Raw genomic sequence first — 56,255 nt, 5'->3', positions numbered from 1 at the left:
GCAGCTCTTCCTTGGTCTTGTAGTGGATGTAGAGCGCCGCCGGGCTCATCCCGGCACGGGCCGCGATGTCCCGGGTGGTGGTGGCGTGGTAGCCGCGCGCCGCGAAGGTCTCGACGGCCGCGACCAGCAGCCGCCGGGCGGCGTCGGGGGTGACCTCCGACCACGGCTGGTAGCCGCCGGTCTCGGCCGCGCCGGCACTGTCCATCGCTCGCTCACCCTCTTCGGCTTGTAGGAACCAACACCTTACCGGAGGGTGAGCAAGCGCTTAGGCTGAACGCCGGGGCGCTCGGGGATCCGCCGAACCCAGTGATCTGCTCCGGGGATATGCTCCGCGGATCTGCTCCGGGGATCTACTTCGGGGAGAAAGGGTCGTACTCGGCCATGATCTTCTCCAGCCGGGCGTTGTCGACCCGGCTGACGATCTGCGTGACTTCCTGGCGGTCGCGGACGACCTTGGCGAGGGTGAAGGCCGAGGTGGTGAGGTAGAGGACCGCGATGCCGAGGAAGGCGCGCACCCAGCCGTCGGCGTCCATGCTGTAGAGGCCCAGCCCGACAGCGGCGAGGGCGATGGCGAAGGAGGCGACGGCCTGGCCGTAGTACGCCCCCGTGTTCTGCTGCTTGACCGGTGTCTCGTTCATGGGTCCAGCGTCGCGGCGGGGCGGCCGGCGGCGCATCCGCGCGCGTACTCACGTACGTACTCAGTCCGGCGCCCGGCGCCCACGGTGCCCGGCCCAGCAGGTCCCGCCTCCTCAGAAGGCCGAAACCCCCGTGCGGGCCCGGCCGATGAGGAGCTTCTGGATCTGGCTGGTGCCCTCGTACAGGGTCATGACGCGGGCGTCGCGCAGCAGCTTCCCGGCGGGGTACTCGTCGATGTAGCCGTAACCGCCGTGTACCTGGAGGGCATTGCCGGCGGCGCGCACGGCGGCCTCGGAGGCGAAGAGCTTGGCGGTCGAGGCCTCGGTGGCGAAGGGCTGCCCCCGGTCGATCAGGTCGGCGACCCGCCAGGTCAGCAGGCGGGCCGCGTCGACGTCGACGGAGATGTCGGCGATCAGTTCCTGGACCAGCTGGTGCTGGGCGATGGGCTTCCCGAACTGCTCGCGCTGGGCGGCGTACCCGACCGCGGCGTCGAGCGCCGCCTGGGCGATGCCCACGCAGCCGGCCGCGACCGACATCCGGCCCTTGGCCAGCGCCGACATGGCGACGGAGAATCCCTTGCCCTCGGGGCCGAGCATCGCGGAGGCGGGCACGCGGACGCCGTCGAGGGCGAGTTCGGCGGTGGCCTGGCCGCGCAGGCCGAGCTTGCCGTGTATCTCGCGGCGGGTCAGCCCGGGGCTGTCGGCCGGGACGAGGAAGGCCGAGACGCCGCGGTGGCCCGGCTGGTCGTTGGTGCGGGCGAAGAGGAGCACCACGTCGGCCCAGGTGCCGTTGGTGATGAACATCTTGCTGCCGCTGAGGACGTACGCGTCGCCCTCGCGCACGGCACGGGTGGTGAGGTTGCCCGCGTCCGAGCCGGTGCCGGGCTCCGTCAGGCCGAAGCAGCCGAGCGCCGCGCCGGAGCACAGCCGGGGCAGCCAGGCCTGCTGCTGCTCTTCGGTGCCCCAGGCCGCGATGGTCTTGGCGACGAGGCCCAGGGAGACGGAGACGATGCCGCGGACGGCGGAGTCCCCGCGGCCGAGCTCCTCGGTGACGAGTGCGTAGGCGAGGTGGTCGCCGCCGGAGCCGCCGTACTGTTCCGGGACGGTCAGGCCGAGGAAGCCGAGGTCCCCTAGCTTCTTGACGATGGACCGGTCGACGCTTTCGGCGCGGTCCCAGTCGGCGGCGTACGGAGCGATCTCGCGCTCGGTGAACTCGCGGGCGAGTCGGCGTACGGCGGCCTGCTCCTCGCTGAGCTCCATGTTCACCGGGGCCTCCGGGCGTCGTGGTGGTGGTCCTCGTGCGGGGCGGGGCCATTAATTAGCAGCGCTAGTTTAAGGCGCCCAGGCCCTACTATGTGGCGCATGGCGAGACCGCGCAAGCCCCTCCTGAGCCGAGACCGCATCGTCGAGGCGGCATGCACGCTGGTGGACGCGGAAGGGCTGGAGGCGGTGTCGACGCGGCGGCTGGCCGCCGCCCTCGGGGTCAGCGGGCCGTCGCTGTACAACCACTTCCGGACGAAGGACGAGATCCTGGAGGCGGTGGCCGATTCGGTGAGCGGCCGGGTCGACTTGTCGATGTTCGACGGCGACCGGGAGTGGCGGGAGGCCCTGTACGACTGGGCGCACTCCTACCGGGCCGCCCTGGCCGACCACCCGAACATCGTGCCGGTGCTGGCCCGGGGGCCCGGGCGTCGCCCGGCGGGGCTGCGGGTCGCGGACGCCGTGTTCGGCGCCATGACGGCGGCCGGGTGGCCACCGGCCCAGGCGACGCGGATCGGCGCCCTGATGCGGTACTTCATCCTGGGCTCGGCGGTCGCGTCCTTCGCCCGGGGTTTCGTGGACGACCGGACGGCATACGACCCGGGCGACTACCCGCACCTGGGCCAGGCCCACCTGCTGGCGGAGCGGCAGGTGGAGGTGGACGAGGGCGCCTTCGAAACGGGCCTGTCCGCCCTGCTGGACGGCCTGGCCCTCCAGTACGAGGCGTTGCGGCAGCCGTAGTGACGACTGCCGCAGCCTGTCCCGGAGGGCGTGCCGGAGATTGCGCCCGGAGGGCGGCGGGCGCTCGGAGGGCGGCGGGCGCTCGGGCGGACGGCGGCCGAGGCCGGCCGGCGGGCGAGGCCATGCCGGCGGGCGAGCCCGGCCGCCGGTTCCGGCGGGCGATGGCAGGCGGTGGGCGGTCGGGCAGCGGGCGCTAGAAGACCACCAGGGAGCGGCCGCCCTTGCCGGCCAGCATGTCGTCGAAGGCTCCCGGGATGCCGTCGAGGCCGATGCGCTCGGTGACGAGGGCCCCGAGGTCCAGGCGGCCGGCCCGGACGTGGTCGGCGATCACCGGCAGGTCGCGGGCCGGGTCGCTGTTGCCGTAGACGCAGCCGGTGAGGGTGCGGGCGAAGTGGAAGATCTCCAGGGCGTGGAAGGTGACCTGCTGCTCTTTGCCCCCGATGCCGACGACGGTGGTGCGGCCGCCGCGACGCGTGGACTCCCACGCACCCCGGATGGTCTCCGCCCGGCCGACGCACTCGATGGCGACGTCCGCGCCCCGGCCGGCCGTGAGAGCGCGGACCTGCTTGGCGGTGGTGTCGGACGCGAGGACGAACTCGGTGGCTCCGGCCGCCCGCGCCAGCTCCTCCTTGGCCGGGGAGACGTCGACGGCGACGATCGGGCCGGCCTGCGCGATCCGCGCGGCCTGCAGGGCGGCAAGCCCGACCCCGCCGACACCGAAGACGGCGACCGACTCGCCGGGACGGACCTGGGCACTGTGGTGGACGGCGCCGTAGCCGGTGAGGACGGCGCAGCCGAGCAGCGCGGCCTCGGCGAGCGGGATCCCCTCGGGCGCGGGCAGCACGCAGTTCGCCGCCACCACCGTCTCCTCGGCGAACGCGGCGACGTTGAGCCCGGGGTGCAGCTCGGTGCCGTCGGCGTCGTGCGCGTAGACGGCGCCGACTCCGGTGAGGGCATTTGAGCAGAGCCAGACCTCGCCGATCAGGCAGTGGTGGCACTCCCCGCAGGACGGGGCCCAGTTGAGCACCACCCCGTCGCCCGGGGCGACATGGGTCACGCCCTCCCCCACCGCGAGCACCGTCCCGGCGCCTTCGTGGCCGAGGACGGCGGGGACGGGGACCCGCATGGTGCCGTTGGTGAGGGAGAGGTCCGAGTGGCAGACACCGGCTGCGGCGAGCCGCACCCGGACCTGGCCCGGGCCGGGTGCGGGCAGCACGATGTCCCGGATCTCCAGCGGGGCTCCGACGGCGGGCAGGATGGCGGCGCGGACCATGGTCGTTTCCGTCTCTCGGGGCGGGTGTGTGGGCGGGGCGGGCGGGTCCCGGAACTGCTGCGGGCGGTCTCAGAACTGCAGGGACTTGGTCTGCAGGTACTCGGCCAGGCCGTGCGGGCCCAGCTCGCGGCCGACCCCCGACTGCTTGTAGCCGCCGAACGGCGCGAGCACGTTGAAGCGGCCGCCGTTGATGTCCACCTGGCCGGTGTCCATCCGGCGGGCGAAGGCGACCGCGGTCTCCTCGTCCGCGGCCCAGACGGCTCCGCTGAGTCCGTACACGGTGTCGTTGGCGATGCGCAGGGCGTCCTCCTCGTCCTCGTAGCGCAGGATCGACAGCACGGGGCCGAAAATTTCCTCCTGCGCGATGGTCATCTCGGGCGTGACATCGGCGAACACGGTCGGGGCGACGAAGTAGCCGTGCTCGTGGGGCGCGTCCGGGCCGCCCGCGACGAGGCGCGCCCCTTCCTCGACGCCCTTGACGATGTACGCGCGAACCCGGTCGCGCTGCTTGGCGTTGACGACCGGGCCGACGCGGGTGCCCGGCTGGGTGGGGTCGCCCGTGGCGTACTTGGCGACGGCGGCGGCCGCGAGGGTGACGGCCTCCTCGTACTGGTCCCGGTGGACGAGCATGCGGGTGAGCGCGTTGCAGCTCTGACCGGAGTTGCGCATGACGTCGGCCACGCCGGCAGAGACGGCCTTGACGAGGTCGGCTCCGGGGAGGATGACGTTGGCCGACTTGCCGCCCAGTTCGAGGGCGACCCGCTTGATCGCGGCGCCGGCGGTGGCGCCGATCCGGCGGCCGACGGCGGTCGAGCCGGTGAAGGAGACGAGGTCGACTCCCTCGTGCGCGGCCAGCGCCTGCCCGGCGACCGGGCCGGTACCGGTCACCAGGTTGAAGACTCCGGCCGGGACGCCCGCCTCGTGCACGGCTTCGGCGAAGAGCTGTGCGGTCAGCGGGGTGTCCTCGGCCGGCTTGAGTACGAGGGTGCAGCCGGCGGCGAGAGCGGGTGCCACCTTGGCAACGATCTGGTGCAGCGGGTAGTTCCAGGGCGTGATGGCCCCGACCACGCCGACCGGTTCGAGCAGCACCGTGGAGTTGCCCAGGCGTTCCTCGAAGACGTAGGAGGCGGCGAGTTCGGCGTAGGAGGCCGCGACCCCGATCGGAGCGCCGACGTGGACGGCCTCCGCGAAGCCGAGCGTCGTTCCGAGTTCGGCGGTGATCGTCTCGGCGATCTCGCCCTTGCGGGCGACCAGGACGTCCCGCAGGGCCCCGATCAGGGCGGCCCGTTCGGCGGGAGCCGTCGCCGCCCAGCCGGGCAGGGCCGCGCGGGCCGCCCGTACCGCGGCGTCCACGTCCTCCGCGGTGCCGGCCGGGACCCCGCCGATGACCTGCTCGTCGGCCGGGTTGACGACCTCGATCCGGTCGCGTCCCGAGGCGGGCCGCCATGCGCCGCCGATGTACATCCCGTCGTGGGCCTTCATGGCTTTCCTCCCGAGCACGCGCGAGCGTGTAGACGCCGACCTCGCGGACAGCCTACAAACTAGCAACGGTAGTTTTGCGCGCGCCAGGGTTCACCGGGATCAGATGATGCCGAAAAGCATCCCTGCCGCGAGGACCACGAGGGAGGTCAGCGCCGCCCATTTCACGGTGAAGCGGGTATGGTCGCCGAATTCGACCTTGGCCATGCCGACGAGGACGTAGACGGCCGGAACCAGTGGGCTGGACATGTGCAGGGCCTGCCCGACGAGGGAGGCGCGCGCGATCTCCAGCGGCGAGACGCCGTGGGCGGCGCCGGCTTCGGCCAGCACCGGCAGGACGCCGAAGTAGAAGCCGTCGTTCGACATGAAGTAGGTCAGGGGCAGGCTGAGCACTCCGGTGACGAGCGCCATGTGCGGGCCCATGCCGTCGGGGATGGCGGCGACCAGCCAGTCGGCCATGTGCTTGACCATGCCCGTGCCGGTGAGGACGCCGGTGAAGACGGCGGCCGCGAAGACCATCCCGGCGACGTTCAGGACGTTGTCGGCGTGGGCGGCGACGCGGGCCTTCTGGTCCGGCATGTGGGGGAAGTTGACCGTGAGGGCGAGGGCCGCACCCAGCAGGAACAGCACGGGGATCGGGAGCAGCTCCATGATCATCGCGGTGAGCAGGGCGACGGTCAGGGCGGCATTGAACCAGTAGAGGCGGGGGCGGAGGGTCGGCCGGCTCGGGTCGAGGCCCTGCGTTCCGTCGGCGCTCTCCTCCCCGGCGGGCGTGACCGGTACCGGTTCGGGGGCCGGTTCGAGGTCCGCGCCTTCTCCCGCGGCGCGGGGCACGGGAGCGCGGCCGCCGCCGGGCGCGACCGTGCCGGATGCCACCGCGGCCGGCTCGGCCACCAGCAAGGCCTCGTGCGGCTGCTCGCCGGGCAGCACGAGGGTGCCGACGCGGCGGCGTTCCTTCACGCCCAGCACGTAGGCGAGTACGAGCACGAGCACCAGCCCCATGGCGAGGGCCGGGATCATGGGCACGAAGATGTCGGCGGCGTCGAGCTTGAGGGCCGTGGCCGCGCGGGCGGTGGGACCGCCCCAGGGCAGGGTGTTCATGACGCCGTTGGCGGTGGCCGCGACGCCGGTCATGACGACCAGGCTCAACCCGAGCCGCTTGTAGAGCGGGTACATGGCCGAGACCGTGATCATGAAGGTGGTCGAGCCGTCGCCGTCGAGCGAGACGACCGCGGCGAGCACCGCGGTGCCGACCACGACGCGCATCGGGTCGGCCTTGCAAAAGCGCAGGATGCCCCGCACGACCGGGTCGAAGAGGCCGACGTCGATCATCACGCCGAAGTAGACGATGGCGAACATCAGCATGGCGGCGGTCGGGGCCAGCTTGCCGACGCCGTCGATGACGTAGTCGCCGAGGTGGGCGCCTTTCCCGGCGAACACGCAGAAGAGCGCGGGGATGAGAACGAGGGCCGCGATGGGCGACATTTTCTTCATCATGATCAGGACGAGGAAGGTCCCGATCATGGCGAAGCCGAGGAGAGTCAGCATGCAGGGAACGTAGGCTCCGCCTCCTTGTGCCAACAAGACGTGAGCGTGTGAGCAATACGAGCAAAACCCCAGCTCAGGGCAGGGGTGTCAGCTCGACGGGGAAGCCGTTGAGCACCGCCGTGCCGGACAGCGGGTCCAGCCGGGTGCCGTCCAAGAGCTGGTTCACGTTGACTCCCGGATCGGTGGCGGCCACCGACAACCGGGAGCCGGCCCGGTCATGGCCCCAGCCGTGGGGGAGGCTGACGACCCCGGTGCGGACGGTGTCGGTGACCTCGACCGGAGCGTCGAGGGCTCCGCCGTCGGCCGTGATCCGGGCCCTGCCGCCGTCGGTGAGCCCGAGCCGGTCCGCGTCGTACGGGTGGACCTGGAGGGTGCAGCGGTTGGAACCCCCGACCAGGGCCGGGACGTTGTGCAACCAGCTGTTGTTGGACCGCAGATGGCGGCGGCCCACGAGCACCAGCCCGGCGGGGCGTCCGGCGAGCGCCGCGCGCAGCCTGGGCAGCTCGGCCACGATCGGGTCCGGCAGCAGCTCGATCCTGCCGCTGCGGGTCCTCAGCACGCCCGGGAGCCGGGGGCGCAGCGGACCCAGGTCGATGCCGTGCGGGTGCGCGAGCACCCGTTCCAGGCTGAGTCCGGCCTCGGGCGGGCCGTCGATGCCGCTTTCGGGCGCGCCGGTACCCGGCCCCGCGCCCGTGCCGGCGTCCGCGCGCAGGTCGGAGGCGAACCGGTCTCCGTACGGTCCGAGTCGGAGCATCAGGTCGAGGCGCCGCTCGGGGCCGCTGTCGCCGGTGAGCAGACCGGCCAGGCGCGCCGGGTCCTCGCCGTGCAGGGGGGAGTGCGGGTCGGCGGTCTCCTTGGCGAGGGTGGCCTGGATGGCCAGTTCATCGACGGCGGAGGGGGCGGCGCTGCCGTGCATGCCGGAGACGGCGAGGACGAGACGGGCGTGGATCTCGCACTCGTCGAGCCGGTCCGCTTCGAGGGGGACGGCCGGCCGGGTGTAGCGCACCTGGTTGCGGATGGCGAAGCCGTTGAAGGCGAAGTCGTGGTGCGCGCTCTGGGCCGGGGGCGGCGGGGGCAGCACGACGTGGGCGTGGCGCGAGGTCTCGTTGAGGTAAGGGTCCACGCTGACCATGAAGTCGAGGCCGGCCAGCGCCCCGTCGAGGCGGCGGCCATCGGGGGCGGACAGCACCGGGTTGGCCGCGATGGCGATCAGCGCCCTGATGCGCCCCTCCCCCGGTGTCTCGATCTCCTCGGCCAGTGCGGCGGTGGGCAGTTCGCTCTTGACCTCGGGGTGGCCGCTGACCCGGCTGTGCCACCGGCCCATGGCGAACCCCTTGCCGGGGCCCGCGGGGCGGGGCCGCGGTCCGGCCGCCGCGAGCGGGAAGAGGGCTCCGCCCGGGCGGTCGAGGTTGCCGGTGAGGATGTTCAGTACGTCGACCAGCCAGCTGGCGAGGGTGCCGTACTCCACGGTGCAGCTGCCGATCCGCCCGTACACGGCGGCGGTCGGCGCGGCCGCGAGCTCGCGGGCGAGGGCGCGGATCTCGGCGGCCGGGAGGTCGCAGGCGGGGGCAACGGCCTCGGGGGTGAAACTCGCGAGCGCGGCGCCGAGTTCCCCGAGTCCGTCGGTGTGTTCCGCGAGGACGCCGGGGGCCGTCAGCTTCTCGGCGAGCAGGGTCTGTGCCAGCGCGGCCAGCAGCAGGGCGTCGCTGCCGGGGCGCGGGGCGAGGTGCCGGTCGGCGAGCCGGGCGGTGCGGGTGCGGCGCGGATCGACGACGACCAGCTTGCCCCCGCGTGCGCGCAGGCCTTTGAGCAGCCCGGGGAAGTCGGGCGCGGTGCACAGTGAGCCGTTCGATTCGACGGGGTTGGCGCCGAGCAGCAGCAGGAAGTCGGTGCGGTCCAGGTCGGGTACCGGGATGGCGAAGGGGTCGCCGAAGAGCAGGCCGCTGGAGACGTGCTTGGGCATCTGGTCCAGGGTGCTGGCGGTGAAGAGGTTGCGGCTGCCGAGGGCCTTGAGCAGCAGCGGGGGGTAGAGGGCGCCGGCCATGGTGTGGACGTTGGGGTTGCCGAGGACGACGCCGACGGACTGGGTTCCGTACTCCCGGACCAGGGCGGGAACGGCCGCGGCGATGGCGTCGTACGCCTCGTCCCAGGTGGCTTCCACGAGGCGGCCGGCGCGGCGGACGAGGGGGGTGCGCAGCCGGTCGGGGTCGGCGTCGAGGGCGCCGAAGGAGGCGCCCTTGGGGCAGATGAAGCCGCGGCTGAACACGTCGTCGCGATCGCCCCGGGCGCCGGTGACGGTGCTGCCCTCGATCGTGAGGGTGAGGCCGCAAGTGGCCTCGCAGAGCGGACAGATGCGCAGGGCGGTGCGGGGCATGGACCCTCCTGGGGGCGGCAGGCTGCGGCGGCGGGCCGACGGCGCACCGAGCATACCGACCGGTAGGGAGGTTGGGGAGGGAGGCGACGGGTCTCACTCCGCCGGCTCTTGCCGGACACCCGCGGCGGGGCCGGGGCGCCGACGGCACCCGCGGCACCGGCTCAGTCCAGCACTCTCGCCAGGTACGCCTGCATCATGGCGCGGGTTTCGGCGATGATGCCCGGGTCCCCCGCCGGGTCGGTCCGGAAGGCGAGTTGGAGGAGCGCGTCGGTGGCTTCCACGGCGACCAGGACCGCCCGTTCGAGGGCGGCGTCGGGAGCGAGCCCGAGGTGGCGCGAGAGCAGCTCGGTGAGCCGGACGGCGACCAGGTGGTTCGGGTCGGCCGCGGGCCCTTCGGGCGGTGGCGCGGGCACTCCGAAGTCCACGAGGGCGAAGCCGGGGACGCTGCGCTTCATGGCCAGGTACTCGTCCAGCACCGCGTCCACGACGGGCCGCCAGTGGGTGCCGGGGAGCGCGGCGAGCCGTTCTCGGATGCCCTCGGCGTAACGGTCGAGGTTGCGGTGCGCGAGGGCGATGGCCATGGCCCGCTTGTTCCCGAAGAAGCGGTAGACCGAGCCGATGGGCACTCCGGCGCGCTGGGCCACGGCGCGGGTGCTGAGGTTCTCGTACCCGGTCTCGTCGAGCAGTTCGGCGCAGGCGTCGAGGATGCGGGCGAGGCGGTCTGCGCTGCGCTGCTGGACCGGGGTCCGGCGCATGGGCTGGGCGGGGGGCACGGGGTCCATCATGCCGCTCCTGGCGGGTGCTCGGGTCGGCGGCCTCAGTTCAGCAGGAGGCCGAGCCCGCCGATGGTGTAGGTGATCATCAGCGCGAGCAGCGGCAGTTGGCCGGCGACGGCCTTGGCCGGCGGGAAGAGGCGTACGGAGCGGTCGTGCGCCGCGATGACCCCGAGGACGTGGCCGGTGACCACGGCCACCACCTGAAGGGCGGCGAGGGCGCCGGGGCCCAGTGGCGGCAAGGGTCCCGGGGCGTTGTCAGTGCCCAGTGCCATGATTACCGTGCGTGGTCCTTCGGTGACGAGGAGGGAGAAGTAGTGGGCGGTGAGATAGCCGAGGGAGATCGGCACGAGTGAGTGCGCGAAGGCGGTCAGCGGGCCGGGGTGCGGGCCGCTGACGAGGCGGGTGGCCGCCGCGCACAGGCAGTACAGGGTGGCGACGAGGGCGATGGAACCGAGGAGTCCGAGCGTGGCCGCGGGGGTGCGGCCGAGGGGGGAGGTCTGTATCGCGTTGATCCAGGAGGGGTTGTCGGAGAAGCCGTCGTAGGCGGTGGAACCGAGCAGGACACAGACGGTGGCGACGAGTCCGGGCCGCTCGGGCGTCGCGTCGAGTCCGTGGAAGGGGTTGCGGAGGACCAGGCGGCGGTCGTCACGGCGGCCGAGGGGGGAGAAGCGGGCCAGGAGGTCGGAGTACGCCTCGAAGGCGTCTCCGGCGGCGAACCAGTTCTCGCCGAAGCGGGCGGCGAGGGCGAGTTGGACGGCGGTGTAGCCGCCCAGGGCGGACAGAAGGGTGGTGGTTGATGCGGGATCCGGTGAGACGAGCTCCAGCCAGGTGAAGCCGAACAGCCCGACCGCGGCGGGCCACTGGCCGAGCCCGGCGGGGAGCGGCCGGCCGGGGCCCCGGCGGGGCAGGGCCCGGGCGAGCAGCCGGTGCAGGGTGCGCAGCGGGTCGAGGAGGCGCCAGACGGGGCCGAAGAGGAGGGAGGCGGGGACGAGTCCCACCCAGAACAGGACGTAGACGGCGCCGGGAGCGGGGTTACGCGCCGGATCGTCGGGACCGAGGAGGAGGTGGAGGAGTACGGCGAGGGCTGCGGCGAGGCCGAGTCCGCGCAGGGCGGTGCGGGTGGCCGGCGCGTCGGCCACCCGCTGGAGCCCGGCGGGCAGGGCGAGTCCGGAGCGGTCGCCGCGGAACCGGGAGGTGGACCAGAGCAGGCCGAGGGCGAGGAAGGAGACGAACAGCGCGGCGAAGGCGCCGGCGAACGCGTAGAAGGGAGATATCGGCAGATCGTGCTGGGAACCGATCCCGTGCGCGAGGAGGGTGACGGCCGGATCGGCCGGGTGCGGGACCACGTCCCGGCCACCGCAGTCGCCCCCCGCGCACGGGGCGGAGAACAAGAGCGGTCCCGCCGGGGTCATCGGACGAGGAGCTGGGTCAGGACGAGGTCGGACTCGTGGGTCTCGACCTCGAACAGGCCGGTGCGGTCGGCCGTCAGGATCAGGATGGCCTCCTGACCTGCGGGCAGGGCGAGTTCCTTGTCGTAGCCGTGGACGTGCACGGTGTCCGCGCGGTCGCTGGTGACCCGCAGGGCCACCCGCTCGCCGCGCGTCACCTCGATCCGGCCGGGGGCCGGGGTGACCTTGCCGGCCCGGACGGTGAGGGTGACCGTCCGGTCGGCCTCCTGGGTCGCCGGCGGCGGGGTGGCGGCGTCGCGGGTGTGGCCGGCCGCGCCGGGGGCTCCGCCGGTCAGCGGGACGGAGGCCTCCACCGCTTTGCCGCCGACGGCCCAGGCGGTGTGGTCGTCGGCGTAGAGGCGGACGGTCAGGGTGTGCGCGCCCACGGGCACCTGCGCCGCGGGCAGGTGGAACCAGGGGCCGTACACCCGGGCCAGCTTGCGGCCGTCGAGCTCCAGGTGGGCGTGGCCGGCGCCGGGGAGGGCGGCGCCGCCCGTGCTGTCCGGGGTGAAGCGGAAGCCGGACACGGTCAGCTGGAGGTTCCAGCCGTCCTCGGAGTCGGGGCGTGCGGTGAGGCGTACCTGTGGCGCGCCCTCGGCCGGCACCTCGCGCAGGTGGTGGCCGGCGTTGTCCTGGGCGGGGAGCAGGGTGCCGACGTTGCCGGAGGCCTGCTCGTGGCTGGTGCCCGGCTTGTGGTGGGTGGTGGCCCGGCCCCCGCAGCCGGTCGCCGCGCCGGCCGTGAGCAGCACGAGGAGCGCGACCAGGGCTGTGGTCCGGGCGGTCCGGGCGGTCCGGCGGGGCCGGCGCGGCGCTCGCCGGGTGAGGGGAGCGCAGGCGTCGCAGGCGACGCGGTCGGCGGGGCGCTCGGTCACGGGGTGCCTCCGGTGGTGTCCGGTGAGTCCGGGCCGGCTGCGGCGCTCAGGGCCGGGGCCGGGCCCGCCGGTGCCGGGGCGCGGTCGCCGTCCGGGTCGCCGCCGGGTCCGGCGGGGCGGGCCGGGGCGGAGCCCGGGCGGGCGGAGGCGACGACCGCCCACAGGATCCAGAGCACCGCCACGAGGCCGCGGATCCAGGCGGGGCTCAGCGGTATCCACGGGATCATCAGGACGGCCTTGTCGAAGGCGTCGAGCAGGGTGAGCGCGCCGAGCAGCAGGGTCAGCCGGGCCAGCCAGGGCCGGCCCGGCCGCAGCGCCAGGCCGGCTCCCGTCCACCAGAGGCCGAGGAACAGCAGGGCGAGCGCGGGGACGAAGGTCGGTTCGAGCTTCATGGTGGAGCCGGCGACGTCCAGCACCAGCCCCGCCGCGCCCAGCAGCGATGCGGCCGTCCCGAGCCGCGAGTGGCGAAGGCGGCGCCACCACAGCACTCCGCCGACCAGCAGCAGTACGGCGGCCACGGCGAGTGCGAGCTGGGTCTCCACCCGCTCCAGACCGCGCGCGCCGTACCAGTCGCAGCCCGCGGGAAGTTTGCGCGCCTGGACGTTGTAGTCGGCGCAGACGAGCAGTTGGACCAGCTTGACCGGTTCGCCGGCCAGCCGCGCCGAGTCGCCCGAGACCGGTCCGCGGCGGTCTCCGCACTCGGGCAGGGTGCCGGGTGTCGAGCCGTCCGGCCCCGGTTGCCAGCAGTTGCCGCGGCCCTGGCCGTCCCACCACACGTCCATGCCGTTGGGGCGGGACGCACCCGACTTGTCCTTGCCGAGGACGTTGCCGGCGTAGCGGTTGTGGTGGGAGGTGTCCGCCTGCTTGGACCACGCCTCCTCGCCGCGGATGAAGGCCGGCACGGCACTGAGGAAGAAGCCCGCGCGCCGGTGCCCGTACACCCAGTTGTTCTCGTACAGGTTCCAGTTCCCGCCCGCGGTGATGACGCCCGTGCCCGGGGGCATGGAGATCTGGGGGCAGACGACGCCCTGTTCGTAGCCGCGCTCGATGGGCGGCTTGGCGCAGGTGCCGTCGGCGACGTTGGGGTAGTAGTCCGCATTGTTGTCGTGGATCAGGTTCCGCTCGAACTTGGCGTGGTTCTGGGGCAGTCCGGGGTGTCCGGGGAAGGCGCTGTCCATCGAGGCGCCGCCCATGTTCTGGTCGAACTCGTTGTCGTGCACCCAGACCGAGTCCCCGGCGGTGCCGGAGTAGCCGACCATGTTGTGGTGGCTGTGGCAGCCGGTGATCTCGATGGAGTAGCGCGGGACGTCGTAGCCGCGGTCGTCGTTGATGTTCGAGGCGCTGCCGGGGTAGATGCCGGAGTCCCCGTTCCCGTAGGACTCGCAGTTCTTGTACAGGCCGTGGTCGCTGGCGAAGGTCAGGAAGCCGTACTCGTCGTTCCAGCGGGTGAGCACGTCGTCGATGACGAAGCCGTCGCCCGCGAGCACGTAGAGCGAGTTGAAGGTGGTGCGCTGGGCGGTGAAGTTGCGGAAGTAGATGCCGTTGGACTTGTCGGCGCGGATGGCGTTGAGCTTCTGGTACTTGGCGTCGATGACCACGTCGAGCCGGGAGGCGCCGGTGCCCTCGATCTGGAGGTCCGTCTTGCCGAGGACGGCGACCAGGTTCTGGTTGTGGCGGCACTGCTCCTGCTGCTCGTACGACAGGATCTGGTAGCCGAGCGCCGAGTTCGGGGCCTTGAGGTGGGCGCATTCGCCCGTCGGCTTGGGGAGCGAGGGCTCCTCCTCGTACAGGCCGGGCAGGATCGCGATGTTCATCCCGGCCCGGTCTACGGCGTCGACGGCGTCCTGGAGGTGGCGGTAGCCGGTCTTCTCGCACCGCTCGTAGAGGGCGAGGTTGCGCTGCCTGAGGTCTTGGGGGAAGCCGGATATCCGGCGCTCGAAGTCAGGCCGGTCCGTCTTGCAGACCAGCAGGTCGGGCTCGGCCTGGCGGTACTCGGGCACGGAGCCGGTTCCGTCGGGGAGGGTGACGGGGCGCTCCTCGTGCGCGGCGGCGGGGGGCGCGGCGGCGAAGAGGGACAGGAGAGCGAGGAGGGCGGCGAGGAGCACCGCCGGCACGGCAGGAATCCTGCGGGTCCACGGCATGCGCGAGAGAGTAGAGCAATGTTCACCTTTTCGGATCCCCTCGGGACCGAATCACCCGGACTCCACCCTCCGGCCGGACGCGACCGCTTCGTCGGTGCCGGGGGGCGTTGACGGCGGGCGGGCATGAATCCTACTGTCAGGCATAGGATTCCTACGGCAGACCCGGGAGCGTTGCATGAGTGACGGCGGCAGCACCAGCGAGCAGGCCACGAAGACCGCGGAGGGGCTGGAGTACCTCACCGGCTTCGGGAACGAGCACAGCTCCGAGGCCGTTCCCGGGGCGCTCCCCCATGGCCGGAACTCGCCCCAGCGTTCCCCCCTCGGCCTCTACGCCGAGCAGCTCAGCGGCAGCGCGTTCACCGAACCGCGCACCCACAACCGCCGCTCCTGGCTCTACCGCATCCGGCCCTCGGCCGCGCACCCGCCCTTCACCCGCCTCGACAACGGCGCCCTGCGCAGCGCGCCCTTCACCGAGACCGTTCCCGACCCCAACCGGCTGCGCTGGAACCCGCTCCCGGACCCGGCCCCCGGCACCGACTTCCTGGCCGGCCTGTGGACCCTGGGCGGCAACGGCGACGCCACCCAGCGCACCGGGATGGCCATCCACCTCTACGCCGCCAACGCCCCCATGACGGACCGTGTGTTCAGCGACTCCGACGGAGAGCTGCTCATCGTCCCCGAGCGCGGCGGCCTGCTGCTGCGCACCGAATTCGGGCTGCTCAGCGCCCGCCCGGGCGAGATGGCGCTGATCCCGCGCGGCGTCCGCTTCCGCGTCGAGCTGCTGGACGAGGACGCCCGCGGCTATGTCTGCGAGAACTACGGGCAGCCCTTCGAGCTCCCGGACCTCGGCCCGATCGGCGCCAACGGCCTCGCCGCCGCCCGGGACTTCCGGGCCCCGGTGGCGGCGTACGAGGACGTCGAGCGGCCGACCCGGGTGATCAACAAGTTCTGCGGCAACCTCTGGTCCGCGACCTACGACCACTCCCCGCTCGACGTGGTCGCCTGGCACGGCACGCACACCCCGTACGTCTACGACATGCGCCGCTTCAACGTGATCGGATCCATCAGCTTCGACCACCCGGACCCGTCGATCTTCACCGTGCTGACCTCGCCCTCCGACACCCCCGGGCTCGCGGGCGTGGACTTCGTCGTGTTCGCGCCCCGCTGGCTGGTCGGGGAGGACACCTTCCGGCCGCCGTACTTCCACCGGAACGTGATGAGCGAGTACATGGGCCTGATCGAGGGCGCCTACGACGCCAAGGCCGAGGGCTTCGTGCCCGGCGGCGGCTCGCTGCACAACATGATGTCCGCGCACGGGCCGGACCGCGAGACGTTCGACCGGGCGAGCGCCGCGGAGCTGAAGCCGCAGAAGATCGATGACGGCCTTGCCTTCATGTTCGAGACCCGCTGGCCCGTCACCGCCACCGCCCAGGCGGCCGGCGCCGGACACCTCCAGCGCGGGTACGACGACGTGTGGCAGGGTCTGGAGCGCCACTTCCGCGCCTGAAGGGCGCCAGCCGTCAAAGTCCGGCCCGCGGAAGTCCCGCTCGCGACAGCCCCGCCCACGTCCCGCCCGTACGGAGAAACGCCGTGACCGCCTTCGCCCCCGACTCCCTGGTGCTGAACCGCAAGCTTCCGCTCTGGTACCAGGTCTCCCAGTCGCTGCGCGCCTCGATACTGGGGCGCTCCCCGGACGCCTCGCTGCGGCTGCCCACCGAGGAGCAGCTGGCCGGGCACTACGGGGTGAGCGTGCTGACGATGCGCCAGGCGCTCAAGGAGCTGGAGGGCGAGGGGCTGATCAGCCGGCACCGGCGGCGCGGCACCTTCATCGAACCGGGCGCCCGGCGCGGGACACCGGTGCGGCTGCTCGGCTCGGTGGACGCGATCGTGGCCCAGCAGTCGGGCGAACGTACGACGGTCCTCGGCCAGGCCCGCGCGGCGGTGGCCGGGGACCTGCTGGAGTTCTTCCCGGACACCGCCGAGGTGGTCACGTACCGCCGGCTGCGACACGACAGCCAGACCGGCGAGCCGAGCAACTGGGCGGAGAACGCCGTCCTCCCGGAACTGGCCTCGGCGATCGATCCGGCGGATCTGGAGCGCTGGCCGATGACGAAGGTGATCCGGGACGTCGTGGGCGTGCGGATCAGCCGGATCACCGACACGGTGGAGGCCCGGCTCGCCGACCCGGAGACGGCCGAGCTGCTGGCGGTCCCGCTGCTCAGCCCGATCCTGCACTACACGGGGGTGACGTACGACGAGGACGGCCGGGTGGTGGACGTCGCGCGGATCCGCTACCGGGGCGACCGGTTCTCGTTCACCGTGACCGTCGACGCGACCTGAGCGGCCCGCACCCGTTCACCGTGGGCGTTCTTCGTCCTCCGTACCCCGCTCGCCCTCCGCCTGGGACGGCGTGCCGCGCATGGTCTGCGGGTGCCGCTGCTGCTTCTCCTTCTCGTCCATGTCCTCGTCGAGGCGCTCGCCCTCGGCCTGCGACGGGGTCGAGTATTCGTCGTACTCACTCATGGCCGCCTCCTGCCGGATATGCACGCATAGGCGTACACAAGGAGCGTAACGCTTGGACCGGGCCCGGGCCCGGCCACCGCTCCCCGTCGATACCATCGGCCGCGTGAGCCCCGACGTACCGCCGCAGAACCCGCTGCTGGACGATCTGATGCCCTGGGCCGTACGCCCCCCGCGCCTGGGGCGGGACTGGGTGGCCGCCGCGGACCCCGCCACCTTGCGGGCCCGCTGGACGGCGCTCGCCGCCGCCGAAGGCGCGGAGCAGGAGCGGTTGTTCCGCCCCGCCCGCGGCCGTACGCCCGCCACCGGGGCGGCCGCGCTGCCCGGTCAGCGCTCCGCCACCGCCCCCTTCGCGGTCTCCCCCGGCCCCTGTCCGCAGCCCGTACGCGTCCTGCGCGCCCCCTTCGACGAGCAGTGGCTGCTGCCGGACCAGCGGCTCATCGACGCGGCCCGCCCCGAACTGTGGCGGGTCCGCGACGAGCCTCAGCTGTTCCTCGTGGAGGTCCCGGAACCGCTGGTCACGGCCCACCTGCCGGTCGGCCGCCTCGGCCGGGTGCGCCCCCTGCACCGGCGCCCCGGCGGCGCGGAGCCCAACCTCGCACCCGGCCTGGCGGCCCTGCTGGGCGAGCGCCACGGCGGCCCGGTCACCCCGCAGGACGTGCTGTGCTGGATCCTGGCGGCGGCCCGCCCCGGGCCCCGGGGGGCCTACGAGGTCCCGCTCGCCGCCGACCCGGAGCGCTGGCGCGCCGGGCTGGAACTGGGCCGGCGGCTGCTCGCGGTGCAGCTGCGCGGCGCGCGGGGCGGTGACCCGCCCCGGCTGCCGGGCGGGCGCCGGCCGTACGTCCGCTCGGCGGTCACGGCCTGGCCGGCCGCCCTCGCGTACGACCCGCAGACCGAGACGCTGGCCCTGGGGGACGGGAGCATCTCCCCCGTCCCGGCGGGCGCGTGGGAGTACGAGGCGCAGGGCGTGCGGGTGCTGGAGGCCTGGTTCGCGGCCCGCGCCGCGCACCGGACGGCGGAGGCGGAGGGGCTGGCGGCGCTAGGCCCCGCCGAGTGGCCGCAGGCCTGGACCTCGGAGCTGCTGTCCCTGGTGACGACCCTGGCGCTGCTCGCCGGTCTGGCTCCGCTGCGGGCGGCGTTCGAGCCGGGGCCGTCGCTGTCGCCCGCGCTGGAAGCCGCCGGGGTACTGCCCCCGCCGCACTGGGCCCGGCGCCCGGCCTCCGTCCTGGACCACGAGGAAGAGGGGCCTGGCGGCCAGTTCGCCCTCCTGTAGCAGAGCGCTGCCGGGCGCCCCCGGCCTACGGCGCCCACGTCCCCAGCAGCCGCGACACCGAGCGGTCGAACACCTCGCCCAGGTCGGCGGGGATGCCCGTCCACCCCGCGAGGGCGGCGGCCAGCCTCGGGTACTCCCCCGTCGCGATGCGGGAGCCCAGCCATGCCGTCCGTACGCTCTGCTCCTCGGCCTCGCTCCAGGGCAGGGTTCGCGTCCGTTCGGCCAGTGCCAGTTCGCTCGACACGTACGTGGCCACCGTGCCGTTGACGGCCGCGATCAGTTCCAGCTTCTCCCCGTCCGGCACGTCCAGCGGGGCCAGACAGGCCAGGCTGTGCTCCAGGTACCGCAGGGCGTTGGGGCCGAACCCGTAAACCGGGCTCAGCAGCCGGGGCAGCCAGGGGTGGCGGTGCATGAGCGTGCGCGTCTGGCGGGCCAGCGCCAGCAGGTCGGCGTGCCAGTCTCCGGTCGGCGCGGCGTAGGCGTACTCGCCGCTCACCGCGTCGACCATCAGCTCGTACAGGTCCTCCTTGCGCGGGACGTAGTTGTACAGGGACATCGTCCCGGCCCCGATCCCGGCCGCGACCCGGCGCATGGAGACGGCGTCGACGCCCTCCGCGTCGGCGATCCGCACCGCCTCGGCCGCGATCGAGTCACGGCTGTGCGCGGGCCGGGGGCCCCGGCCGGCCCGCTGCGGGCGGGCCCAGATCACTTCGGGTTCCGCGGTGCGACCGCTGGGTGTCATCCGCTCATCACCTCGTCCATCGCTCCATCGTAGTTACGTACACCGTACGCAGTGCGGTAGGGTTTCGCACATGACTACTACGTACGCTGTACTTAGTGAGGGTCTGGAGAAGAGCTACGGGAAGGTCCATGCCCTGCGCGGGCTGGACCTGGCCGTGCCGGAGGGCACGGTGTGCGGCCTCCTCGGCCCCAACGGCGCGGGCAAGACCACCGCCGTCCGGGTCTTCACCACCCTCACCGCGCCCACCGGCGGCCGGGCCCTGGTCGCCGGTCACGACGTCACCCGCGACCCGGCCGTGGTGCGCCGGGCCATCGGGGTCACCGGCCAGTACGCCTCGGTGGACGGGGACCTGACGGGCCGGGAGAACCTGCGGCTCTTCGCCCGCCTCGCGGGGCTGCGCGGTGCGGCCGGCCGGAGCCGGGCGGACGAACTGCTGGAGCGCTTCGCCCTGGGCGAGGCGGCCGACCGGGTCGCTTCCACCTGGTCGGGCGGTATGAAACGGCGCCTGGACCTGGCCGCCGGGCTGATCAACCGCCCCCGGGTGCTGTTCCTGGACGAGCCGACGACCGGCCTCGATCCGGCGGCGCGCCAGCAGATCTGGGCGGCCGTACGGGAACTCGCCGACGAGGGTACGAGCGTCCTGCTCACCACCCAGTACCTGGAGGAGGCCGACCGGCTCGCCGACGACATCGTGGTGGTCGACGGCGGCCGGGCGGTGGCCGGCGGCGCCCCCGCCGAGCTCAAGGCACGCATCGGGTCCTACGCCGAGGTCACCGTCGCCGACGGTGCGGCCCTCGCGGGCGCGGCGGTCGTACTCGACCAGCTCACCGGCGGCCGGCCCGTCCTGGACGAGGAACGCCTCACGGTCGGCGCCACGGTCCTGGACGGCGAGCTGACCCTGCCCCGGCTCATCCGGGCCCTCGACGCCGCCGGGATCCCGCTCACCGACGCCGCACTGCGCCCGCCCACCCTCGACGAGGTGTTCCTGCGCCTCACCCGGGTCCGAACCGCCACCGCCACCGGCCACGCGAAGGAGAACGCGGCATGAGCACCCTGCTGTCCGACGGCGGCGCCGTCTTCACCCGGCAGTTGCAGAAGGCGCGCCACGCGCCGGCACTGCTGATCCTCACCCAGACGATGCCGATCACCATGCTGCTCTTCTTCGGCTACGTCTTCGGCAGCGCGCTCGCCATGCCGGGCTCGCAGTACCGGGAGTTCCTGGTGCCGGGGCTGCTCGCCGCCACCGCCGCGAACGGCCTGATGACCGGTATGTTCACGGCCGCCCAGGACGCCCACCGGGGGGTGATGGACCGGTTCCGCACGCTGCCGATGAGCCGGGCCGCCGTACCTCTCGGGCAGACCGCCGCCGATCTCCTGACGACGGCGCTGTCGATGGTGCCGCTGATGCTGGTGGGGCTGGCGATGGGCTGGCGGACCGAGCACGGCCTGCCGGGCGCGCTCGGCGCCCTCGGGGTGCTGCTGCTGTTCCGCTTCGCCACGACCTGGACGGGTACGTACCTGGGGCTGCTGAGCAGGAGCGAGGAGGCGGCCGGCCAGCTGGGCAGCGCCACCTTCGTCCTGCCGATGCTCTCCAGCGCTTACCTGCCGACCGCCGGGCTGCCCGGGTGGCTTCGGGCGGTGGCCGAGTGGAACCCGATCAGCGCGGTCGCCGGCGCGGTGCGCGTGCTGTGCGGGAACGCGGGCGGCGAGGCCGCGGCGGGAGCCGCCTGGCCGGCGGCCCATCCGGTGGCCGGGGCGGTGATCTGGTCCCTGGTCCTGCTGGCGCTGTTCGCGCCGGCGGCCGCGCGCCGGTTCGCCCGCGGACTGAACTGAAACCGGGACGCCCCCCGGCTGATCCCCGCCGAGGCCACGGGCCGTCAGCCACCCGGCGGCCGAGCGGAGCTCGCGAGATCTCGACACCCTGCGGGATGACAGGTCCGGGTCCGAGCCGGTAGGCAGGCTGTCATGGCTCCTGATACGCACCCCGCGCCGCCCGCCGCCGATCCGCTGCCCCTCGACGGCATCACCGTCGTCGCCGTCGAGCAGGCCGTCTCGGCCCCCTTCGCCACCCGCCAGCTCGCCGATCTGGGCGCGCGGGTGGTCAAGGTCGAACGCCCCGACGGCGGCGACTTCGCCCGTGCCTACGACACCACCGCCCAGGGCCTCGCCTCGCACTTCGTCTGGGCCAACCGCGGCAAGGAGTCGATCGCGCTGGACCTCAAGGACCCGCGCGGGCGGGACGTCCTGCACGGCCTGCTGGACGGCGCCGACGTCTTCGTCCAGAACCTCGCCCACGGCGCCGCCGGCCGGCTCGGCATCGACTCGGCCGCGCTGTGCGCCCGTTACCCGCGGCTGATCGCCGTGGACATCTCCGGCTACGGCCCCGAGGGCCCGTACGCGCACAAGCGCGCCTACGACATGCTCGTCCAGTGCGAGGCGGGGCTGGTGTCGGTGACCGGCACCCCCGACCAGCCCGTCAAGGCGGGGATTCCGGCGGCCGACATCGCGGCCGCCATGTACGCCTTCTCGGGGGTGCTCGCCGCCCTCCTGCGCCGCGGGACGACCGGACGCGGGGGGCGGGTGGAGGTGTCGATGCTGGACGCCCTCGCCGAGTGGATGGGCCACCCCCTGCACCACACGATGCACGGCGGGAGCCAGCCGGTACGGACCGGCCTCGCGCACGCGGTCATCGCACCCTACGACGCCTACCCGACGGCCGACGGGGACCGCGTACTGCTGTCCGTTCAGAACGACCGCGAGTGGCGTCGGCTCGCGCAACAGGTCCTGGACCAACCGGAGTTGGCGGACGATCCGGCGTACGCGACGAACGCCGCACGTACCCGCGGCCGGGAGAAGACCGACGCGGTGGTGGCGCAGGCGCTCGCCGCGCTCGACGCGGACGAGGCGATCGGGCGCCTGGAGGCGGCGGGGATCGCCTGCGCGCGGCTGAACTCGGTGGCGCGGCTGGCAGAGCACCCGCAGCTGGCGGCCCGCGACCGCTGGCGGGAGGTGGGCTCACCGGCGGGCCCGCTGCGGGCGCTGCTGCCGCCGATCGGACTGCCGGACGGGCCGCCGCCGCGGATGGGAGCCGTGCCGGCGCTCGGCGAACACACCGGGGCGCTGCTGCGCGGCCTGGGGATGACGGACGAGCGGATCACGGCGCTGCGCCGGGACGGTGTGATCGCCTGACGGTACGGGAGCCCGGCCGGCCGGGTCCGGCCGGGGTCCGAGACGGCCGCAGCGGGGCCCGGCATCCCGGCGCGGGCGCGCCGGGAGCACCGGGTACCGCAGGGAAGGGCCGGTGCACACCCGGGCGGCCCGAAGGCACTGCCGGGTGCACCGCGGACGGGAGGGGCCGGGGGTGCGGCCGGGCCGGCCGGCCGCCTTGCAGGGGCAGTTACGAGCGGCGGCTGCCGAAGAGCGTGCGCCGCAGCCGGCGCAGCGGCGCGAACAGCGCGACGCGCGCGCTCCGGCTCCGCTGGACGTGCGTGTGGTCGCGGAAGGTGAGTTCGCGCATCAGCAGCGTCGCCTCCGCGGCCTCGTGGTGCGGGACGGCGGGTCCGCCCAGCACGGCGAGGTGGCGGTCGAGGCGCGAGCTGGTCGCGCTGCTGCCGCAGGTGATGGCAGGCACGCGAGGCGGCCTGCTGCGCATTGCTATCTGTTCCATGTCTCTCCCCACCCGTACGAGGGCACCCGGCCCGGGCAGGTTAACCCTATCGCCCCGGCGTCGCCCCCGGGTATCCCGGTGGTGTGAATTACCCCTATACCTACGGGGAGTTGACGGTTACTCAGTGCAGTCGGCGATCACTCTCCGCACAGGACGGACCGGGCCGGATCCGCATCGGCGGCCCTCTTGCGGCAGTCCTGTCACGACAGGGGTCAGGGCCCTCCCGCTGCGCTAACTTGGAGTGATCGTCCGGTAACGGGTACGGGGGGCTCCGGTGAGCGCGAACGTGGATGGGGACGGGCGTGTCATCGCCGGCCGGTACCGGCTGCTGGGTCCGCTGGGCCGGGGCGGCATGGGCACCGTGTGGCGGGCCCGGGACGAGGTGCTCGGCCGCGAGGTAGCGGTGAAGGAGGTCCGGGCTCCCGCCGGGCTGGACGCGGCCGAGGTCGAGCGGATGTACCGGCGGCTGGAGCGGGAGGCCTGGGCGGCGGCCCGGGTCTCGCACCGCGGGGTGGTGACCGTCTACGACGTGGCGACCGAGGACGGCCGGCCCTGGATCGTGATGGAGCTGGTGCGCGGGCTCTCGCTGGCGGAGGTACTGGAGGGCGAGGGTCCGATGACCCCGCAACGGGCGGCCCACATCGGCGAACAGGTGCTGGCCGCGCTGCGCTCCGCGCACGGGTCGGGTGTGGTGCACCGGGACGTCAAACCCGCCAACGTGCTGGTCGCCAATGACGGCCGGGTGCTCCTCGGCGACTTCGGGATCGCGAGCCTTGAGGGCTCGTCCGCGATCACGATGACCGGAGAGGTGGTCGGGTCGCCCGAGTTCCTGGCGCCGGAGCGGGCGCTGGGCCGTGAGCCGGGTCCCGCGTCGGACCTGTGGTCGCTCGGGGTGCTGCTGTACGCGGCCGTCGAGGGGGCTTCGCCGTTCCGCCGGGACACCCCGCTGGCCACGCTGCGGGCGGTGGTCGAGAGTGAGCTGCCGCCGCCGCACCGGGCCGGGCCGCTGGCGCCCGTACTGGAGGGGCTGCTGCGCAAGGACCCGGCCGGGCGGCTGCCCGCGCCGGAGGCGGCCCGGATGCTGCGCGTCGTCGGCGCGGGAGGGACCGTACGGCCCCCGGGCGGCCCGGCGTCGGGGCCGGACGCGCCGGCGAGCCGGACGTACGCGCCGTCGGGGCCCGACGCGCCCACGACACCGGTGTACGGGCGCAGCCCCGCCCCGGGTCCCTACGGCCCGGTGCCCGCGCCGCCCGTCGGTACGCGGGAGGCCGCTCCGCGATCCCGGCGGACGCGGGCCGGACTGGTCCTGACCGCCGGGGTCCTGGTGCTGCTCGCGGCGGTGGTGACGCTGGGCCGGCTGCTGCTCGACGACCGCGGGGAGCCGGGCGCGCACGGCGGCGGGAGCGGCCCGGCGGGCTCGGCGCCGGCGACCACGGGCCCGCCGCCGGCCCCTTCGGCATCGCCCTCGGCGTCGCCGTCGCCGAGCGGCGGACCGACGCCGGGACAGCGGGTGACGCTCTACGTCCACACCCTGCACGGCGGTTACCGCGGTGCCTGCCCGCCGCGCCCGGCCGACGCGCCCGCCTTCACCGGCACGATCGAGGTGGCCGCCGTCCCCGCCGAGGTGGAGTACCGCTGGGTGACCCGCGGTGCGGCCGCCCCGGACGCGGGCTGGCAGAGCGTCACGTACGCGGCGGGCGGCGCCCGGACCCGGCGGTTCGACCACACCGAGTCCGGCGGCGGCGCCGGTGGAGGCTCCGACGACGCGGTCCGGCTGGAGGTGCGCCGGCCCGCCCGGGCGGTGTCGGCGTGGCTGGACTTCTCCGTGACGTGCGAGGAGGAGACCCCGACGGCCGGGGCCTCCTCCTCCGCTCCGCCGGCTCCCTCCGGCTCCCCGAGCCCGGCGCCGGACCCGGGGAGCACGCCGTAGCGGCCGGCCGGGTCCTTATGCCTTGCCGGTGAAGACGGGCAGGTAGCCGCTCGACTGCCCGGTGGCGGTCGGGTGGTAGGACTCGCCGATGTCGGCCCAGTTGAGGCTGTGCAGCCACGCGCTGCCGGAGCAGATCTCGTGTCCGGTGAAGGCGCCGGTCACCGAGGCGAAGGTGAAGCCGTGGTTGGCGGCGCGTTTGGCGATGGCGGCGTTGAGGTAGTCGGCGGCGCCGTTGATGGCGCTGCGTTCGCCCTCGGTCAGACCCGCGATGCAGGAACCGTTCAGCTGGTAGAAGCGGGGATAGCCGAGGACCACCACGTGGGCGGCCGAGGCGCGGCTGGAGATGGCGTTGTAGACCTGGTCGAGCTGACCGGGCAGGGTGGAGTCGACGTACGCCTTGGCCTGGTTGACGCGGTTGACGCAGGTGGACTCGGACTGGAGCACACAGGTCGTCATGACGTCGGAGAATCCGGCGTCGTTGCCGCCGATGGTGATGCTGACGAGGTCGGTGCCGGAGTTCAGCGGGCCGAGCTGGCCCGAGAGCACGTCACCCGTCCGGGCGCCCGAACAGGCGACGAACGAGAAGGTCTGCGGGGAGTGGGCGGCGGCCCACAGGGCCGGATAGGCGCGGGAAGTGCGCTTGCAGTCACCGCTCCCGCTGTCGTAGTTGCCGGAGCCCACGCCGGAGGAGTACGAGTCTCCGAGGGCTACGTAGCCGAAGTCGGCCTGGGCGGAGGCGGCCGCCTGGCCTGCGCCGAAGAGGGCGGCGCCCGCGGCGAGTAAGAGGGCGGAGGTGAGGGTGGCGAAGCGCGACAGGCTCTTGCTCATGTGTGCGGCTCCTAGTGGGGGTTACTCCTGAGTCGTTGGTACAGCGCACACGGCCTGGCTGGAAGTGTTCATGCCAAGAATGTTCGGAGTCGGGTCCGCTCCGAACCTTCACCGCCGAGGGGTTTGAAGGGGGAACCCGAGCACTCGATCCGGCGAAACACGGGTGCGGGTGGGCAGTTCGTGCCGGATCATGGACGCCATGTCAGCCAACCCGCACGACGCGCTGCCGATCCGGCTCACCCTCGACGACAGCGACTCGCCGTCGGATGTCGTCGACGCCCTGTTCCTCGGCCGGTTCGCGTCCGGCGAGCAGCCGTACTCGCACAGCGTCTCCATCGAACGGGTCAAGGCGGAGGCCACCTTGCTGCCGCCCGGCGCCACCGTGCTGCGCTCGGCGCGCGACACCGACCGCAGCGCCACGCTCGCCGAGGGCCAGGGCTGGACCATGCTCGTGTCGCGCTGGAGCCGGGGCGCGGACGTGACGGTGACGGCCGTCAGCGACGAACTCGCCACGGGCGTGCTCGGCGAGGCCACGGAAGGAGCGCGGGACGAACCCGAACCGCAGCCGGAGAACGTCACCATGGGGTTCTGGTACGTCTCCCCGCGCCGCGGCCCCTACCGCACGACCCGGCAGATCGCGGCGGGCACCTGGGCGGAGGTGCGGCCCAACTACACCGCGCCGGTGGCCGAGGCGATGGACCGGCTGATGAAGGTGACCCCGGACGACATCGCCGGCCGGCTGCTCCTGCTGCACGGGCCGCCCGGGACCGGGAAGACCTCCGCGCTGCGCACGCTGGCCCGGTCGTGGCGGGACTGGTGCCAGGTGGACTGCGTCCTGGACCCGGAGCGGCTGTTCAACGACGTGGGCTACCTGATGGACATCGCGATCGGCGAGGACGAGGGCACGGCCAAGGGCCGCTGGCGGCTGCTGCTGCTGGAGGACTGCGACGAGCTGATCCGCGGCGAGGCCCGCCACCAGGCCGGGCAAGCGCTGTCCCGGCTGCTGAACCTGACGGACGGACTGCTCGGTCAGGGCCGCAACGTCCTGGTCGGGGTGACGACCAACGAGGACCTGGAGCGCCTGCACCCGGCGGTGGTCCGGCCGGGCCGCTGCCTGGCCCGGATCGAGGTGGGGCGGCTGACGCAACGTGAGGCGGCGGACTGGCTCGGCACCGACGAGGGCCTCTCCCGCGAGGGCGCCACCCTGGCCGAACTCTTCGCCCTGCGCCGCGGTACGGGCCCGACGGCGGCCCTGCTGCCGCCGCAGGGCCACGGCGCGGAGCCGGGGCTCTACCTGTAGGTCCCGTCCCGGCGGCCCCGGGGCGAGGACAATGGCGCCGAAGACCTCGTCCCGCCGTGCCCGGCGTCCCCGGGCACCCCGAACAGGAGTCCACGTGCTCGAACCGGCGCAGGAGAACCCCTACCCCGACACCTTCGTCCTCGGTGAGGGCCCGGAGCCGCACCCGCAGCTACGGCCCGTGCTGGCGCTCATCGGGCGCTGGCACGGCCGGGGAATCGGCGAGTACCCGACCTTGGAGCACGGGTTCCGGTACGAGCAGGAGGTCACCTTCAGCCATGACGGAAGGCCCTTCCTGCGCTACGAGTCCCGCGCCTGGCTGATCGACGAAGCCGGCGCGGCGCTGCGCCCGTCGGGGCGGGAGACCGGCTGGTGGCGGGTCATGCCCGACGCCTCCCTGGAGGTGGTGCTGGCGCACCCGACCGGGGTCGTCGAGACCTACGTCGGCCGGGTGTCCGGTACGGAGATCGAGATGGCGACCCGGAGCGTGTCGGTGACCCCCCGGGCCAAGGAGGTGACCGGGATGCGGCGCCGGTACGCGCTGGAGGGCGGGGAGCTGATCGTGGTTCAGGAGATGGAGGCCGTGGGCCAGCCGATGCAGCACCACCTGATGGCGCGGCTCAGCCCCCGCAAGGCCTGACCTGCGGCCGCCCGCGGCGCGCGGGGCTCATGAGCCGTACCGGGCCCGCAGGGCTTCCTCCGCCGCCGCCCGGGCTTCGGCCCGGGACAGGCCCAGCCGGTGGGCGCGGTCCGCGAACGCCTGCGCCGCGGCGGCCGCCTCCCGCGCGGCGGAGTCCCCGGCGGCGGCCACGAAGGTCCCGTTGCGCCCCCGTGTCTCGATCACGCCGTCCGCCTCCAGGGCCCGGTAGGCCTTGGCGACCGTGTTCGCCGCGAGTCCGAGTTCCTCCGCGAGCCCCCGCACCGTCGGCAGTTTGAACCCCACCGGCAGCCGCCCGGTCCGGGCCCCGTCCGCGATCTGCGCGCGCAGCTGCTCGTACGGGGCGGCGGCGCCGGCCGCGCCGTCGATCTTGATCTTGAGGTGGGTCGGAGTCGAGGTCACGGGCCGATTGTCCCCCACCGCCGGGGTAATTCGCAGGCGCCGAAGGCGCCCGCGCGCTTAGCGTCGGCCGCATGACCGTTTCGATCCGTGACCTGCGCCCCGGTGATCCCGGGGACGTCGAGGCCGTCGTGCGCCTGCGCCGGTCCGCCCTCCCGTTCATGATCACCACCGCGGCCGGGGTGGCCCACGAGGTCACCTCCGCCCATCCCGGCAAACGGCACCGGGTCCTGCTCGCCGAGCGTGCGGACGGCGTGGCCGTCGCCACCGCCCAGGCCGGCATCGCGCACGAGAGCCCCGAGCCGGGCCGGGGCTACGTCAACCTCCAGGTCGGCCCCGCCCACCGCGGCCGCGGCGCCGGGAGCGCCCTGCTGCGCGCGGCGGAGGAGCACCTGGCCGCCGCCGGGGCGGTGGACTCGTACGCCTGGGTCCTGGACGGGCCCGGCGACCACGCCTTCGCCGCCCGGCACGGCTACCGCCCCAGCCGCTGCGCGCACTTCCTGCGCCTGGAGCTCTCCGCGGCGGCCCTGCCCCCGTACCCGGCCGCGCTGCCGCCCGGCGTCGAACTGCGCCCCGCCTCTGCGTTCGCGGACGATCCGCGCCCGCTGTACGAGGCCGACGCCGAGGCCTCGTCCGACGAACCGGGCGACGTACCGGTGGCCCTGGACGACTACGACGACTGGCTCACCGACGTGTGGCTCGAGCCCTCGCTCGACCACGACCTGACGACGGTCGTCCTCGTCGACGGCGTCGTGGCCGCCTTCTCGGCCGCGCGGACCGACGGACAGGGCCGCTACGGCTCGGCGATGACCGGCACCCGCCGCGCCTACCGCGGCCGCGGCCTGGCCAAGCTCGCCAAGACCGCCTCCTTGCACCGGGCCCTCGCGGCGGGCTGCACCGAGGCGCTGACCGGCAACGACGCGGGCAACGCGCCGATGCTCGCCGTCAACAAGTGGTTCGGATACGAGATCCGCGCCACCGAGACCCGCTTCGCGAAGCGACTCGTTCCCCGCTCGGACCCGAAGGACGCCACAGCATGACCGACCTGCTCACCGTCGCCCTCGTCAAGGCCGGCCGCACCAAGATCCGCTACCCGGCCGTACTCCTCACCGACACCGGAGACCGATTGTCGGTGCGCGCTCCCTGGGCGGCCGAGGACGTACGGGACTTCGGCTTCGTGCGCTTCGAGCCGGGCGACGTGTTCACCGAGCACTTCTGGCGCAGCCGCTGGTACGCGGTCAAGGAGGTGCGGACGGCCGACGGGCACCTCAAGGGCTGGTACTGCGACGTGACCCGGCCGGCCGTGGTCGGCGACGGCGAGATCGTGGTGGAGGACCTGGACCTCGACCTGTGGGTCTCCGGGGACGGGTCGAGCGTCCTGCGCCTGGACGAGGACGAGTTCGCGGCGAGCGGCCTCGCCGAACGCGACCCGGAGGCGGCCGCCCGGGCGGTACGGGCCCTCGACTCCCTCGAAGCCCAGGCCCGGACCCCTGCCGGGCTGCCCGGGCTGCTCGCCTAGTGCTGTGGCCGGGAAGGTTTGCCGGGTTGCGGTGTTCGGTGCGGTGCATCGCTCCACGGGCCCGCGGTGGTACGGGCCCGTGCGCCGGGCCGTTGCGCGGATCCACCGTCACTTCCCTCCCGCCCCTGGCGCTCAGGAGTCGGCGTGGGCGAGGATCACGGCCTCACCACGCCACCACTTCCTTACAGGAGGACGTCTATGGCTCGCCGCATACCCCGCGGCCTCGTCTGCGCGGGCACCGCCACCGCGGCGCTGTTCGCCCTGGCCGGTCCGGTCTCGGCCCTGCCCTCGGCGGACCCCGCGCCGACGCGGCTCCCCCAGGCCCGGGTCTTCATGGTCAATCCCGTCCAGTCCTCCGGCGACCAGACGTTGACCGACACCAAGGACGGCGCCGACGCCGTGCCCGCCTCCGCCTACGCCCTCGCCCCGCTGCGCAACCTGGACGCCAGCGGCTCGCTGTCCGGGAAGTGGGCGTACGTCCGCTCGGACACCGGCCCCTCCGCGAAGACCTCGGACGCCGCCGGGTACGACCGCGCCGACGACCGGTTCGAGCAGGTCATGGCGTACTTCTGGGTGAACGAGGCGCAGGAGTACCTCCAGGGCCTGGGCTTCGGGAGCGAACTGCCGGGAGCCAACGACCGCGCCCAGCCGGTGCGGATCAACCAGTGGGGCGCCGACAACTCCTTCTTCTCCGACAAGAAGGCCGAGATCCGCTTCGGCAAGGGCGGGGTGGACGACGCCGAGGACGCCGAGGTGATCGTCCACGAGTACGGCCACGCGGTGCACGACGCGCAGGTCCCGGGCTTCGGCAGTTCCCCGGAGGCGGGCGCGATCGGCGAGGCGTTCGGCGACTACCTCGCGGTCGAGGTCGGCGCGCACGCGGACGATGTATACGGCTGGCCGCGCAAGACGGACCTGGCGTGCGTCGGCGACTGGGACTCGACCGGCTACAGCGCCGCCCCGCACTGCCTGCGGCGGATCGACGGTTCCAAGGTGTACGCCGACCGGGTCGGCGAGGTGCACTCGGACGGGGAGATCTGGTCGCGCGCGCTCTTCGACATCCGGGGCGCGCTGGGGGCCCGCACGGCCGACCGGATCATCGTCAACGCGCAGTTCGGCTTCCGCGCCGACACCGACTTCGCGGACGCGGCGCGGACGACGATCTCGACGGCGCAGCGCATGTACGGCAAGACCGCGGCGGATGCCGTCCGCGCCGCCTTCGCCGCGCGGCAGATCCCCGGTATCGGGTAACCCCACCGCTCGCGCGCAGCCGCTGCCGCCCCTGGGCCGTGGGCCCGGGGGCGGCAGTGGAGCAACTCCTTCCGAAACCGGACACATTCACCGCCGAGCGGACACCGCTTTGCGTTCTCCGGACAACGAGAAGGTCAAATTCTTGTTGCGCACCTGCCAATCAGGGGTGACTTCCTGGCACTGTCTCCACAACTGCCCCCCACTGGCAAGCCAAGGAGCAACGAGTGACCCACCCCACGTCCTCAACCCCCGCCTCCCGCAGCCGCGTTCACGCCCTCCGCGCCGCCGCCCTCGTCGCCTCCGCCGCGATGGTCGCCCTCGCCGTGCAGAGCGGCCCCGCCAACGCCGCCGCCGAGCGCGAGGCCGGCGCCACGGCCGTCTCGCTGACCGGGACGGCGCGCGCTTCCGCGATCGCCCAGGCGCAGTCCGACGCCCCGTCCACCGCCAAGGCCATCGACCTCGGCGACCAGGAAGGGCTCGTGGCCCGGGACGTCGTCAAGGACGCGGACGGCACCGTCCACACGCGCTACGAGCGCACGTACGCCGGCCTGCCGGTTCTCGGCGGCGACCTGGTCGTGCACGCCAAGAACGGCGCGCGCTCCACCACGAAGGCCTACGGGGCCCGGATATCCGTGGACACCAAGACCGCCTCCCTCGCGGCCCCCAAGGGCGCCCGCAAGGTCGTCTGGGCCGTCGGCGGAGCGCCGGTACTGGCCTGGGAGAGCGTCACCGAAGGCGTCGGTGACGACGGGACGCCGAGCAAGCTGCACACCGTCACCGACGCCCGCAGCGGCAAGGTGCTCTACTCCTACGACGCCATCGAGACGGGCATCGGTGCCAGCGAGTACAGCGGCTCGGTCACCGTCGGCACGAAGGCCAACGGCTCGCAGTTCGAGCTGAACGACACCGCCCGCGGCGGCCACAAGACCTACGACCTGGCCGGCGGGACGAACGGGACCGGGTCCCTGTTCACCGACGCCGACGACACCTGGGGCGACGGCACCCCCGCCAACCGGCAGACCGCCGCCGTCGACGCCCATTACGGCGCTGCCGTGACGTGGGACTTCTACAAGAACGAACTGGGCCGGCTCGGCATCCGGGGCGACGGCGTCGCGGCGTACTCCCGCGTCCACTACGGAAACGCCTACGTCAACGCGTTCTGGGACGACAGCTGCTTCTGCATGACCTACGGCGACGGCACGAACAACACCAAGCCGCTGACCTCGCTCGACGTGGCCGGCCACGAGATGTCACACGGCCTGACCGCCTCGACGGCCGGGCTGCGCTACACCCGGGAGTCCGGCGGCCTCAACGAGGCCACCTCCGACATCTTCGGCACCTCGGTGGAGTTCTACGCCGCCAATTCCTCCGACCCCGGCGACTACCTCATCGGCGAGAAGATCGACATCCGCGGGAACGGCACGCCGTTGCGGTACATGGACAAGCCGAGCCGCGACGGCGCCTCCGCGGACTACTGGGACAAGAACGTCGGCCGCCTCGACGTCCACAACTCCTCCGGTGTCGCGAACCACTTCTTCTACCTGCTGTCCGAGGGCAGCGGCGCCAAGACGATCAACGGCGTCAGCTACGACTCCCCCACCGCCAACGGCTCCACCGTGGCCGGCATCGGCCGGACCAAGGCGTACAAGATCTGGTACAAGGCGCTGTCGGTGTACATGACCTCCTCGACGGACTACGCGGGAGCGCGGGTGGCGTCCCTCAAGGCCGCCGCGGACCTGTACGGAACGGGAGGCACGGAGTACCAGGCGGTCGCCGCTGCCTGGACCGCGGTCAACGTGAAGTGAGCCCCCTTCCTCAGGGGCTGCTTACCTCCGCCTTAAGAGCGGCCTAAGGATCGCCTCGACGGCCCCGACCCGCACGGAACCGCAGGTCGGGGCCGTTAGGTTGGCGGGGCCAGGGAGGGCCGGGGACGGCGTCGGAGACACCTCGTGTCCGGGGACGCGCCGGCCGGCCCTCCCCGGCGTACCCACCCTCGCCGCCGCCCGGAGGAGATCCACCATGCGCACCGCCATCCGTACCGCCGGCCGCATCGCCGCCGCCGGACTCGCCCCGCTCGCGGTGGCCGCGTACGCCGCCGCGCCGGCGGCCGCGCACGGTTCGATGACCGACCCGGTCAGCCGGGTGGCGGCCTGCTACGCGGAAGGCCCCGAATCACCTCGGTCGGCGGCCTGCAAGGCGGCGGTCGCGGCGGGCGGCGCGCAGGCGCTCTACGACTGGAACGCGGTGAACATCGCCAACGCGGCGGGCAACCACCGCGCCCTGATCCCGAACGGGCAGCTGTGCTCGGCGGGCAACGACAAGTACCGGGGCCTGGACCTGCCCCGGGCCGACTGGCCGGCCAGTGCGATGACGTCCGGCGCGCACACCTTCCGCTACAAGGGCACCGCCCCGCACAAGGGCACGTTCGAGCTGTACGTGACGAAGGACGGCTACGACCCGGCGAAGCCGCTGAAGTGGTCCGACCTGGAGCCGGAGCCGTTCGCGAAGGTCACCGACCCGGGGATGCGGGGCGGTGACTACGTCTTCTCCGGCACCGTCCCGAAGAAGAGCGGCCGGCACCTGATCTACAGCATCTGGCAGCGCTCGGACAGCCCGGAGGCCTTCTACACCTGCTCGGACGTGGTCTTCGGCAAGGAGGGCGGGAGCGGCGGGCCCGGCCCGAAGCCGAGCGGCACCGGGAACACCGGGAAGCCCGGCGGCGCCGCCGCGAGTGCCAAGCCGTCGGACGGCCCGGTCGCCAAGCCGCCGACGGACGAGCAGATCTCCGAGGGCGCGGCCAAGTCGACGGTGGAGCACGGCGGTCACGGCGACAACGACCCGAGCACGAACGGCTCGACCGCCGAGTCCCCGCTCGCCTCGCCGTCGGCGGCGGTGACCGCGGCCGGCGACCTCGCGCAGACGGGCGGCGACGGCTCCGCCCCGATGATCGCGATCGCCGGGGCGGGCACCCTGGCCGTCGGCTCGGCCGTGCTCTTCGCGGTGGCCCGCCGCCGTACGACGGCGGGCCGTCACGGCCGCTAGCCCATGCCCCGGGTCAGGCTCCGGCCCGGGTACGGCCGGTCACTGGAAGACCGAGGCGCAGGTGGTCCGTTCGGCGTGGGCCGGGTCGAGGGCGTTGGCCGCCTCGTGCCAGGCGATGCGGTCGGTCAGGCCGATTGCCACGTGTTCGGAGAGGTCGAGGGCGCACAGGTCCTGGAGCACGACGTTGTGCACGTTCGGCCCGCTCAGGAACCCGCTGGTGTACGGGGTCACCACCTCGTCGTACTTGGTGGTGATCACCGTGTAGGCGACTCCGGGGACGGTGTCGCCGCCCGCGTTGAGCCTGGTGACGAAGGGGGAGCCGGCGATCTGGTCGGCGAGGCCCGGGGTCGACGTGCTGATCAGGTCTTCGGCGCCGGGGAAGTAGGGGAGCAGCTGCGTCAGGCCGGACAGGGTGGTGCCGTGGTTGTCGGGGGCGAGTCCGACGAGGGCGCCCACCTTGGCGGCGCCGCCGAGGAACTTGAGGTACTGGCGGGGCATCATGCCGCCCTGGGAGTGGCCGACGATGTCGGTCTTGGCCGCGCCGGTGGAGGCCAGTACCCGGTCGACGAAGGTGCCGAGCTGGACGGCGGACTTGTCGATGGGGCCGAGGCCGTTGAAGAAGGACTGGCCGGGGATCTGCCCGTAGTCGAGGGAGTAGACGCAGTAGCCGCGGTGGACGAGGTACGGCGCGAAGCCGAGCCAGTTGTCGACGGAGTTGCCGAGGGTGCCGTGTACGAGTACGACGGGACGGGGGTGCGCGGCGGAGGGCTTGCAGGTCCAGTCGTTCCAGCCGCTGCTGGGGGCGGAGGCGGCTTGCGCGGTGCCGGTGGGGGCGACGAGCGCGGCGGCTGCGAGGGTGAGGACGGCCAGCGGGCGGAGCAGGCGGCGCCAGGGCAGCATCGGGTGATCTCCTTGCGTCATGGGGATGGTGCGGGGGGTGGGTCCCGTGATCCGGATCACAAGGGGAGCTGCTGCGGCTAAATTACGGGCGGGTAGCAAGACTTGGAAGTTACGCGTCGGTAAAAACTCGGGTGTCGAGCTGCCCTCCGGGCTACTGCGAGGCGCGGAGGCGTACGGGTGCACGGGACACGGGCCTGCGCGGCGTACGTGCCGGTGCGGCGTACATGCCCGCGGCGGCGTACGCGCCGTCGCCCCTCCCGGCCCTACGAGGCCTTGCCGAAGGTCGCCGCCGGCCGGACCGTGCCCGGGCCGAAGCGGGCGTTGGCGCGGTCGATGACCGCCTCGATCGTCAGCCGGGACTCGCGGACCGGGTCCAGGGTGAGCTGGCGGGAGACTCCCTCGGCACCGGTCAGGTCCTCGGCCCGGAGCACCACGCCGGTCAGCCGGGCCCGTTGCAGGCCGGCCGCGTCCATCAGGCGGTACGCCATGGCGCGCAGGTCCTCGTCGTGGGCGGAGGGCTCCGTCAGCCGCCGGGTCTTCTCCCAGCGGGTGCCCCCGGCGAACTGGAGGGTCAGGGTCAGGGCCCGCGCGGCCTGGCGGCGCCCGCGCAGGGTGGCGCCGAGCCGGACGACCAGGGCGAGCAGCGCGGCCCGGGCGTGCGGGCCGTCCAGCTCCTCCCGGGAGAACCGGGTGCGGACGGCGGCCGAGGAGGGCAGGTCCTTCGGGACGACCGGGCGCGGGTCGATCCCCTGCGCGCGGTCCACGACCAGGCGGCCGGCCCGCTTGCCGAGGATCCGCTCGACGACCCCGGGCGACACCTCGGTGAGCGCCCCGATCGTATGCAGCCCGTAGCCGCGCAGCGCCTCGGCCTGCCGGGAGCCGAGCCCGTACAGCGCCTCCACCGGCAGCGGCCCGAGGAAGCCGGGCACCGCCTCCGCGGGGACGGCCAGGACCCCGCCGGGTCCGGACACGCGCGCGGAGGCCGTCGCCGCCACCGACCAGGTGCCGGCGACCCCGATCCGGACGTCGGTGCCCAGCCGGGCCACCGCGCGCAGCCGGACCACCTCGGCGATGCGGGCGGCGCCCGCGCCGAAGTAGCGCTGCGCTCCGCCCACTTGGACCAGCGCGGCGCGCGGCGGCAGGGCCTGCACCAGCGGGGAGAACTCCCGCAGCAGCTCCAGGACCTCCCGGTAGCCCTCGCCGGTCAGCGCGGGGGCGCACCGCACGTGCAGGATCGCGCTGCTCATCCCGCGCTCCCCGGGCTGGAGTGCCACAGTTTGCGCCCGGTCGCGGGGCCCGTCCCGGGCGGCTGGAGGTCGGCCCACGGGTTCATCTCGTAGCCGGTCGGCAGGTGGATCCGGCGGCCGGGGGCGGGGGGCGCGGTCTCTTCGCGGACCGGTTCGGCCAGCCGGGCGGTGACCGCCTCCAGACCGCTCTCCGCGCGCAGTTCGACCAGTTCGGCGAGGTTCCAGGCCGCCGCCCCGACGATGCTCAGGCTCTGCGGGCCGCGCCGTTGCACCACTCCGCGCACCAGCAGCAGGAAGGAGTGGAAGACGGTGTGGGCGCAGGCCTCGTGGCTGTCGTCGAAGAAGGCCAGGTCGACCAGGCCGGTCCCGTCGTCGAGGGTGGTGAAGATGACCCGCCTGCCGGAGCGGATGGGCGGGGTCTGGGTGGCCGCCTTGGCGCCGGCGACCAGCACGGTCCGCCCGTGCTCGGTGTCGCGCAGCCGCCGCGCCGGGACGGCGCCCAGTTCGGCGAGGAAGGCATGGTGGTCCGCCATCAGGTGCCGCGAGGCGTCCATGCCGAGGACGCCCAGTTCGGCGCTGAGCCGCTCGGCCTCGCTGAGGTCGGGCAGCCCGACGGGCGCGGTGGAGCGGCCGCCGCCGAGGGGGAGCTGGGAGCTTCCGCGGGCGTCGGCCGCGCGCTGGGCCCCGTGCAGTTCGCTCAGGTGCAGCAGCAGGTCCCGGCGGTTCGCGCCGAACGCGTCCAACGCCCCCACCTGGGCCAGTCGTTCGGCCACGGGCCGGCCCGGATGGGCCCGGTCCCAGAAGTCGCGCAGGGAGGCGTAGGGCTGGCCCGCCTCGATCCTGGCGGCTTCGCCCTCGCTGATGCCGTGGACGTCGGCCAGCGCGAGCCGGAGCCCCCACAGCGGCGGAATCTCGGACACCAGTTCGATACGGTGGCGGACCGAGGACCGGTTCACGTCCAGCGGCAGCACCGGCACGCCCCGGCGCCGCGCGTCCGCCAGCAGCAGCCGCTTCGGGTACATGCCGGGGTCGTGGGTGAGCAGTCCGGCGTAGAAGGCGGCCGGGTGGTGGGCCTTGAGCCAGGCGGACTGGTACGTGGGGACGGCGAAGGCCACCGCGTGCGCCTTGCAGAACCCGTACGAGCCGAAGGCCTCCACGATCTCCCAGGTCCGGGCGATCACTTCCGGCGAGTAGCCGCGGGCCCGCGCGGTCGCCGCGAACCAGACCTTGATCCGGCCCTGCGAGTCCGGGTCGGACAGCCCGCGCCGCACCCGGTCGGCCTCGTCGCGGCCGCAGCCGGTCAGGGCGTGCACGATCTCGATGATCTGCTCGTGGAAGACCACCACCCCGTACGTCTCCCGCAGCGCGTCCGCCAGGTCCGGGTGCGGGAAGCGGACCGGGGCCCGCCCGTGCCGGGCCTCGATGAACGGGCGCACCATGTCGGCGGCCACCGGGCCGGGCCGGAACAGCGAGATGTCCACGACCAGGTCGTGGAAGGTGGCGGGCTGGAGCCGCCCCACCAGGTCGCGCTGGCCCGGGGACTCGATCTGGAAGCAGCCCAGCGTCTCGGCCGAGCGGATCAGCTCGTACGTGGCCCGGTCGCCCGGCGGCACCTGCGCCGGGTCGTCCAGGTCGAGCTCCTCCCCCGTGGCGCGGCGCAGCTCCGCGACGGCGTGCGCCATCGCGGACTGCATCCGTACGCCCAGCACGTCGAGTTTGAGCAGCCCGAGTTCCTCCACGTCGTCCTTGTCGAACTGGGACATGGGGAAGCTCTCGCCGCTGCTGGGCACGACCGGGGTGCGGGCGAGCAGCGAGGCGTCGGAGAGCAGCACCCCGCACGGGTGCATGGCGATCCCGCGCGGCAGCCCGTCCAGGGCTTCGACCAGCTCCCACAGCCGTCCGTGCGACTCCCCCCGTACGTCCTGGAGTTCGGGCAGTTCGGCGAGTGCGGCACGGGCGTCGCGGGCCCGGATGTGCGGGAAGGCCTTGGCGAGCCGGTCGACGGCGGCCGGGTCCATGGACAGGGCGGCGCCCACGTCGCGGATGGCGTGCCGGACCCGGTAGGTCTCGGGCATGGAGACCGTCGCGACGCGTTCGGCGCCGAACCGGTCGATGATCCGCCGGTAGACCTCCAGCCGGCGGGCGGACTCGACGTCGATGTCGATGTCGGGCAGCACCCGGCGGCGCTTGGACAGGAAGCGCTCCATCAGCAGGCCGTTGGCGACGGGGTCTGCGTGCGCGATGCCGAGGAGGTGGTTGACGAGGGACCCCGCGCCGGAGCCGCGGGCGGCCACCCGGATGCCCATCTCCCGTACGTCGTCCACCACTTGGGCGACGGTCAGGAAGTACGAGGCGAAGCCGTGGTAGGCGATGATGTCGAGTTCCGCGTGCATCCGCTCCCAGTACCGGCGGTCGTCGGCATGGCCGCGCAGCACCATGCCCGCCGCCGCCCGGGAGGCGAGGACCCGCTGGGCGGTGCGGTGGGCGGCGCCGACGAGCCGGGCCTCGGGGAAGTGGACGGAGCCGATGCCGAGGTCGTCCTCGGGGTCCACCACACAGGCCTCGGCGGTCCGCCGGGTCTCCGCGAGCAGCCGGCGGGCGTCGGCGGGGCGCAGCCCGGCCGCCCGGGCGATCCGGTCGGCGGTCTCGGCCATGGCGGCGGGGCCCTTGAGCCAGCGTTCGCCGCTGTCGAGGGGTTTGCGGGGGTCGACGGGGACCAGCCGGCGGGCCGCGTCGAGGACGTCGGCGACGGGCCCCTGCCCGGGGTCGGCGTACCGGACTGCGTTGCTGAGCACGGCCGGGACGCCCTGCTCGGCGGCGAAGCCGACCGTACGGGCGGCCAGGCGCAGCGAGCCGGGCCCGGTGCCGGTGCGGCCGTGGTGGACGGCCTCCAGGCGCAGGTCGTCCCCGTAGACCTCGCGCCAGGGCGCGAGCAGGCGTGCGGCCCGGTCCGGCCGGCCCGCGGCGAGGGCGCGGCCCACTTCGGAGCCGGGGCCGAGCAGGACGTACACGCCGCTCGCGCCGCGCAGCTCCTGCCAGGGCAGGAGCGGGACGTCGGGGGAGCCCGCGTGGGCGGCGGTCACCATGCGGCACAGCTCGGCCCAGCCGGCGGCGCCGTCGCGGGCGAGGAAGACGGCCCGGGCGGCGGACTCGTCGACGAAGGCGCCGCCCCGGACGGGGTTGCGCCGCCGGGAGGAGTCCTCGGCGGAGTCGGCGCGGGGGGCGGCCGCCGGGCTGCCGGCGACGCCCAGGTCGACCCCGAACAGGGGACGGATCCCGGCTTCCGCCGCCGCCCGGGCGAAGCGCACCGCGCCCGCGAGGGTGTCGCGGTCGGTGAGGGCGAGGGCGTCCATGCCCCGCTCGGCGGCGCGTTCCGCCAGCCGTTCCGGGTGGGAGCCTCCGTAGCGCATGGAGAACCCCGAAACGGTGTGCAGATGCGTAAAACCGGGCACCCGCGGCCTCCTGCTTCCCTTCGGTGAACACCTCCCCCGTCTCCACCATAGAGCAATTCGAATACCCGTGCGAAACAGTTGTTCGATCATCCGGCCGCCGTCCGTTCCGGCGGACCCGGCCCCCGTTCGGCCCACCCCTGCTGCGCCCGGTCCCCGGTCCGCCGAACGTGTGAGACATGACCCAGCCCACCACCGACGCACCCGCGAGCCCCTCCGGCGGTTTCCCCGCCGAGATCAAGGACGCCGTCAGCACCCGGGCCTTCCTGCTGGTCCTGGGCGTACTGGCGCTCCAGCTCGCCTTCATCACCTCCTACATCGGGGCGTTCCACCACCCCGAGCCGAGCGGGATCCCCCTCGCGGTCACCGCGCCGGCCGAACAGGTCGCCGCCCGTTCCGCGCAGCGCCTCGACGCCCTGCCCGGCGACCCGCTCGACACCCGCACCGTCCCGGACGAGGCGGCGGCGCTCGCGCGGGTCAGGAACCGGGACGTGGACGGCGCACTGGTCATCGACCCGGCCGGGAAGACCGACCGGCTGCTGGTCGCCAGTGGCGCCGGGGCCTCGCTCTCACAGGCGCTCGCCGAGGTCGTCGGCCGCGCCGAGGCGGCCCAGGGGCGCGATCTGCGGATCGTGGACGTGGCCCCGGCCGCCGCCGGGGACGCCCGCGGCCTGAGCTCCTTCTACCTGGTCGTGGGCTGGTGCGTCGGCGGCTACCTGTGCGCCGCGGTCCTCGCGATCAGCGCCGGCGCACGGCCCGCGAACTCCGCCCGCGCCGTCATCCGGCTCGGCTCGCTGCTGTTGTACTCGATCACCGCCGGGCTGCTGGGCACGGTCATCGCGGGCCCGGTCCTGGGAGCGCTGCCCGGCAGCGTGCCGGCCCTGTGGGGGCTGGGCACCCTGGTCGTCTTCGCCGTGGGCGCGATCACCCTGGCGTTCCAGGGCGTGGCGGGGGTGGTCGGCATCGGCCTGGCGATCCTGCTGGTGGTCGTCCTCGGCAACCCGAGCGCGGGCGGCGCGTACCCGTACCCGCTGCTGCCGCCGTTCTGGAAGGCCATCGGACCGGCCCTGCCACCGGGCGCCGGTACGTACGCCGCCCGCTCGATCACGTACTTCCGGGGCAACGACGCGGGCCCGGCGATGCTGGTGCTGGCCGCCTGGGCGGTCCTCGGCTCGGCCGTCACCCTGGTCTGCGCGGTCCTGCAGCACGGCAAGGGCGGTCCGGCGGTGGGCAGCGGCACGGCGGGCCCCGCCGCCCGGACGCCGGGGCCCTGACCGGCGCGCCGCGCTCCTCGGGCGACCGGGTGCCTCCTCGGGCGACCGGTCGTCTCCTCGGGTTGTCTCCTCAGGCGACCGGTTCGCCGATGCCCAGCAGGTTCCCCTCGCTGTCGCGGAACCAGGCGGCGCGTTCGCCCCGGGAGCCCTTGCTCGGGTAGTTCCCCTCGATCTCGGCGATCCCGTCCCTGGTCCGGAACCCGGGTACGTCGACCTCTTCGAACACCACGCCGCGCTGCTTGAGCTGCGACACGGCCGTGTCCAGGTCGTCGACCTCCCACCCCATCTGGGTGAAGGTGCCCGGCGAGGACCCCGTCGACCGGAACACCGCGAACTCCCTGCTGCCGCACCGGTACAGCAGCCCGCCGGGCCGCTCGTCCACGGGTTCCAGGCCGAGCCGCTCGGAGTAGAAGCGCCGCGCGCGGTCGAGGTCCCCGGCCGGAAGCCGGGTCGCCACGCGTCCCCGGGCCAGCACGTTGTCGTCGTCTGCGTTCATGTCCCCACTGTGCCGTGGGCGACGCCCGCACGGGCGCAGGCGCCAGGGGCGGGAGGCGGCGCTCCGGGGCGGCCGGGAAATTGCCGCCCGGTGCGCCCTACCGCACTCCTGCACCGAAGCGCACAATCACCCTGACTGCTCGCGTCGAACGTGAGGGAGGGAGCGCGTGCGCAACCAGGTGCGCACCGCCGACGGCCGCACTCTGATGGTGGAGCGCTGGGGGGACCCGGACGGCAAGCCGGTCTTCCTGCTCCACGGCACCCCCGGCAGCCGCCTGGGGCCGGCGCCCCGCGGCATGGTCCTCTACCAGCGGCGGGTCCAGCTCATCGCCTACGACCGGCCCGGCTACGGCGGCTCCGACCGGCATCCGGGCCGCACCGTCGCCGATGTGGCCGGGGAGGTGGCCGCGATCGCCGACGCGCTCGGCCTGGACTGCTTCGCCGTCGCCGGCCGCTCCGGCGGCGGCCCCGGCGCGCTGGCCTGCGCCGCCCTGCTCCCGGACCGGGTCACCCGCACGGCGGCCCTGGTCCCGCTCGCGCCGCGGGACGCGGAGGACCTCGACTGGTTCGACGGCATGGCCGCCTCGAACGTCGAGGAGTACACCAAGGCCTACGACGACCCCGAGGGGTTCGCCGCCCGGCTGATCCCCCGTGCCGAGGGCATCCGCGAGGATCCCCGCCGGCTGCTGGAGGACCTGCGCCGGGAGCTGACGGAGAACGACCGCATGATCGTCGCGGACGCGGGTCTGCGGGCGATGCTGCTGCGCAACTACCGCGAGGGCGTCCGCACTTCGGCGTACGGGTGGATCGACGACGCGATCGCGTTCAGCGGCCCCTGGGGTTTCGACCCCGCCGACATCCGCTGCCCGGTGCTGATCTGGCACGGCGAGCTGGACGTGTTCTCGCCCGTGGGGCACTCCCGCTGGCTGGCCCGCCGCATCCCGGGCGCCACCACCACCTTCGATCCTGCCGCCGCGCACTTCGCGGCCCTGCGCGCGCTGCCCGGCGTACTGACCTGGCTGCTGCGCGACCTCCCGGTCCCCCTCCCCGGCCAACAGCAGCCGGCGTAGCCGGACTCCGGCCGCCGGCCGGGCCGGGATCCGGTCACGGCATCAGCCGCTCACCTGGGCGGTCAGCAGGCCGGTGAGCTCCTCGACGAAGGCGTCCACGTGGGGCGGACGCGGGCCCGGGCGGGTGGCGCAGAACCAGGTGCGGGTCAGCGGCCGGGCGCCGATGCCGACGAGCGCCAGGCCGTGCGAGGACGCGTACGGGGCGGCCACCCAGTTGGGCAGCACCGTCACCCCCTGGCCGCCCGCCACCATCTCGACCACCAGGTCGGTCACCACCGGCATGGTGGTGATCCTGGCCGGGCGGGCCCCGGCGGGGATCGGCAGCGGCATCGACGGGATCCGCTTTTGGTCGTAGAAGTCGTAGAGGACGAGGTCGGCGCCGTCGAAGTCACGGGCCGTCAGGTGCGCGCGGGAGGCCCACGGGTGTCCGACGGGCACCACGGCCACCATCTCGTCCTCGAACAGCCTGGTCAGGGACACCCGGTCCACCTGCAGGTCCGGCGTGGTGACCAGCGCTACGTCGACCAGGTCGGCGAGCAGCGCCGGGATCGGCGCGTCGTCGGCGACGGTCTCGATGCGCACGTCGATGTCCGGTTCGCGCTCGCGGAAGGCGCGCAGGACGGGCGGCAGCCACGGGAAGGTGGTGCTGCACTGCGCCGCGAAGCGGACCCGCCGGTCGCGGCCGTCGCGCAGTTCACGCAGGTCGCGGGTCGCCGACTCCAGTTCACCGAGGACGTGGCGGGCGGCCACCAGCAGCCGGCGACCCGCGGCGTTGGGGATCAGGCGGCGGCCCTTGCGGTCGAAGAGGGGCATGCCGAGACGACCCTCCAGCCGGGTGAGCCGCTGACTGAGGGCCGGCTGGCTGACGTAGAGCCGCTCGGCGGCGGCGGTCAGCGAGCCGGCCTCGGCGGTGGCGGTCAGGAGCTCCAGGTCACGCAGATCCACATCCATAACCGGTGATTATCACATGCTCCAATCTACGTCGTGGTGTTATGAGTCGGGAGTCCATACGTTTCCGGTGTCACCGAACGGACCCACCGCCGCGAAAGGCGCACCAACCATGAACACCAGCACCGCATTGATCACCGGATCCTCCAGCGGCATCGGCCTCGACATAGCCCGCGCCTTCCTGGCGAGCGGCGCCAACGTCGTCCTCAACGGCCGGGATCCCGAACGCCTCGCGAAGGCGGCGGCCGGCCTCGGCCGGCCGGAACGGACCGCCTGGGTCGCGGGCGCCATCGCCGAGCCGGAGACCGGCGAGTCCCTCGTCCGCACCGCGCTCGCCCGCTTCGGCCGGATCGACGTCCTGGTCAACAACGCGGGGACCTTCGCCCCCAAGCCCTTCACCGAAGTCACCGAGGAGGAGCTCGACGGCTTCCTGACCGGCAACCTCAAGGGCACCTACCTCACCACCCAGGCCGTGGTGCGGGCACTGCGCGCCCAGGGCGAGGGCGGCAGCATCGTCAACATCGGCACCGTCCTGGTGGACCACGGACTGGCCGGCTTCCCGGCCTCCGCGCCGGTGGTCAGCAAGGCCGGGGTGCACGGGCTGACCACGAGCCTGTCCGCCGAGCTCGCGGCCGACGGGATCCGGGTCAACCTCGTCGCGGCCGGGATCGTCCGCACGCCGCTGCACGCGGGCTCCGACGTGGACTCCTTCGGCGCCCTCGCCCTGCTGGACCGGGTCGGCGAGGTCTCGGAGGTCTCCGAGGCGGTGCTCTACCTCGCGGGCGCCACGTTCGTCACCGGCCACGCCCTGCGCGTGGACGGCGGTCACGTCACCGGCCGCGCCTGACATCCCGCTCCCCCGCCGACCGGGAACCTCAGCGGCCGCCGCCGGCCGGGTGTTCCGGCTCGTAGTTCGTCAGCACGCAGCCGTCGACCTGCGACCGCTCCAGCCGGTACCCGGCCGGGGCGGAGAAGCCCGGGACGCAGTTCAGGGCGAGGAACTGCGCCTGGTACAGGCCGTCGCGAACGGCGGGATCGATCGACTCCACCGCGACGTTCTCGCCGACGAGCAGCCGGCTCGCGGTGGCCCTGAGCTTCCCGCCGTCCTGGAGGGCGGCCAGTTGGGCGGCCTTCGCCCTGGTCTGGAGCTTCTTCATGTCGCCGACCGTGTCGAGCCAGTTGAGGTCGTGGGCGCGCTGCCCACCCGCCGGCACCCCGCACAGACCCCGTCCGGTGACGCCCCAGGCCCGGGGGTCGCCCTTGACCACCGGCTCGTAGTCGATCGACTCGACGGCCGCGTCCGCGGGCGCCGTGGTGAAGTGCGAGCAGTCCATGCCGGCGCCCACCAGGGTCTTGAGCTCGGCCATGCTCCCGGGCCGCGGCAGTCCGAGGCTGCCGCGGGCCGGCTGCCCCGGCTTCTCCCCGGCCGGGTCCTGCGGGGTCGCCGGGTTCGGACTCCCCGAGCCGTCCGGGCTGTTGACGAAGTCGCTGAGGACGCAGCCCTCGACCAGCGCCTTCTCCTTCTTGTACCCCTCGGGTACGGCGAAGGTCGGGTTGCAGGTCAGTATCCGCAGGTCGGACCGGCCGAGCGCGAGGGCCGACTTGGTCTGCGTCGGGGTGACCACGTACCCCTTGCCGACGAGCACCCGGCTGTCGAGGCCGGAGGCGCCGTCGCCGCCCTTGATCGCGTCCATGACCTTCTGCTTGTACCGCTCCTGGAACTCCTTCATGTCGGAGACCACGTAGAAGACGAGTTCACCGTGCACGGGGCGGTCACTGCACACGCCCCGCCGGGTCACGGACCACTGTCCGACGCGGGTGAACCCGGTCGACGGCAGCCGGGGGTCGTCCGGTTCGCCGCTGAGGTCCTCGCAGGAGGTGAACTGCCTCACGTACTGCTGCGCTTCGATGACCGAGCCGCCGGCGGACGGCCCGGCGGCGGACGGGGAGGCGCTCGCACCCGCGCGGCCGGCGGGCGGCGCGGGGTCGCCCTTGCAGGCGGCGAGGGCGGGGAGGGCGATGAGGGCGGCGGTCGCGGCAAGGGTCCGCTGGAGGCGCATGGGGGTACTTTCGGCCGAACGGCAGGTCAGAGGGTGGCGTGAACATGCCGAACACCCCCGGCCGAGTGATCCGCACCGGCGGTGACCGGGCGTCAGGGATAAAGGATCTTGCCGTACGGCAAACGGCCGATTACCGCACCTCGAGAATTGCGGCAGCCTTTCCGTAGAACGCTTGACCAGGCGTCATGTCTCGGTTGCCAATAAGGTGTGGACGAGTAAAGTCCACGCTTGACACCAGCGGCGACCGCTGGTGTCGCTCCCCTGCCCATTTCGCATGGCCTCCCCGAGGACGGTGTCGTGAACACTTCCGCAACCCCCGCGACCAGCACGGTCAAGACCCCCCGGGTCCCGCTCGACCGGATCGACGTCCGCAGCGCGTCGGCGGCCGCGGTGCTCGGCCGCGTCCTGCCCTCGGAAAACGGCCGTCACGTTCAGGCACCGATCTTCAACTCTGCGCTCTGACACCGGAGCACGCGCTCTAGACTGGTGGAATGACCGGCCTGATCGCTTTTCGCGAGATCGTCCTCAAGGTTCACAGCAGATGCGATCTCGCTTGTGATCATTGCTACGTCTACGAACACGCTGATCAGAGCTGGCGAGCCCGGCCGAAAGTGATCTCCCCCGAGGTCATTTCGCAGACCGCGTCGCGGCTCGCCGAACATGCCCGTGACCATGCAATCCCCTCCGTCACGGTGATTCTCCACGGAGGGGAACCCCTGTTGGCGGGCACGGCCCGACTACGCCTCGTGTGCGAGGAGTTCACCCGCGCACTCGCCGGAACCGCCGCACTCGACCTGCGGATCCACACCAACGGGCTGCAGCTGGGCCGCCGTTGCCTCGACCTCTTCGCCGAGTACGGCGTCCGCGTCGGCATCTCCCTCGACGGGGACCGCGCCGCCAACGACCGGCACCGCCGGTTCGCCGACGGGCGCACCAGCCACCCCCTGGTCCTCGCCGCCGTCGCACTGCTCCGTTCGGAGCCCTACCGCCATCTCTACCAGGGCCTGCTCTGCACCGTCGACGTGGCCAACGACCCCGTCGCCGTGCTGGACGCCCTCGTGGAACTGCGACCCCCGCGCGTGGACTTCCTGCTGCCCCATGCCACCTGGGAGACCCCGCCGGTCCGCCCGGACGGCGCCCCCGACGCGTACGCCCGCTGGCTGCTGCGGGTCTTCGACCACTGGGAGGGGCTCGGGCGGCCGGTCTCCGTACGGCTCTTCGAGTCCCTGCTGTCCACCCTGCGCGGCGGCCCGAGCCTGACCGAGTCCCTGGGCCTCGCGCCGACCGACCTGGTCGTCGTCGAGACGGACGGGACCCTGGAGCAGGTCGACTCCCTCAAGAGCGCCTACGAGGGCGCCGCCGCCACCGGCTTCGACGTCTTCCGCCACTCCCTCGACCAGGTCGCCGCCCACCCCGGGATGCGGGCCCGGCAGCTGGGCCTGGCCGGTGTCAGTGCCACGTGCCGCCGCTGCCCCGTCGTACGTTCGTGCGGCGGCGGTCTCTACACCCACCGCTACCGGGCCGACCCGGACGGCGGCGGGAACTTCGATCATCCCTCCGTGTACTGCACCGACCTGCGCGAGCTGGTGGACGGGGTCGAGGGCCGCACCGCCGCCCGGGAGACCGCGCCGGAACTCACCGACCCGGCCGAACTGGCCCGTTCCCAGGAGCAGCTGACCCGGGTCCTGCTCGCCCGGCTGAACGCCGACCGTACGGGTGATCCCGACTGGGCCCGGTCCTGGGAGCTGCTGGCCTCCGTGGAGCGCGCCGGGGACGCGGGCGCGGCCGCGCTGGCGGCCGTACTGGACCACCCGTTCACCCGCACCTGGGTCCTGGAGGCCCTGGACGCCGGGCGTGAGGGGCGCCCCGACGGGCCCGGCGCGGCGCGCAGGCTGGCCGCGCTGGCCGCCGCCGCCGTGCTGCGGGGCGGGCTCGACCTGCCGGCCGAGGTGCCCTACCGGGACGGCGAGCTGTACCTGCCGACGCTCGGGCTGCTGCGGCTGGGCGAGCCGGGCACCCGGGGGCGGGCCGCGCTGCGGGCCGCCGGGACGGGGTACGCGGTGCGCGACGGCCGCGCCGAGCACCGCTTCGGTCCGGCGGCGGGGGACGCGCGGTGGCTGCCCGTACGGAGCTGGTCGCCGCCCGGGCCGGACACCGCCCCGGTGGCGCTGGAGGACCTCGACCCGTACCGCAACTGCTTCGCCCGCCCGCCCAGGCTGCGGCTGGGGGCCGGGGAGGCCGAGGAGTGGCGGGGCAGGCTCGACGCGGCCTGGGCGCTGCTGCACGCCGCCGTCCCGGAGTTCGCCCGGGCCGCCGCGGCGGGTCTGACGACACTGACCCCGCTCGCGGGCGGCCCGCGGGCGCACGGCTGGGGCGAGGCCGGGCGGCACGGACCCGGGGCGCTCGGGGTGCCGTACGGCGCCGGGGTCCGGGAGACGGCCCTGGCGCTGCTGACCGGCCGGCGCCGGGCGCGGCTGCGGGCGCTGACCGAGGTGGCCGACCTGTACGCGCTGGACGGGGAGTGGCAGCACCCCTCGCCGTGGCGGGAGCGCCCGGTCCCGGTGTCCCGGCTGCTGGCCGACGTACACGAGCGGGTGGCGGTGGAGGCGTACCGGCGGGCGACCGCGGCACCCGAACCGGGGGCGGCCGACCGGATCCAGCGGGCCCTGGACCGGCTGGCCGGTGCGGCCGAGCTGACCATCACCGGCAAACGGCTGGTGGCGGAGCTGCGGTGGGAGTCGAAGGCGGTCGACGCGTGACGTCCCCGGCCGGCCCGGATGCGTTGGCGCTGGCCCGGGAGTTGTGCCTGCTCGGGGTGCGCCCGGGGGCGCCGCTGCTGGTGCACGCCGCGCTCGGCGGCACCGGCCTGCGGACCGGACCGCTGCGCGACGCCCTGACGGGTGTGCTGGGCCGGGACGGCACCTTGGTGGTGCCCGCGTTCACCTCGGAGAACTCCCTCACCTCCACGGCGCACCTGGAGCGGATCGCGGGCCTTTCGGAGCCGCAGGTGCGGGAGTTCCGGGCCCGGATGCCCGCGTTCGACCCGCGGCGGACCCCGAGCCGGGGCGTGGGGCGTTTCGCCGAGGCCGTCCGCACCACCCCCGGCGCGGCGCGCAGCGCGCATCCGCAGACCTCGTTCGCGGCGCTGGGAAAGGACGCGCGGCGGCTGTGCTCCGGCCACCGCCTCGAATGCCACCTGGGTGAGGAGTCGCCCCTGGGAAAAATGTGCTGGGAGGGCGGCCAGGTACTCATGATCAACGTGGGATTTTCGGCCTGCACCGCATTCCACCTGGCGGAGTACCGAATTCCGAAGCCCCCCTTGCGCATGTACGACTGTGTGGTGAAGGTGAACCTTCCGGGGGGACGGCAGGGGGAGGAGTGGACGACGTACGAGGACGTCGCACTGGACGACAGTGATTTCGCGGAGATCGGCGACGCGTTCCCGCATTCACGGTTGCGCAGGGGGCGGCTGGGAGGGGCAGCGGCCGTGCTCTTCTCGATTTCCGATGCCGTTGGTCACGCAATCGACTGGATGACCGAAAACAGACGCTGATTGACTGAACGATGAGGGGATGTGGCGAAGCAGCTCCGGAATGATGTTTCTTCGCTCGCATCTTCGGGACGGGGGTCGTGTGCCCGCATCAGTGCAGCCGTACTTCTTTCTCAGTTATGCGCATACGCCGAGGTTCGGGGCCGGGGGTCCCGACCCCGACATGTGGGTCGAACGGCTCTTCCGTGACCTCTGCAACCACGTCATGGCGCTGACTGATCTGCCCGCCGGTTCGGAGGCCGGCTTCATGGACCGCGAGATACGCAGCGGCGAGGGCTGGTCGGAACGGCTCGCGGCGGCGCTCGCCACCTGCCGGGTCTTCGTGCCGCTGTTCTCGCCGCGCTACTTCGCCAGCGAGATGTGCGGCAAGGAGTGGTTCGCCTTCGCGCAGCGCGCGATCCAGCACGGGGCCCGCCACAACGAGCCGCCGCCCGAGGCCATCGTGCCGGCCCTGTGGGTCCCGGTGCCCGCCACCCACATGCCGGGCCCCGCCTCGCGGTTGCAGTTCAACCACAACACCTTCGGCGAGCGCTACGTCACCGACGGCCTGTACGGCCTGATCAAACTCCGCGGCTACGCCGAGCAGTACGAGGCGGCCGTGTACGAACTCGCCAAGCGCATCGTGCACGTCGCCGAGAGCGTACGCATCGACCCGATCAAGCCGCTGGACTACCGGGTGGTGCCGAGCGCCTTCGGCAGCAACGGCGGCAACCCCGCCCGCACCCTGCACATCACGGTGGCGGCCGCCACCCGGCACGACCTTCCCGAGGGCCGCAGCCCCGAGTACTACGGGGACAGTGCGCTGGAGTGGAACCCGTACCACCCGGGGGCGCAGCGGCCCATCGCCTACGTGGCCGAGGACGTGATCCGCAACCTCAACTACCAGACGAGCCTCGGCTCGTTCGACGACGAGGCGGGGCACTTCGACAGCAAGCAGCCGCCGACCCGTCCGGAGATCCTGATCGTCGACCGCTGGGCGGTGGAGGACGAGTCGCGCCGCCAGCGCCTGGCCGCCTTCGACCAGGAACACCGGCCGTGGATCAACGTGGTCGTGCCCTGGAACCGGTACGACCACCAGAGCCGGGCGAAGGAGGGCGAGCTGGCGGACCGGCTGGAGGGGACGATGCCCGTCAAGATGAGCCAGGGCCGGGCCGCCTGCCGGGCCGCCGCGAACGGCGTCGCCAACATGGAGATGCTCGGGCAGATCCTGCCCCAGGTGGTCGAGGCCGCCGCCCAGCAGTTCCTCAGACACGCCCAGGTCTACCCGCCCGCGGGCGGCACCCACACCGAACGGCCGCGGCTGGTCGGGCCGATGGGGATGGACGAGCCGCCCCCGCCGCTGCCGCCGCGCGTTCCCTTTCCGCCCGACACCGAGGCGGGCGGTGACGCACCGCGCGGGACCGACACCAACGACGTCAGCGACACAGAGCGGGGGGACACGGATGACAGCCGGTCGTGACAGCCGTGGCGGACGCATCGTCACCTTCTATTCCTACAAGGGCGGTACGGGCCGCACCATGGCGCTGGCGAACACCGCCTGGATCCTGGCGGCCAACGGCAAGCGGGTGCTGGCCGTTGACTGGGACCTGGAGGCGCCGGGTCTGCACCGCTTCTTCCACCCCTTCCTGGATCCCTCCACGCTCGGGGCGACCACCGGGGTCATCGACCTGATCAGCGAGTACGCCTGGGCCGCGACCAGCCCGGTGCAGCGCGCCGACGACTGGCACAAGGACTACGCGCGGATCCAGCCGCACGCGGTCTCCCTCACCCCGGAGACGCTGGGCTGGGAGTTCCCCGACGGCGGCACCCTCGACTTCGTCTCGGCGGGCCGGCAGAACCGCGAGTACTCGGCGACCGTGTCCACCTTCGACTGGGACAACTTCTACGACCGCCTCGGCGGCGGCCTCTTCTTCGACGCGCTGCGCGCCGACATGAAGAAGAACTACGACTACGTGCTGATCGACAGCCGCACCGGCCTGTCCGACATCGCCGACATCTGCACCGTGCACCTGCCGGACGTCCTGGTCGACTGCTTCACCCTCTCCGACCAGTCCATCGACGGCGCCGCCTCCGTGGCCCGGCAGATCGACGAGCGGTTCAACGACCGCGGCATCAAGATCTACCCGGTGCCGATGCGCATCGACGAGGGCGAGAAGGAGAAGGCCGACGCGGGCCGGGCACTGGCGCGGATCAAGTTCGACCGTTTCCCGGGCGGCCTCGTCGGTGACGACCTGACCTCCTACTGGGGCGCGGTGGAGATCCCGTACCGGCCCTACTACGCCTACGAGGAGACCCTGGCCACCTTCGGCGACGAGGCCGGGCTGACCAACTCCCTGCTTTCGGCGTTCGAGCGGCTCACCGCCGTGGTCACCGAGGGCGAGATCACCTCCATGCCGGCCATCGCGGAAGACGTCCGGATGCGGATCCGGGACGCCTTCACCCGGCGCCGCCCGGCCCTGCCCGCCGACCTGTTCCTCTGCTACGTCGCCGAGAACCGGATGTGGGCCGACTGGATCGAGTCGGTGCTCACCCGGGCCGGCTTCCGCGTGGTGCCCAAGGACGTCTCGGCGGAAGCGGCGCCCGCGCCGACCGGCGGGGACACCCTCGGCGGATCGGGCATCAGCGTCGACAACGCCGCCCGCACGGTCGTGCTGCTCTCCAGCGCCTTCCTCAAGTCCGCCCGCGCCGTCGAGGTGTGGAACCGGGCCGCCGCCGAGGACCCGACGGGGGGCCGGCGCCAGCTGGTGCCGTTGCGGGTGGGCGACGTACGGCTCGCGACGCCGTACATCGACCGCAACCCGGTGGACCTCTTCCGCCTCGACGAGGTGCACGCGACCACCGCCCTGCTGCGCGCGGTGGAGCGGCCCATGGCCCTGAACGACACGGTCAACAGCGCCTCTCAGCCAGGCCCCCGGTTCCCGGGGACCGTGCCCAAGATCTGGAACGCACCGCCCCGCAACACCGGTTTCACCGGGCGCAGCATCGTGCTGGAGCGGATGCGCAACCAGCTCGGCGGCGGCATGGCCGTGGTGCTGCCGCAGCCGCAGACCCTGTACGGGCTCGGCGGCGTCGGCAAGACCCAGGTGGCCCTGGAGTACGTCCACCGGTTCATGGCGGACTACGACCTGGTCTGGTGGATCTCCTCGGAACAGACCGACGACGTGGTCGCGGCCCTCGCGGAGCTGGCCGTCCGGCTGGGCGCCCAGACGGGCGAGGACATGGCGGCCGCCTCCCAGGAGGCGATCGACCTGCTGCGGCGCGGTGTGCCCACCTCGCGCTGGCTGCTGGTCTTCGACAACGCCGACGACCCCGAGACGCTCAAGCGGTTCTTCCCGCCGGGCGGCCCGGGGCACGTACTGGTCACCTCCCGCAACCAGTCCTGGTCGCAGTACGGTGACGCGCTGCCGGTGGACGTGTTCCTGCGCGAGGAGTCCGTCGAGCACCTCCAGCGGCGGGCCCCCGGCCTCTCCCAGGAGGACGCCGAGCAGGTGGCCATAGCGGTGGGTGACCTGCCGCTCGCCGTCGAGCAGGCGGGTGCCTGGATCGCGGAGACCGCCACGCCCGTGTCCGCGTACCTGGAGCAGCTGGCCCAGCAGGCCGCGAGCGTGCTGGGGCTGAACCAGCCGGCCGGCTATCCGGAACCGGTCGCCGCGACCTGGAACGTCTCCATCGAGCGGCTCCAGCAGCGCTCCCCGGCCGCGGTGCGGCTGTTGCAGCTGTGCGCCTTCTTCGCGCCGGAGCCGATATCCGCGAACCTCCTCTACAGCAAGGAGATGATCAACGCCCTCAAGCCGTACGACTCCTCGCTCCAGGAGAAGCTGATGCTGGGCCGGGTGATCCGGGAGATCGGCCGGTTCGCGATGGCCAAGGTCGACCAGGTCGGCAACAGCATCCAGGTGCACCGCCTCGTCCAGGCCGTGATCCGGGCGCAGTTGTCGGAGGAGGAGCAGCGCGAGGCCCGGCACGCCGTGCACCGGATCCTGGCGGGCGCCCGGCCCGATGACGACGAGCCCATAGACAATCCGGCCACCTGGCCCCGGTTCAACACCATCTGGCCGCACCTGACGCCCTCCGAGGCCCGGTTCTGCAAGGAGCCGGAGACCCGCCGGCTGCTGATCGACCGGGTGCGCTACCTGTGGAAGCGCGGTGACTTCAAGGCCGCGTACCAGCTCGGCGAAGAACTGCGCGAGGTGTGGAAGGAGATGCTGGGCGACAGTGACCTGCAGTACCTGTACCTGCGCTTCCACCTGTCGAACATCCTGCGTTCGCAGGGCCGGTTCGTGGAGGCGAAGGAGCTGGACGAGGTCACCCTGGACCGGCAGCGGACCTCGCTCGGCCCCTCGCACCCGCACACGTACATGACCACCAGCGGGCTGGCGATGGACCTGGGGGCGCTCGGCCGCTACGGCGAGGCGATGGAGCTGGCGACGGCCGCGCACGAGGGTTTCGGGCAGATCTTCCACGAGGCGCACCCGCGCACCCTGGCCGCCGCCAACAACCTGGCCCTGAACCTGCGCATGGTCGGCCAGTACTCCCGGGCCCGGGAGATCGACCAGGAGGTGTTCGACCGGCGTACGGAGGTACTGGGCCCGGACCACCCGTACACCCTGTCCTCGGCCCAGAACCTGGCCCGGGACCTGCGCGAGGTGGGCCGGTACGACGATTCGGTGCAGTTGCTGAGCCGGACCTACGACATCTACAAGCGGACGCTCGGCCGGGCCTTCCCCGGCACCCTGTCCGCGGCGAAGAACCTGGCGGTGTCGCTGCGCCGGGCGGGCGACCTGGAGGACGCGCTGCGGCTGACGACCGCGACCCGCAACCGCTACCGCGCCAAGTACACCTCGGTCAACCCGGACCTGCTGGCCTGCGAGCTGAACCTGGCGGCGGACCTGTTCGCGACCGGCGACCCGGGCGCGGCCCGCGACCTGGCGCAGGAGGTGGTGGACGAGTACGTGAAGGTGCCGGGCGAGCGGCACCCGTACACCCTGGCGGCCGTCAACAACCTGGCGGTGTTCCACTGGGGCACGGGCGCCGCGGACACGGCGGAGCCGATGCTGCGCCTGACGATCCGGCACATGCGCGAGGTACTGGGCGACAACCACCCGCACACCGTCTTCGGCCACCTGAACCTCGCCAACGCCCTCGCCGACCTCGGTGACCCGGAGGGCGCGCTGGAACTGGAGCGGCTGGTGGTGCTGCGGCTGCGCGAGGCGCTGGGGGCGCACCACCCGGAGACCCTGGCGGCCGCCTCCAACATGGCGGTCAGCCTGGACATGATGGGCCGCAAGGAGGAGGCGGCCCGGGTCCGGACGGAGACCGTGGGCGAGCTGACGCGGCTGCTCGGCGAGGACCACGGCCTGACCCGTTACGCCCGCGACGAGCGACGCGTCCACCGCGACCTGGAGCCCCTCGCCGTGTGATCCGGCGCGGGGCGGCGCCCGCACGGGCCGCCCCGCGCACCTACAGCAGACCTGGGGGGTTCGCTGTGAGCGACAGCATGACTTTCCGGAACGAGGACCTGCCGGCCCTCTTCCACCACACCGACCAGGCGGCGATCTCCCGGCAGCGGGAGTCCACCCGGGCCACGCGCAGGCAGCTGATGCTGCTGGTCGCGGCCGCGGGGGCCGCCGCCCTGCCCGCCGCGCCCGCGGCGGGCTCGCTGCACCTGTTCGGCGCGCTGAGCGCGCTGGCCTACGCCGGCGTGCTGGCGGTGGGCGTACGGGCGACCCGGCGCCGGGCCCGGCCGCAGTGGCAGCTCAACCGGAGCGCGGCGGAGTTCATCAAGTCCCTGGCCTGGCGGTACGCGGTGCACGGGGCGCCGTTCGGCAGTGAGGTCAGCGCCCCCGAGGCGACGTACCGGACCCGGCTGGAGGCCGGGCTGGACGAGCTGCGCAAGATGGGCTGGGAGGACCCCCGGGCGGCGGGGCTGGTGCCGGAGGGCGGGGAGATCACCGGGGCGATGCAGCGGCTGCGGGGGCAGGACTACCAGCTGCGCCGGGAGACGTACGTACGGGACCGGCTGATCGAGCAGCGCAACTGGTACCAGCGCAAGACGGAGGTGTCCCGGCGGGCGACGGCGCTGTGGTCGTGGACGATCGTGCTGCTGACCTGCGTGGCCCTGCTGTTCGCGGTGCTCGGCGCGTTCGGCTCGGGGCCCGGTCCGGCGCTGACTGCGCTGCTGAGCGCGGCCGCGGCGGCGGCGATCGCCTGGAACGAGGTGCGGCGCCACCATCCGCTGATCGAGGCGCACACGCTGATCGAGCAGGACCTGTCGGCGATGATGGTGGTGATGCAGACGACGATCACCGAGTCGCAGTGGCCGTCCGCGGTGTACGAGACGGAGCGGTACGTCTCTCCGCAGCACACGGACTGGCTGGCCCGGCACAGCAGTTGACCACGGCCCGCGGGCGGGGCGCGGCTCAGTCGCGGGTCACGCCCTCGCGCCAGATGACGGTGACGGGCTTGCCGAGCGCCCGGGCGTAGGCGACGATCTCGCCGGTGCCACCGTGCCCGCGGGCCGGCAGCCCGTCCCAGACGGCGACCAGGCGGTCGCAGGACTCGGCGATGTAGGTGCCGGCGGCGTAGTACGCCTCGTCGGTGGAGCGGGCGAAGCCCATCCGCACCTCCTGGGCGGCCCGGTGCCTGAGCTGCCGGTAGCGGGCCAGGGCCGCGGCGTCCGCGAAATCGTGCTCGTAGTCCTCGCTGGGGATCACCACGGTGAGGTCGGCGCCGCATTCCAGGGCGATGCCGGCGAACAGCTGGTCCGCGCCCTCCGCGAGGCTGGAGAGCACCTCCAACGGCCCCTGACGGCCGCACAGTACGCCCCGCAGGCCCTGCCTGACGTGTCCGAGCGCCTCGACGGGAATCGACCGGTGTCCGGTCACCCCGATGCGTTTCATACGGAAACCTGCCTCCCCCCGGAAACACGCACGCCCTGGACATCCTCCCAGAAGGCGGGAGGACGTCCAGGGGGCCGGAGGCCGGGTGGCTCAGTACACGCTGACGCCGTAGGCGTTGAGGGCTTCGACGACGGGCTGGAAGAAGGTGGTCCCGCCCGAGGAGCAGTTCCCGCTGCCGCCGGAGGTGAGACCGACCGCGCGGCTGCCGGAGTAGAGCGGGCCGCCGCTGTCCCCGGGCTCGGCGCAGACGTTGGTCTTGATCATGCCGTAGACGATGTCGCCGTTGCCGTAGTTGACGGTGGCGTTGAGGCCGGTGACGGTGCCGCCGTGGATGCCGGTGGTGGAGCCGCGCCGGGTGACGGACATGCCGGTGGTGGCGTCGACGGCGCTGGTGATGTCCTGGCTGCCGACGGTGCCGGGCGGGACGGGCGAGTTGCTGGCGTACTTGATCAGGCCGTAGTCATTGGTCGGGAAACTGGATCCCACGGTGGATCCGATGGTGCTGGTGTGCGAGGAGTTGGTCCACCAGGTGCCCGCGCCGTCGGTGCAGTGCCCGGCGGTGAGGATGTAGTAGTTGGACCCGCTCCTGACGTTGAAGCCGAGCGAGCAGCGCCAGCTCGACGCGTAGATGGCGTCGCCGCCGGAGAGCAGCTTCCTCAGCTTGCCCGCGGTGCGCTCGATCCGCAGGGC

General features: G+C 73.4%; 48 protein-coding genes (2 of these 48 cut by a window edge). 24 read left to right on the top strand and 24 right to left on the bottom strand.

Annotation, left to right across the window (positions count from 1 at the left end; translation table 11 throughout):
- From ACWGH1_RS15655 to ACWGH1_RS15645, 3 genes are all read right to left on the bottom strand, one after another.
- Positions 1-205: the 5' end (the start) of a TetR/AcrR family transcriptional regulator gene (locus tag ACWGH1_RS15655; RefSeq protein WP_453354403.1), read on the bottom strand. The gene continues 422 nt to the left of window position 1, outside the view; only the first 205 of its 627 coding nucleotides appear in the window; its start codon is at positions 203-205; the stop codon falls past the left edge of the window.
- 145 nt (positions 206-350) lie between these two features.
- On the bottom strand, positions 351-638 hold the full coding sequence (locus tag ACWGH1_RS15650) for a YiaA/YiaB family inner membrane protein (RefSeq protein ID WP_453354404.1): 288 nt from the start codon (positions 636-638) through the stop codon (positions 351-353).
- Positions 639-749: 111 nt separating this feature from the next.
- Entirely contained in the window at positions 750-1,901 is a 1,152-nt protein-coding gene (locus tag ACWGH1_RS15645; RefSeq protein WP_453354405.1) for an acyl-CoA dehydrogenase family protein, read from the bottom strand.
- Positions 1,902-1,997: 96 nt separating this feature from the next.
- On the opposite strand from ACWGH1_RS15645, the gene ACWGH1_RS15640 reads away from it, so the two are divergent.
- Positions 1,998-2,636 (top strand): TetR/AcrR family transcriptional regulator, encoded by a 639-nt coding sequence (locus tag ACWGH1_RS15640; protein ID WP_453354406.1) that lies wholly within the window; start codon positions 1,998-2,000, stop codon positions 2,634-2,636.
- A 193-nt stretch (positions 2,637-2,829) separates the two neighbouring features.
- On the opposite strand, the gene ACWGH1_RS15635 is transcribed toward ACWGH1_RS15640, so the two are convergent.
- From ACWGH1_RS15635 to ACWGH1_RS15600, 8 genes are all read right to left on the bottom strand, one after another.
- A complete protein-coding gene (locus ACWGH1_RS15635) occupies positions 2,830-3,909 on the bottom strand; it encodes a Zn-dependent alcohol dehydrogenase (RefSeq protein WP_453352274.1) in 1,080 nt (359 codons plus the stop codon).
- Positions 3,910-3,978: 69 nt separating this feature from the next.
- Positions 3,979-5,391, bottom strand: a complete 1,413-nt coding sequence (locus tag ACWGH1_RS15630; protein ID WP_453352275.1) for an aldehyde dehydrogenase family protein — start codon at positions 5,389-5,391, stop codon at positions 3,979-3,981.
- 99 nt (positions 5,392-5,490) lie between these two features.
- Complete coding sequence (locus tag ACWGH1_RS15625) at positions 5,491-6,936, bottom strand: CitMHS family transporter (protein WP_453352276.1); 1,446 nt, start codon at positions 6,934-6,936, stop codon at positions 5,491-5,493.
- A gap of 73 nt (positions 6,937-7,009) precedes the next feature.
- Positions 7,010-9,310 (bottom strand): molybdopterin-dependent oxidoreductase, encoded by a 2,301-nt coding sequence (locus ACWGH1_RS15620; protein WP_453352277.1) that lies wholly within the window; start codon positions 9,308-9,310, stop codon positions 7,010-7,012.
- Positions 9,311-9,471: 161 nt separating this feature from the next.
- On the bottom strand, positions 9,472-10,092 hold the full coding sequence (locus tag ACWGH1_RS15615) for a TetR family transcriptional regulator (RefSeq protein ID WP_453352286.1): 621 nt from the start codon (positions 10,090-10,092) through the stop codon (positions 9,472-9,474).
- 35 nt (positions 10,093-10,127) lie between these two features.
- Positions 10,128-11,432 carry a hypothetical protein gene (locus ACWGH1_RS15610; RefSeq protein ID WP_453408726.1) on the bottom strand — a complete coding sequence of 435 codons (1,305 nt, stop codon included), beginning with the start codon at positions 11,430-11,432 and terminating at the stop codon, positions 10,128-10,130.
- A 62-nt stretch (positions 11,433-11,494) separates the two neighbouring features.
- Positions 11,495-12,298, bottom strand: coding sequence for a hypothetical protein (locus tag ACWGH1_RS15605; RefSeq protein WP_453352287.1), 804 nt, complete (start codon positions 12,296-12,298; stop codon positions 11,495-11,497).
- A gap of 104 nt (positions 12,299-12,402) precedes the next feature.
- Positions 12,403-14,547, bottom strand: a complete 2,145-nt coding sequence (locus ACWGH1_RS15600; protein WP_453352279.1) for a right-handed parallel beta-helix repeat-containing protein — start codon at positions 14,545-14,547, stop codon at positions 12,403-12,405.
- Between the two features lie 175 nt (positions 14,548-14,722).
- Between ACWGH1_RS15600 and hmgA the strand changes: the two genes are divergently transcribed.
- Complete coding sequence (hmgA, locus tag ACWGH1_RS15595) at positions 14,723-16,054, top strand: homogentisate 1,2-dioxygenase (RefSeq protein ID WP_453352280.1); 1,332 nt, start codon at positions 14,723-14,725, stop codon at positions 16,052-16,054.
- Positions 16,055-16,137: 83 nt separating this feature from the next.
- The gene (locus ACWGH1_RS15590; RefSeq protein ID WP_453352281.1) at positions 16,138-16,887 is read left to right on the top strand and encodes a GntR family transcriptional regulator; all 750 of its coding nucleotides are present in this window, start codon (positions 16,138-16,140) and stop codon (positions 16,885-16,887) included.
- 15 nt (positions 16,888-16,902) lie between these two features.
- On the opposite strand, the gene ACWGH1_RS15585 is transcribed toward ACWGH1_RS15590, so the two are convergent.
- Positions 16,903-17,070 (bottom strand): hypothetical protein, encoded by a 168-nt coding sequence (locus ACWGH1_RS15585; protein WP_453352282.1) that lies wholly within the window; start codon positions 17,068-17,070, stop codon positions 16,903-16,905.
- 148 nt (positions 17,071-17,218) lie between these two features.
- Here ACWGH1_RS15585 and ACWGH1_RS15580 point away from each other — a divergent pair, with 148 nt between their 5' ends.
- The gene (locus ACWGH1_RS15580; RefSeq protein ID WP_453352288.1) at positions 17,219-18,340 is read left to right on the top strand and encodes a type ISP restriction/modification enzyme; all 1,122 of its coding nucleotides are present in this window, start codon (positions 17,219-17,221) and stop codon (positions 18,338-18,340) included.
- 25 nt (positions 18,341-18,365) lie between these two features.
- Here ACWGH1_RS15580 and ACWGH1_RS15575 read toward each other — a convergent pair whose 3' ends face one another.
- Positions 18,366-19,082 (bottom strand): TetR/AcrR family transcriptional regulator, encoded by a 717-nt coding sequence (locus tag ACWGH1_RS15575; RefSeq protein ID WP_453352283.1) that lies wholly within the window; start codon positions 19,080-19,082, stop codon positions 18,366-18,368.
- A 70-nt stretch (positions 19,083-19,152) separates the two neighbouring features.
- Between ACWGH1_RS15575 and ACWGH1_RS15570 the strand changes: the two genes are divergently transcribed.
- The 3 genes from ACWGH1_RS15570 (at position 19,153) to ACWGH1_RS15560 (ending at position 22,271) form a co-directional block, all read left to right on the top strand.
- Positions 19,153-20,130: an ATP-binding cassette domain-containing protein gene (locus ACWGH1_RS15570; RefSeq protein ID WP_453352284.1), complete on the top strand. Its 978-nt coding sequence runs from the start codon at positions 19,153-19,155 to the stop codon at positions 20,128-20,130.
- On the top strand, positions 20,127-20,915 hold the full coding sequence (locus ACWGH1_RS15565) for an ABC transporter permease (protein WP_453352285.1): 789 nt from the start codon (positions 20,127-20,129) through the stop codon (positions 20,913-20,915). Before ACWGH1_RS15570 ends, ACWGH1_RS15565 begins: the two co-directional genes overlap by 4 nt.
- Before the next feature lie 132 nt (positions 20,916-21,047).
- Positions 21,048-22,271 (top strand): CaiB/BaiF CoA transferase family protein, encoded by a 1,224-nt coding sequence (locus ACWGH1_RS15560; protein ID WP_453357780.1) that lies wholly within the window; start codon positions 21,048-21,050, stop codon positions 22,269-22,271.
- Positions 22,272-22,479: 208 nt separating this feature from the next.
- On the opposite strand, the gene ACWGH1_RS15555 is transcribed toward ACWGH1_RS15560, so the two are convergent.
- Complete coding sequence (locus ACWGH1_RS15555; RefSeq protein ID WP_453352425.1) at positions 22,480-22,749, bottom strand: hypothetical protein; 270 nt, start codon at positions 22,747-22,749, stop codon at positions 22,480-22,482.
- 274 nt (positions 22,750-23,023) lie between these two features.
- Between ACWGH1_RS15555 and ACWGH1_RS15550 the strand changes: the two genes are divergently transcribed.
- Entirely contained in the window at positions 23,024-24,679 is a 1,656-nt protein-coding gene (locus ACWGH1_RS15550) for a protein kinase domain-containing protein (RefSeq protein WP_453352426.1), read from the top strand.
- A 15-nt stretch (positions 24,680-24,694) separates the two neighbouring features.
- Here ACWGH1_RS15550 and ACWGH1_RS15545 read toward each other — a convergent pair whose 3' ends face one another.
- A complete protein-coding gene (locus ACWGH1_RS15545) occupies positions 24,695-25,507 on the bottom strand; it encodes an SGNH/GDSL hydrolase family protein (protein ID WP_453352427.1) in 813 nt (270 codons plus the stop codon).
- Positions 25,508-25,706: 199 nt separating this feature from the next.
- On the opposite strand from ACWGH1_RS15545, the gene ACWGH1_RS15540 reads away from it, so the two are divergent.
- Complete coding sequence (locus ACWGH1_RS15540; RefSeq protein ID WP_453352428.1) at positions 25,707-26,807, top strand: DUF5925 domain-containing protein; 1,101 nt, start codon at positions 25,707-25,709, stop codon at positions 26,805-26,807.
- 94 nt (positions 26,808-26,901) lie between these two features.
- Positions 26,902-27,444: an FABP family protein gene (locus ACWGH1_RS15535; RefSeq protein WP_453352429.1), complete on the top strand. Its 543-nt coding sequence runs from the start codon at positions 26,902-26,904 to the stop codon at positions 27,442-27,444.
- Positions 27,445-27,471: 27 nt separating this feature from the next.
- On the opposite strand, the gene ACWGH1_RS15530 is transcribed toward ACWGH1_RS15535, so the two are convergent.
- Positions 27,472-27,864: a GntR family transcriptional regulator gene (locus tag ACWGH1_RS15530; protein ID WP_453352430.1), complete on the bottom strand. Its 393-nt coding sequence runs from the start codon at positions 27,862-27,864 to the stop codon at positions 27,472-27,474.
- 71 nt (positions 27,865-27,935) lie between these two features.
- On the opposite strand from ACWGH1_RS15530, the gene ACWGH1_RS15525 reads away from it, so the two are divergent.
- The 5 genes from ACWGH1_RS15525 to ACWGH1_RS15505 all read left to right on the top strand — a co-directional run bounded on the left by ACWGH1_RS15525 (position 27,936) and on the right by ACWGH1_RS15505 (position 33,673).
- Positions 27,936-28,901: an N-acetyltransferase family protein gene (locus tag ACWGH1_RS15525; RefSeq protein WP_453352431.1), complete on the top strand. Its 966-nt coding sequence runs from the start codon at positions 27,936-27,938 to the stop codon at positions 28,899-28,901.
- Positions 28,898-29,380 (top strand): DUF402 domain-containing protein, encoded by a 483-nt coding sequence (locus ACWGH1_RS15520; protein ID WP_453352432.1) that lies wholly within the window; start codon positions 28,898-28,900, stop codon positions 29,378-29,380. Before ACWGH1_RS15525 ends, ACWGH1_RS15520 begins: the two co-directional genes overlap by 4 nt.
- 198 nt (positions 29,381-29,578) lie before the next feature.
- Positions 29,579-30,631 (top strand): M4 family metallopeptidase, encoded by a 1,053-nt coding sequence (locus ACWGH1_RS15515; RefSeq protein WP_453352433.1) that lies wholly within the window; start codon positions 29,579-29,581, stop codon positions 30,629-30,631.
- Positions 30,632-30,939: 308 nt separating this feature from the next.
- Complete coding sequence (locus ACWGH1_RS15510) at positions 30,940-32,436, top strand: M4 family metallopeptidase (RefSeq protein WP_453352438.1); 1,497 nt, start codon at positions 30,940-30,942, stop codon at positions 32,434-32,436.
- A gap of 214 nt (positions 32,437-32,650) precedes the next feature.
- On the top strand, positions 32,651-33,673 hold the full coding sequence (locus ACWGH1_RS15505) for a lytic polysaccharide monooxygenase (RefSeq protein WP_453352434.1): 1,023 nt from the start codon (positions 32,651-32,653) through the stop codon (positions 33,671-33,673).
- A gap of 39 nt (positions 33,674-33,712) precedes the next feature.
- Here the strand turns inward: ACWGH1_RS15505 and ACWGH1_RS15500 are convergent, their stop codons facing one another.
- The 3 genes from ACWGH1_RS15500 to ACWGH1_RS15490 all read right to left on the bottom strand — a co-directional run bounded on the left by ACWGH1_RS15500 (position 33,713) and on the right by ACWGH1_RS15490 (position 39,272).
- Positions 33,713-34,573 carry an esterase/lipase family protein gene (locus ACWGH1_RS15500; RefSeq protein WP_453352435.1) on the bottom strand — a complete coding sequence of 287 codons (861 nt, stop codon included), beginning with the start codon at positions 34,571-34,573 and terminating at the stop codon, positions 33,713-33,715.
- A gap of 263 nt (positions 34,574-34,836) precedes the next feature.
- The gene (locus tag ACWGH1_RS15495) at positions 34,837-35,820 is read right to left on the bottom strand and encodes a DNA polymerase Y family protein (RefSeq protein WP_453352436.1); all 984 of its coding nucleotides are present in this window, start codon (positions 35,818-35,820) and stop codon (positions 34,837-34,839) included.
- Positions 35,817-39,272, bottom strand: a complete 3,456-nt coding sequence (locus ACWGH1_RS15490; RefSeq protein WP_453352437.1) for a DNA polymerase III subunit alpha — start codon at positions 39,270-39,272, stop codon at positions 35,817-35,819. Before ACWGH1_RS15490 ends, ACWGH1_RS15495 begins: the two co-directional genes overlap by 4 nt.
- Positions 39,273-39,448: 176 nt before the next feature.
- Between ACWGH1_RS15490 and ACWGH1_RS15485 the strand changes: the two genes are divergently transcribed.
- A complete protein-coding gene (locus tag ACWGH1_RS15485) occupies positions 39,449-40,543 on the top strand; it encodes a DUF3533 domain-containing protein (protein ID WP_453408721.1) in 1,095 nt (364 codons plus the stop codon).
- Positions 40,544-40,613: 70 nt separating this feature from the next.
- On the opposite strand, the gene ACWGH1_RS15480 is transcribed toward ACWGH1_RS15485, so the two are convergent.
- Positions 40,614-41,039 carry a VOC family protein gene (locus ACWGH1_RS15480; protein ID WP_453356916.1) on the bottom strand — a complete coding sequence of 142 codons (426 nt, stop codon included), beginning with the start codon at positions 41,037-41,039 and terminating at the stop codon, positions 40,614-40,616.
- Positions 41,040-41,205: 166 nt separating this feature from the next.
- Here ACWGH1_RS15480 and ACWGH1_RS15475 point away from each other — a divergent pair, with 166 nt between their 5' ends.
- The gene (locus ACWGH1_RS15475) at positions 41,206-42,108 is read left to right on the top strand and encodes an alpha/beta fold hydrolase (RefSeq protein ID WP_453356917.1); all 903 of its coding nucleotides are present in this window, start codon (positions 41,206-41,208) and stop codon (positions 42,106-42,108) included.
- A 42-nt stretch (positions 42,109-42,150) separates the two neighbouring features.
- Here the strand turns inward: ACWGH1_RS15475 and ACWGH1_RS15470 are convergent, their stop codons facing one another.
- On the bottom strand, positions 42,151-43,059 hold the full coding sequence (locus ACWGH1_RS15470) for a LysR family transcriptional regulator (RefSeq protein WP_453356918.1): 909 nt from the start codon (positions 43,057-43,059) through the stop codon (positions 42,151-42,153).
- Between the two features lie 109 nt (positions 43,060-43,168).
- On the opposite strand from ACWGH1_RS15470, the gene ACWGH1_RS15465 reads away from it, so the two are divergent.
- The gene (locus ACWGH1_RS15465; RefSeq protein WP_453408720.1) at positions 43,169-43,903 is read left to right on the top strand and encodes an SDR family NAD(P)-dependent oxidoreductase; all 735 of its coding nucleotides are present in this window, start codon (positions 43,169-43,171) and stop codon (positions 43,901-43,903) included.
- Between the two features lie 28 nt (positions 43,904-43,931).
- Here ACWGH1_RS15465 and ACWGH1_RS15460 read toward each other — a convergent pair whose 3' ends face one another.
- Positions 43,932-45,116: a hypothetical protein gene (locus tag ACWGH1_RS15460; RefSeq protein ID WP_453353757.1), complete on the bottom strand. Its 1,185-nt coding sequence runs from the start codon at positions 45,114-45,116 to the stop codon at positions 43,932-43,934.
- Positions 45,117-45,413: 297 nt separating this feature from the next.
- On the opposite strand from ACWGH1_RS15460, the gene fxsA reads away from it, so the two are divergent.
- The 6 genes from fxsA to ACWGH1_RS15430 all read left to right on the top strand — a co-directional run bounded on the left by fxsA (position 45,414) and on the right by ACWGH1_RS15430 (position 55,060).
- Complete coding sequence (gene fxsA / locus ACWGH1_RS15455; RefSeq protein ID WP_453353758.1) at positions 45,414-45,578, top strand: FxSxx-COOH cyclophane-containing RiPP peptide; 165 nt, start codon at positions 45,414-45,416, stop codon at positions 45,576-45,578.
- A 29-nt stretch (positions 45,579-45,607) separates the two neighbouring features.
- A complete protein-coding gene (gene fxsBH / locus ACWGH1_RS15450; protein WP_453353759.1) occupies positions 45,608-47,875 on the top strand; it encodes a radical SAM/SPASM protein FxsBH, inactivated beta-hydroxylase extension form in 2,268 nt (755 codons plus the stop codon).
- Entirely contained in the window at positions 47,872-48,669 is a 798-nt protein-coding gene (locus ACWGH1_RS15445; protein ID WP_453353760.1) for an aminoglycoside N(3)-acetyltransferase, read from the top strand. Before fxsBH ends, ACWGH1_RS15445 begins: the two co-directional genes overlap by 4 nt.
- 43 nt (positions 48,670-48,712) lie before the next feature.
- The gene (locus ACWGH1_RS15440) at positions 48,713-50,125 is read left to right on the top strand and encodes a TIR-like protein FxsC (protein ID WP_453353762.1); all 1,413 of its coding nucleotides are present in this window, start codon (positions 48,713-48,715) and stop codon (positions 50,123-50,125) included.
- Positions 50,109-54,086 (top strand): FxSxx-COOH system tetratricopeptide repeat protein, encoded by a 3,978-nt coding sequence (gene fxsT, locus ACWGH1_RS15435; RefSeq protein WP_453408719.1) that lies wholly within the window; start codon positions 50,109-50,111, stop codon positions 54,084-54,086. Before ACWGH1_RS15440 ends, fxsT begins: the two co-directional genes overlap by 17 nt.
- Before the next feature lie 77 nt (positions 54,087-54,163).
- Positions 54,164-55,060, top strand: coding sequence for a DUF4231 domain-containing protein (locus ACWGH1_RS15430; RefSeq protein WP_453355136.1), 897 nt, complete (start codon positions 54,164-54,166; stop codon positions 55,058-55,060).
- A gap of 25 nt (positions 55,061-55,085) precedes the next feature.
- Here the strand turns inward: ACWGH1_RS15430 and ACWGH1_RS15425 are convergent, their stop codons facing one another.
- Together ACWGH1_RS15425 and ACWGH1_RS15420 are read right to left on the bottom strand one after the other, a co-directional pair.
- Complete coding sequence (locus ACWGH1_RS15425; RefSeq protein WP_453355137.1) at positions 55,086-55,565, bottom strand: hypothetical protein; 480 nt, start codon at positions 55,563-55,565, stop codon at positions 55,086-55,088.
- A 90-nt stretch (positions 55,566-55,655) separates the two neighbouring features.
- Positions 55,656-56,255 carry the 3' portion of a S1 family peptidase gene (locus ACWGH1_RS15420; RefSeq protein WP_453355138.1) on the bottom strand. 282 nt of this gene lie beyond the right edge of the window, so 600 of the gene's 882 nt are visible here — the last part of the coding sequence; the start codon falls outside the window, past its right edge — the gene reads right to left on this strand; its stop codon occupies positions 55,656-55,658.

This window comes from Streptomyces sp. NPDC054883, from assembly GCF_053610645.1.
The sequence above is the reverse complement of the archived record's forward strand: the minus strand, read 5'-3'. Positions and strand labels throughout refer to the sequence as shown.

Bases quoted from the DNA above. Each gene is read 5' to 3' on its own strand.
- ACWGH1_RS15650 (WP_453354404.1), bottom strand. From the start codon at position 638: ATGAACGAGACACCGGTCAAGCAGCAGAACACGGGGGCGTACTACGGC.
- ACWGH1_RS15640 (WP_453354406.1), top strand. From the start codon at position 1,998: ATGGCGAGACCGCGCAAGCCCCTCCTGAGCCGAGACCGCATCGTCGAG.
- ACWGH1_RS15635 (WP_453352274.1), bottom strand. From the start codon at position 3,909: ATGGTCCGCGCCGCCATCCTGCCCGCCGTCGGAGCCCCGCTGGAGATC.
- ACWGH1_RS15630 (WP_453352275.1), bottom strand. From the start codon at position 5,391: ATGAAGGCCCACGACGGGATGTACATCGGCGGCGCATGGCGGCCCGCC.
- ACWGH1_RS15625 (WP_453352276.1), bottom strand. From the start codon at position 6,936: ATGCTGACTCTCCTCGGCTTCGCCATGATCGGGACCTTCCTCGTCCTG.
- ACWGH1_RS15620 (WP_453352277.1), bottom strand. From the start codon at position 9,310: ATGCCCCGCACCGCCCTGCGCATCTGTCCGCTCTGCGAGGCCACTTGC.
- ACWGH1_RS15615 (WP_453352286.1), bottom strand. From the start codon at position 10,092: ATGGACCCCGTGCCCCCCGCCCAGCCCATGCGCCGGACCCCGGTCCAG.
- ACWGH1_RS15600 (WP_453352279.1), bottom strand. From the start codon at position 14,547: ATGCCGTGGACCCGCAGGATTCCTGCCGTGCCGGCGGTGCTCCTCGCC.
- hmgA (WP_453352280.1), top strand. From the start codon at position 14,723: ATGAGTGACGGCGGCAGCACCAGCGAGCAGGCCACGAAGACCGCGGAG.
- ACWGH1_RS15585 (WP_453352282.1), bottom strand. From the start codon at position 17,070: ATGAGTGAGTACGACGAATACTCGACCCCGTCGCAGGCCGAGGGCGAG.
- ACWGH1_RS15580 (WP_453352288.1), top strand. From the start codon at position 17,219: ATGCCCTGGGCCGTACGCCCCCCGCGCCTGGGGCGGGACTGGGTGGCC.
- ACWGH1_RS15575 (WP_453352283.1), bottom strand. From the start codon at position 19,082: ATGACACCCAGCGGTCGCACCGCGGAACCCGAAGTGATCTGGGCCCGC.
- ACWGH1_RS15570 (WP_453352284.1), top strand. From the start codon at position 19,153: ATGACTACTACGTACGCTGTACTTAGTGAGGGTCTGGAGAAGAGCTAC.
- ACWGH1_RS15565 (WP_453352285.1), top strand. From the start codon at position 20,127: ATGAGCACCCTGCTGTCCGACGGCGGCGCCGTCTTCACCCGGCAGTTG.
- ACWGH1_RS15560 (WP_453357780.1), top strand. From the start codon at position 21,048: ATGGCTCCTGATACGCACCCCGCGCCGCCCGCCGCCGATCCGCTGCCC.
- ACWGH1_RS15555 (WP_453352425.1), bottom strand. From the start codon at position 22,749: ATGGAACAGATAGCAATGCGCAGCAGGCCGCCTCGCGTGCCTGCCATC.
- ACWGH1_RS15545 (WP_453352427.1), bottom strand. From the start codon at position 25,507: ATGAGCAAGAGCCTGTCGCGCTTCGCCACCCTCACCTCCGCCCTCTTA.
- ACWGH1_RS15540 (WP_453352428.1), top strand. From the start codon at position 25,707: ATGTCAGCCAACCCGCACGACGCGCTGCCGATCCGGCTCACCCTCGAC.
- ACWGH1_RS15525 (WP_453352431.1), top strand. From the start codon at position 27,936: ATGACCGTTTCGATCCGTGACCTGCGCCCCGGTGATCCCGGGGACGTC.
- ACWGH1_RS15520 (WP_453352432.1), top strand. From the start codon at position 28,898: ATGACCGACCTGCTCACCGTCGCCCTCGTCAAGGCCGGCCGCACCAAG.
- ACWGH1_RS15515 (WP_453352433.1), top strand. From the start codon at position 29,579: ATGGCTCGCCGCATACCCCGCGGCCTCGTCTGCGCGGGCACCGCCACC.
- ACWGH1_RS15510 (WP_453352438.1), top strand. From the start codon at position 30,940: ATGGTCGCCCTCGCCGTGCAGAGCGGCCCCGCCAACGCCGCCGCCGAG.
- ACWGH1_RS15505 (WP_453352434.1), top strand. From the start codon at position 32,651: ATGCGCACCGCCATCCGTACCGCCGGCCGCATCGCCGCCGCCGGACTC.
- ACWGH1_RS15500 (WP_453352435.1), bottom strand. From the start codon at position 34,573: ATGCTGCCCTGGCGCCGCCTGCTCCGCCCGCTGGCCGTCCTCACCCTC.
- ACWGH1_RS15495 (WP_453352436.1), bottom strand. From the start codon at position 35,820: ATGAGCAGCGCGATCCTGCACGTGCGGTGCGCCCCCGCGCTGACCGGC.
- ACWGH1_RS15485 (WP_453408721.1), top strand. From the start codon at position 39,449: ATGACCCAGCCCACCACCGACGCACCCGCGAGCCCCTCCGGCGGTTTC.
- ACWGH1_RS15480 (WP_453356916.1), bottom strand. From the start codon at position 41,039: ATGAACGCAGACGACGACAACGTGCTGGCCCGGGGACGCGTGGCGACC.
- ACWGH1_RS15470 (WP_453356918.1), bottom strand. From the start codon at position 43,059: ATGGATGTGGATCTGCGTGACCTGGAGCTCCTGACCGCCACCGCCGAG.
- ACWGH1_RS15465 (WP_453408720.1), top strand. From the start codon at position 43,169: ATGAACACCAGCACCGCATTGATCACCGGATCCTCCAGCGGCATCGGC.
- ACWGH1_RS15460 (WP_453353757.1), bottom strand. From the start codon at position 45,116: ATGCGCCTCCAGCGGACCCTTGCCGCGACCGCCGCCCTCATCGCCCTC.
- fxsBH (WP_453353759.1), top strand. From the start codon at position 45,608: ATGACCGGCCTGATCGCTTTTCGCGAGATCGTCCTCAAGGTTCACAGC.
- ACWGH1_RS15440 (WP_453353762.1), top strand. From the start codon at position 48,713: ATGTTTCTTCGCTCGCATCTTCGGGACGGGGGTCGTGTGCCCGCATCA.
- fxsT (WP_453408719.1), top strand. From the start codon at position 50,109: ATGACAGCCGGTCGTGACAGCCGTGGCGGACGCATCGTCACCTTCTAT.
- ACWGH1_RS15430 (WP_453355136.1), top strand. From the start codon at position 54,164: ATGACTTTCCGGAACGAGGACCTGCCGGCCCTCTTCCACCACACCGAC.
- ACWGH1_RS15425 (WP_453355137.1), bottom strand. From the start codon at position 55,565: ATGAAACGCATCGGGGTGACCGGACACCGGTCGATTCCCGTCGAGGCG.